General features: G+C 58.9%; 31 protein-coding genes and 1 pseudogene. 25 read left to right on the top strand and 7 right to left on the bottom strand.

Translation table 11 applies throughout. The features are described from left to right. Positions 1 to 368: 368 nt before the first annotated feature. The 5 genes from ACTQV3_RS07850 to ACTQV3_RS07830 all read right to left on the bottom strand — a co-directional run bounded on the left by ACTQV3_RS07850 (position 369) and on the right by ACTQV3_RS07830 (position 7,807). Positions 369 to 1,934: an RICIN domain-containing protein gene (locus tag ACTQV3_RS07850; RefSeq protein WP_441068646.1), complete on the bottom strand. Its 1,566-nt coding sequence runs from the start codon at positions 1,932 to 1,934 to the stop codon at positions 369 to 371. A gap of 30 nt (positions 1,935 to 1,964) precedes the next feature. Further along, the gene (locus ACTQV3_RS07845) at positions 1,965 to 2,633 is read right to left on the bottom strand and encodes a hypothetical protein (RefSeq protein WP_441068648.1); all 669 of its coding nucleotides are present in this window, start codon (positions 2,631 to 2,633) and stop codon (positions 1,965 to 1,967) included. Positions 2,634 to 2,985: 352 nt separating this feature from the next. Further along, positions 2,986 to 4,347: a KAP family P-loop NTPase fold protein gene (locus ACTQV3_RS07840; protein WP_441068650.1), complete on the bottom strand. Its 1,362-nt coding sequence runs from the start codon at positions 4,345 to 4,347 to the stop codon at positions 2,986 to 2,988. Positions 4,348 to 4,531: 184 nt separating this feature from the next. Continuing rightward, positions 4,532 to 6,772: a S8 family peptidase gene (locus tag ACTQV3_RS07835; protein ID WP_441068652.1), complete on the bottom strand. Its 2,241-nt coding sequence runs from the start codon at positions 6,770 to 6,772 to the stop codon at positions 4,532 to 4,534. A gap of 3 nt (positions 6,773 to 6,775) precedes the next feature. Beyond that, the gene (locus tag ACTQV3_RS07830) at positions 6,776 to 7,807 is read right to left on the bottom strand and encodes an ATP-binding protein (RefSeq protein WP_118377549.1); all 1,032 of its coding nucleotides are present in this window, start codon (positions 7,805 to 7,807) and stop codon (positions 6,776 to 6,778) included. 133 nt (positions 7,808 to 7,940) lie between these two features. Between ACTQV3_RS07830 and ACTQV3_RS07825 the strand changes: the two genes are divergently transcribed. The 14 genes and pseudogenes from ACTQV3_RS07825 (at position 7,941) to ACTQV3_RS07760 (ending at position 23,590) form a co-directional block, all read left to right on the top strand. Next, positions 7,941 to 8,069, top strand: coding sequence for a hypothetical protein (locus ACTQV3_RS07825; RefSeq protein WP_255413762.1), 129 nt, complete (start codon positions 7,941 to 7,943; stop codon positions 8,067 to 8,069). A 1,044-nt stretch (positions 8,070 to 9,113) separates the two neighbouring features. Continuing rightward, positions 9,114 to 9,266, top strand: a pseudogene (locus ACTQV3_RS07820) (IS256 family transposase); the annotation flags it as partial. A gap of 747 nt (positions 9,267 to 10,013) precedes the next feature. Beyond that, a complete protein-coding gene (locus ACTQV3_RS07815; RefSeq protein WP_118377552.1) occupies positions 10,014 to 10,361 on the top strand; it encodes a type II toxin-antitoxin system MqsR family toxin in 348 nt (115 codons plus the stop codon). A gap of 10 nt (positions 10,362 to 10,371) precedes the next feature. After that, entirely contained in the window at positions 10,372 to 10,884 is a 513-nt protein-coding gene (locus tag ACTQV3_RS07810) for a type II TA system antitoxin MqsA family protein (RefSeq protein WP_158572191.1), read from the top strand. Beyond that, positions 10,885 to 11,310: a hypothetical protein gene (locus ACTQV3_RS07805; RefSeq protein WP_118377554.1), complete on the top strand. Its 426-nt coding sequence runs from the start codon at positions 10,885 to 10,887 to the stop codon at positions 11,308 to 11,310. Positions 11,311 to 11,438: 128 nt separating this feature from the next. Then, positions 11,439 to 13,577, top strand: coding sequence for a DUF4118 domain-containing protein (locus tag ACTQV3_RS07800; RefSeq protein ID WP_441068656.1), 2,139 nt, complete (start codon positions 11,439 to 11,441; stop codon positions 13,575 to 13,577). Next, entirely contained in the window at positions 13,574 to 14,479 is a 906-nt protein-coding gene (locus tag ACTQV3_RS07795) for a hypothetical protein (RefSeq protein ID WP_441535940.1), read from the top strand. Before ACTQV3_RS07800 ends, ACTQV3_RS07795 begins: the two co-directional genes overlap by 4 nt. Continuing rightward, positions 14,476 to 16,356, top strand: a complete 1,881-nt coding sequence (locus ACTQV3_RS07790) for a DUF2194 domain-containing protein (RefSeq protein ID WP_441068660.1) — start codon at positions 14,476 to 14,478, stop codon at positions 16,354 to 16,356. The genes ACTQV3_RS07795 and ACTQV3_RS07790 overlap by 4 nt, the downstream gene beginning before the upstream one ends. Continuing rightward, entirely contained in the window at positions 16,353 to 17,780 is a 1,428-nt protein-coding gene (gene pelF / locus ACTQV3_RS07785) for a GT4 family glycosyltransferase PelF (protein WP_441068661.1), read from the top strand. Before ACTQV3_RS07790 ends, pelF begins: the two co-directional genes overlap by 4 nt. A 3-nt stretch (positions 17,781 to 17,783) precedes the next feature. Then, positions 17,784 to 19,328, top strand: coding sequence for an exopolysaccharide Pel transporter PelG (gene pelG / locus ACTQV3_RS07780; protein ID WP_441068663.1), 1,545 nt, complete (start codon positions 17,784 to 17,786; stop codon positions 19,326 to 19,328). Then, positions 19,318 to 21,087: a CotH kinase family protein gene (locus ACTQV3_RS07775; RefSeq protein ID WP_441535939.1), complete on the top strand. Its 1,770-nt coding sequence runs from the start codon at positions 19,318 to 19,320 to the stop codon at positions 21,085 to 21,087. Before pelG ends, ACTQV3_RS07775 begins: the two co-directional genes overlap by 11 nt. Continuing rightward, the gene (locus ACTQV3_RS07770; RefSeq protein WP_441068667.1) at positions 21,074 to 21,865 is read left to right on the top strand and encodes a polyphosphate polymerase domain-containing protein; all 792 of its coding nucleotides are present in this window, start codon (positions 21,074 to 21,076) and stop codon (positions 21,863 to 21,865) included. Before ACTQV3_RS07775 ends, ACTQV3_RS07770 begins: the two co-directional genes overlap by 14 nt. Positions 21,866 to 21,868: 3 nt before the next feature. Then, the gene (locus tag ACTQV3_RS07765) at positions 21,869 to 22,534 is read left to right on the top strand and encodes a DUF4956 domain-containing protein (protein ID WP_427728733.1); all 666 of its coding nucleotides are present in this window, start codon (positions 21,869 to 21,871) and stop codon (positions 22,532 to 22,534) included. Between the two features lie 66 nt (positions 22,535 to 22,600). After that, positions 22,601 to 23,590, top strand: coding sequence for a PLP-dependent transferase (locus ACTQV3_RS07760; RefSeq protein ID WP_441068669.1), 990 nt, complete (start codon positions 22,601 to 22,603; stop codon positions 23,588 to 23,590). Positions 23,591 to 23,694: 104 nt separating this feature from the next. Here the strand turns inward: ACTQV3_RS07760 and ACTQV3_RS07755 are convergent, their stop codons facing one another. After that, positions 23,695 to 24,039: a winged helix-turn-helix domain-containing protein gene (locus ACTQV3_RS07755; RefSeq protein ID WP_427719637.1), complete on the bottom strand. Its 345-nt coding sequence runs from the start codon at positions 24,037 to 24,039 to the stop codon at positions 23,695 to 23,697. A gap of 193 nt (positions 24,040 to 24,232) precedes the next feature. Here ACTQV3_RS07755 and ACTQV3_RS07750 point away from each other — a divergent pair, with 193 nt between their 5' ends. The 11 genes from ACTQV3_RS07750 (at position 24,233) to rpoD (ending at position 40,423) form a co-directional block, all read left to right on the top strand. Continuing rightward, complete coding sequence (locus ACTQV3_RS07750) at positions 24,233 to 25,744, top strand: IMP dehydrogenase (RefSeq protein WP_154515410.1); 1,512 nt, start codon at positions 24,233 to 24,235, stop codon at positions 25,742 to 25,744. Between the two features lie 370 nt (positions 25,745 to 26,114). After that, complete coding sequence (gene leuS, locus ACTQV3_RS07745) at positions 26,115 to 28,691, top strand: leucine--tRNA ligase (RefSeq protein ID WP_441068671.1); 2,577 nt, start codon at positions 26,115 to 26,117, stop codon at positions 28,689 to 28,691. Positions 28,692 to 28,947: 256 nt separating this feature from the next. Next, positions 28,948 to 29,442: a ribosome maturation factor RimP gene (rimP, locus tag ACTQV3_RS07740; RefSeq protein WP_441068673.1), complete on the top strand. Its 495-nt coding sequence runs from the start codon at positions 28,948 to 28,950 to the stop codon at positions 29,440 to 29,442. Position 29,443: 1 nt separating this feature from the next. Further along, positions 29,444 to 30,691: a transcription termination factor NusA gene (nusA, locus tag ACTQV3_RS07735; RefSeq protein WP_154515419.1), complete on the top strand. Its 1,248-nt coding sequence runs from the start codon at positions 29,444 to 29,446 to the stop codon at positions 30,689 to 30,691. A gap of 91 nt (positions 30,692 to 30,782) precedes the next feature. Continuing rightward, a complete protein-coding gene (infB, locus tag ACTQV3_RS07730) occupies positions 30,783 to 33,458 on the top strand; it encodes a translation initiation factor IF-2 (RefSeq protein ID WP_441535938.1) in 2,676 nt (891 codons plus the stop codon). An 11-nt stretch (positions 33,459 to 33,469) separates the two neighbouring features. Further along, the gene (gene rbfA, locus ACTQV3_RS07725; protein ID WP_117647311.1) at positions 33,470 to 33,880 is read left to right on the top strand and encodes a 30S ribosome-binding factor RbfA; all 411 of its coding nucleotides are present in this window, start codon (positions 33,470 to 33,472) and stop codon (positions 33,878 to 33,880) included. Beyond that, positions 33,873 to 34,916 (top strand): DHH family phosphoesterase, encoded by a 1,044-nt coding sequence (locus ACTQV3_RS07720; protein WP_441068675.1) that lies wholly within the window; start codon positions 33,873 to 33,875, stop codon positions 34,914 to 34,916. The genes rbfA and ACTQV3_RS07720 overlap by 8 nt, the downstream gene beginning before the upstream one ends. Before the next feature lie 15 nt (positions 34,917 to 34,931). After that, positions 34,932 to 35,864, top strand: coding sequence for a tRNA pseudouridine(55) synthase TruB (gene truB, locus ACTQV3_RS07715; RefSeq protein WP_441535937.1), 933 nt, complete (start codon positions 34,932 to 34,934; stop codon positions 35,862 to 35,864). After that, positions 35,861 to 36,868 (top strand): riboflavin biosynthesis protein RibF, encoded by a 1,008-nt coding sequence (gene ribF, locus ACTQV3_RS07710; RefSeq protein WP_441535936.1) that lies wholly within the window; start codon positions 35,861 to 35,863, stop codon positions 36,866 to 36,868. The genes truB and ribF overlap by 4 nt, the downstream gene beginning before the upstream one ends. Next, complete coding sequence (dnaG, locus tag ACTQV3_RS07705; RefSeq protein ID WP_441535935.1) at positions 36,861 to 38,969, top strand: DNA primase; 2,109 nt, start codon at positions 36,861 to 36,863, stop codon at positions 38,967 to 38,969. The genes ribF and dnaG overlap by 8 nt, the downstream gene beginning before the upstream one ends. A 110-nt stretch (positions 38,970 to 39,079) precedes the next feature. Next, positions 39,080 to 40,423, top strand: coding sequence for an RNA polymerase sigma factor RpoD (rpoD, locus tag ACTQV3_RS07700; protein ID WP_370450567.1), 1,344 nt, complete (start codon positions 39,080 to 39,082; stop codon positions 40,421 to 40,423). A 240-nt stretch (positions 40,424 to 40,663) separates the two neighbouring features. Here rpoD and ACTQV3_RS07695 read toward each other — a convergent pair. Beyond that, on the bottom strand, positions 40,664 to 40,736 hold a 73-nt coding region (locus ACTQV3_RS07695), incomplete at its 5' end, for an IS3 family transposase (RefSeq protein WP_441015707.1).

Below are 40,736 nucleotides of genomic sequence, written 5' to 3'. Positions count from 1 at the left end.
AAGGAAGATGCTCGAGTCCGGCCTCGAGCTTGCGGACAGGGTCGAGGCGGCATAGGATATCAACCGTATTCCAGATTCTGGGACGCCGGGCCGACTCGCTTCGGATCGGGCGCTACACCAACTTTCTCGACACTACCGCACTTTCCGGATTGCCCGGTAGGGGAATAGGCGATCTTGCTGGACATTTCTTCCGAATGGCATAAATCAGTAACGGAAAGGTTAATGCTCTTCGAGAAAGATTGGGGATTGGACACGCGTTCAGTCAGGGCAGTTGTAATTGAGTATGGATTTAAGCTGTTGAATAATGGGCATCGAACTGTGTCGATGCCCTAAACGTTGATAACTATTTGTCCTATAGTCCTAATTCGTTAATTCGCCCTCTCCAGCACCCACGCCTGCGCGCGCCCGCCGTTGGGCGCGTAGGCCCAGACCTCGTTGCCGTCGGCGTAGCGCGCGCCCCTGCAGTCGACGGCGCTGCCGTCCGCGCAGCTCGACAGCCTGAACTCGCCCCCGTCGGCCCTGACGAACCAGCGCTGGGACGCCGACCCCTCGTCGGCGGCGGCAGCGAGCGAGCCCCCGCTGAGCGTGAGGACCCCGCCGGAGGCGAACGCCACGGAGTAGCCGCCCGCGGCCTCGTCGTAGGCCAGGCGCACCGTGGAGCCGCGCGACGTCAGCGCGCATCCCGACCCCGTGGCCGCCAGCGACAGCGACGGCTTGGGGACCATGCGCACGATGTACGCCCCGTCCTCGACCGTGCGCCCGGCCCTCTCCAGCACCCACGCCTGCGCGCGCCCACCGTTGGGCGCGTAGGCCCAGACCTCGTTGCCGTCGGCGTAGCGCGCGCCCCTGCAGTCGACGGCGCTGCCGTCCGCGCAGCTCGACAGCCTGAACTCGCCCCCGTCGGCCCTGACGAACCAGCGCTGGGACGCCGACCCCTCGTCGGCGGCGGCAGCGAGCGAGCCCCCGCTGAGCGTGAGGACCCCGCCGGAGGCGAACGCCACGGAGTAGCCGCCCGCGGCCTCGTCGTAGGCCAGGCGCACCGTGGAGCCGCGCGACGTCAGCGCGCATCCCGACCCCGTGGCCGCCAGCGACAGCGACGGCTTGGGGACCATGCGCACGATGTACGCCCCGTCCTCGACCGTGCGCCCGGGAGGTGTTGACGCATCCGGGTACTTTGCTTCGAAGTCAAATTTGGTCGTCCACTCATAGCTTGAAACTGCTGAAACGTTTGATGTCACGGTAAGCTTAACTTTGGCACCATCAATCTTCCGCTCCCTCTGATTCATCGCGTACGCAACGATCCCGTTCTGAATACCCGAGATGCTCGGCGGGAACAACTGGTTGTCGGCATTAATGGAAAAGCTCTCTTCCTTGGCATCCAAGTGCTGCTGAATGCGGTCGGCATACTTCTCTGCCCATTCATCGGCTTTGCCATTTCGCACAAAGTAATTGTTGGACAGGTCGGTTGAGCGGTAGGCGTAGCCGTCCTTTTGGTAGTTTGCCGTGTGGTCGGAGTGGGCGATTGCCATGAGCTCGTCGGTCAGGCCAAAGTACAGATGGCACTGGTCCAGGTCTCCATACCAGTTGTTGCTGGTGTCGTCCCAGGTTAGGTCCATCTGGCACCATTTGCCGTCGATTTTTACGGCGTTCCAGGTGTGGCCGTTGCCGGTGATGCGGCCGTTGGCAATGCCCGCTGCGTTAAGGAGCTTGGAGTAGATGCACTGGTAGCTCTCGCAGGTGCCCTGGTGGCGCGTGAGGCCGCTTTCGGCCGAGCACCAGTTGAGGCTGTGGTCGTACTTCAGCTGGTCGAGCGTCCAGTCGTGGAGCCACAGCGCCATGTCGTATTCCGAGTCGTCTGTCTGTTGCCTGCACTGGGCCACGGCGTTGTTGACGATCTGCGTGACGCTCAGGCGGGCGGCGTCGTTTACGGTCACCTCCGCCGTGGTGCGCAGGTAGTAGATCCCCTAGTCGTTTTGGGGGTCGTATCTGTCGTTGTCCATAAAGTAGAAGTAGATGCGGTACGTGCCCGATGCTGTGAATTCTAAGGTAAAGTCGTGGCCCGTGGTGCCCAGGCTGCAGTAGCTGGCCCATGCCGGGCGCGACGGGTCGCAGACGCTTTCCTGGCTGCCGCCGTCCCAATAGGTGGGCACGTCCATGCGCGCCTTGGCCTGAGACGAGCCGTTGGTCTGGGTTACGTGGAAGGTCGTCGCGGTGCCCGCTGGGGCGTCGTTCCACGAGACGGTGAAGGTGACGCCGTTTTGGGTTGCGGTGGCGGAGTGGGCGTAGGTGGTTTGTGACGTGGTGGAGATTGCGGCGGGCGCGGGGTTGGTCTGGGCTCGGAGGGATGGGGTGGCCGTGTTGGTTGCGGCGGGGGCGGTGTCAGCGCTTTCCGTGTTGACGGCGCTGGTGCCGGTGGATGTTTCGGTGCTGTCCTCTACGGTATCTGCTGTCGCGCTTGTGCTGGTGCCGTCTTCAGACTTGCCTGTGTCGCTGCTCGTGGCGTCGGCTTGCGACTGCTGCTCGGCTGTTGCCCGAGGCTGTATGGCTTCCGCAATGGCTGCCATGGGCATCGTCGCGCTGACCATAGACGTGCACGCGATCGCGCAGAGCAGGTAGTAAAGGGGTCGTTTCATAGCGGAGCCTCTCGGTGAGCAGCCAATAGGGTCCGAAGACAGCTCCAGGCCAGCACTCCGCACATATTTTGTTGCGGTTTATTTTACGGGAACAACAGTCAACATCAGCGAGCTTTCTGGGGAATGTTGGGATGGGTACCGTAGAGGACCGGGCGATACATGCAGGGGGATGCCCGGGATTGGTTTTTCGATTCATAAGTTGCTCGAAGCAGCTATGCCGCACCATGTCAGTCTCCTTGGGTGCGAACTTAAGCAGACGGGTGATATGTTAACGATTGAGCTGTTATTTTCCGTGTACTCGTCGGGCTGAGGTCGTCGCGGTCTTAGTGGCCTCCGCCCGACGAGTTTTGCTTTAATCCGATGGTGGGGTCAAACGGTGGAAGAGTGATTGGTCTATTGGCGAGAAATATTGCACGTCGTTATTTAACTCGGCGATTCTTGGATCCAGTCTGTCGTCGGTATATATCAAGGCGCAAAGGTCTTCTATAAAACGTTTGTGCCTATTCTCAATACCTTGGTTATAGGGGAATTCACCCTTTTTAGACCCCCATGCTTCTTCGATTGCGCTATCGAGACATTTAATAAAGAGTTCGCTGTGGCAAGCAAGCTCGTATACGGCGTCATAGCCTCTGCCAGCTCTTACCTCGTACCAAGACAAAGGCTCATAGTAGGCCAGAACATTGAGAACTGGCAGGAGGCATTGTTTTGGGAAAATCGATATCTCGTTGACTCCGTAGAAAGTTTGATAATTGAGAATGTAGCTCAGGAGTTCCGAGATTGATACCGCCAGTCTGTTGCAGGCTCGGAGCGAAGCCTTTTTGTAGTTAAGTAGTTCTATCGTTATATTTACAAAAACGTATCCCATTTTCGTATTAACGCCCTTGAGCGAAAGATAGTCGGCGGGTTTTACCGGGTTTAGCTCTATACGCTTATCATAAAAGCGCTCTAGGTATTTAACTCCATCAAAGTTGGGCCCGTATACTCCTTCGAGCGAATTAGCTAGCTGTGAAATATCGGTCGAATATACTACGACAATGTTATCTTGCTGAAACAAAGTCTTTGCTTGCTCGAGTACCTTTACAGCGAATTCTGGCCGGCAGCGATCAAGTTCATCGATAAAGATGACGGCTCGATGTGCTATCCCGGGAAGATAGTTTCTTACGAGCTCGTCTATTCGACTTCGGAGCTTCTTCTCTTCTTTGTATCTTTCGAGAAAATCGACGCCGTTAAAGTCTTTAACGAAATTGCTGACGCTGAGGTTTAGCCCGAATACCGAGGCCGTTGTCTCGATGATATCGCCGATGCTTTTCCAGGGGTCTACCTCTCCATGGACGGTTGATTTGTCTACTGACATGGCGATTGTTGCCAATATGGGCAGGATTGGATTATCGAAATGATCATCTTCCCAGGCGTTGAAATAAATGGGCAGAAATGGGTTGGCTAGAAGATCTTTTGCTGTGGCACCAAATATCGAATCCAGTTTTGCGGTGTCCTGCTCGAGCGCCGGATTTGCCATTCGCAGGACTCTTTCGACCTGTTTTATAAAAAACGTTTTACCTGAGCCCCAGGGGGCATTGACGAGAATCGTATAGGGAGGTTCTACAGCAAGAAGCATTTGCAGGAATCTTTCGACCTCGCCATGCCGGCGCAATGGATCTTGAGATATCGCAGCATCAATGGCCTCAGGCGTGGGCTCTTCGTCTGCTCGCTTCATGGTGGTTGTCTTCTTTCGCATGATTTGATTGGGCGGGTGCTGAACATATCGTTTGAATCGGGTTATTGCTCGAAAATACTGAGACCGGCTTCGTTCTCGCAATTTGGATTAGCCACAAATGTAGATAATCTTGGAGGGTGAAGCCGGCCATATATCTTATGGTGTCGTTGCCTGAGGGCTTTGCCTACTCAAACTCCACCTCAACTTGACTGTGCTCGTAAATCTTGAGTTCGTTATCAATTTCGACCCGTTCTACCATCCAGCCAATGGCGGAGCACTGTCGTATGAATGTATCAATCCGGTTCTCACCTTTTAGATTATGGATGGTGACCACTACGCCAAAACGCTGTGGATCATGCGAACCCTTTTGATATCTAGACGACTTGCGAATCATCATGCCCCACATTGGGTTGGTATACACTTTTTTGGGCTTACTACGGCTGCTTAGCGGTTCGGATATGTGCTTGACATTGTCCCATTTACGCAGCTTTTTCCGAGCCTTTTCTTCATCGGTCGTGCAGCTTTCCTCACCCTGGTCGTTGGGCTGCAGCGACTTGATTAGCCCGTCGTTTCCGATTCGCCCAAAATGCAAATCGAGCTCGGTGTCCGTATAGTCGACGCCTTGGTTTCTGTTGCATTTAGGGAAGTAGCACAGGGTCGCTCTCGCAACGGACGGGTAAGATGTGCCCGAAACGGGGATAGGAAAGTTGAAGTTATAATTCTCGCGTTCGGTGGCCACGCCGCTGAGCATGAATCGAATTTCGTCGTTACTGGTTTCGAGTATCTTTTCAATTTGGACGGGAACGATGCCGTAGCCAAGTCGATCCATGTCTTCGGGTTTTGTCCACGCACATGCAGCATCGATTAGCAGGGCCTTGGCAAGTTCACAGCTCAGGTGCATCTTATAAATGAGATAGGCAGCTTTTCGTGCAATTAAGGGAGCCGCAAAAGAGGTGCCGACAGCCGGATAAGCACCGGTCCCGCAGCAGGCGGTTATAGCATCACCCTTATCCCCTCCGTAATACGCGAGGTCTGGCTTGTGATGAAAGCTTAAGACTGGCCCTCTTCTTGTGTAGGACGCTGGTTCGTTGTTTCTATTAACGGCGTTGACAACAAGGGCATTAATGGAGTCCGCTGGGGAACCAAGATATGTGGGTTTACCATTTTCCTGGTTAGTGCCAGCAACAACGAAGAGGACGTCGTATTTCTGCTGCAGTTTGTCTAGCAGGGCCGCTTCGGGCGATATGGAGTTTCGAGACACTTCCTCCATTGACCCCAAGGAGATGTTCCAAACTTTGATGTCTTGGTTCTCGGCAACAATGCGCTCAATGTGCTTCATTACCGTAAACGAACTGAACTTGCCTGCGGTTGCAACTCCAAAATGTCGAACTCTAAAGTGGCCACAATGGTCGTCTAGCGATGGATTTTGGGCCTGAGCGTCAACGATCAATGAGCTGACACATGTGCCATGTCGATAATCGTCTGCAGTGGGATTGATGCCTTCGGGTAAGCAGCTTCTGTAGTCTACCCAGTTGCTGAAGTACGGTGGGTATTTCTCTTCAAATGGAGTGTCGATTACGCCGATGACGGGCTCATCGGTGGGATATTCAGGGAGGCTGCTGATGGCGGGGGAGGCTGAGCCTTCGTCACTCATAGGTGCGTAAGAAGACAGATCGATAACCGACATGGCTACAAGATAGGGGGCGCGCTCGAGCAGCGTTCGATATTCTGTTTCGGTTAATAGAACGCTGTTCTCCAAGAGGTTTGCAGGGGATACGTCAATGTGAAGCTCCTCAAATAGGTCCTGCGGGTCCCTCTCCGTTTCAAATAGCGTAACGATTGCGTTTTCGTCGGTAGCCGCTGGCGGCTTGTCTATTCTAAATTCATTGACGTAATAGGAATCGCGTATGAGTTGCGCAAAGCCCGATCGGGTGAGCGTGTGTGAAACGGCCGGATTCCATTTTTGTTTGAGCTTATCATTTTTAACCAGATCGACCATCTTATCTGCGTTCATCAGTCCATCAAAATAATCGACTACGATTCGCTCGCACTCACGCAGCTTGCTAATAGTTGACCGGATGGTCGCCTCGGGAACGTAATGAGTCATCAGGTGCCTTGGGTGGTTCCCATTAAAATCGAGATAACGGGCGCCGCGGATAGACAATTCTGGTTCACTGTCTTTTCCGCCGTTCAGCATCTCTTTTATTCGATTGCTCTTGGCGACAATCTGACGGTATTCAACGGATACCAAGATGTTTTCGATTATGGCATCTTTGGGCCATTTGCTCAGAACGGTTTCGAGGCTCTTGCGAATGTGCGAAATCCTCTCTGCAGTGACCGTGCCTTTAGCGGGGAGCGTTGCGGGGCCCGGTCGCGAGCCTCTTGCGGTTTGAAAATCGCCAGTGAGCCTGATTAAGCTGTTCATGAGCTACTCCTTTAGGGTTCGCGCAATGGTGCTTCGTGAAATGCCTGTCAAAACTTCCATTTCTCTTAAAGTGAAACCTTGAGTTTTAAGCAGCTCGAGTGAATCAGGCTCATATCCATGTAGACGCTGATATAGCTTGCGGAGATAGTCGTTTGGATTAAGAGGATCACTAAACGCGACGGAGGTCTTGATGAGGTTTTTGAGTGTGCCGGGCCAGGGCAGATCCGGGCAACTCTGCAGCACCTTTTTTAGGGTCCGAGAGTCGTTTTTGATTGCCTGATTGTTTTTGGTCAGATTCTTTGCGATTGATTCGCCGATATCAACGAGATCGTCATGGGTGTATCTATTAAAGTCAATTTGTACATCGAAGCGCCTGGCGAGTGCCGGGTCTAGTTTGTCGTAAAGGTTCGTTGTTGCGATTATGGCGGATCGCGTGTTCAGCTTGTCGAACTCTTTTAGGAGTGCACTTGTGGCTCGCCCCATCTCACGGACGTCGTTTTGGTTAATTCTATCTAAGGCTATAGCATCGATTTCATCGAACAGGACAATGGCGCCGTCGCCGATATCGTGGATTTCTTGGAAGACCTTCGCGATATTCTTGGCCGTCTCTCCGAGTTTGCTATCGATGATTTGATTGAAATCAACGGCATATAACTGGTAGCCAAGTATTCTGGCTATCTGTTTTGTAGCTTCGGTTTTGCCGGTTCCCGATGCGCCGTAAAAGAGGACAGTGTTGATGTCCACATCTTTAGATAGAGCATTGAGCAGCCCTTGGATATCGTTAGCGATGGCCTGGGGAAGGGGCAGCGAGGTGTTGTTGCTGATTACCTTTTCTAAGAAGTCATATTCCTGCTCTGTGACTTCTTGTGGCACAAACGTACGTGTCCTAGCAATGAGGGCCATGATGTAGCTTGCAAGCTCGGGTTGCCCGGACGATTCAAAATCTTTCGCAATAATAGTGGCTGCGTTGTTGAAGGCGATGTCGTCGTGTTCCGAATGCGCTCGGATTAAGTCGATGATGTCCGATCTCTTCATGTGTGCTCCTCTCCTTAGTTATATTGTATGAGACAGACTGAGACAAAGCAAGAATTAATTGAACATGGCTGCAATGAAGTGTGCTAGTATTGAGTTGTCTAGATTCAAACTGTTCTAGATTGGAGGTGAGATTATGACTACCCACCATGGAGGTAAGGTTGGCGCTGCTGCCAAGACGCTCGCGAGCTCCTCGACGAGTAAAGCCGCGAAGACTGCGGCTGCGAAGACGCTGGTCAAGCATCAGATTGCCAAGCATCGCTAGTTTGCGAGCAAAGCATTTTGTAACAGTTGGGAGGTGATATATATGGCTTTGAAGACGATTCGCGTAAAGATTCCGAAGTGCCGAATTGGCGCAACGGGTTCGGTCGGGAAGATCGGAACGACCGCGAAGGCCGTAAAAGTAAAGATTCGCTAGGCTTTAGCGGCAACTAAAGCCTAGCGCGATGTTGACATAGCGGGCCAACATCAAACATTTTATGGGGGTCTCCGGCGAGATTCAAGCGTCGGGGACCCGCGTTATTTTTTGTTTTTATCGGCATATGCGCCGCAGCCTCTTCTTATACGACATGTGGCGGCGCTATTAGTTTGGACAATTAATGAGTGAATTAGATATAGTATCCATTTGGATTAGTTCGATGGTGGCCATAGCAACTGTCGTTGCATCGTGGGCGGGCCTTAGAGCCCTGGTGATTCAAACTTCTCCGAATATTATTATGTTCATTCGGCCAGATGATGTCTCGCCCTCACTAGCGCGGCTTGTTATCAGAAATATTGGAGAGGCCCTGCATACAATGTTTCGTTTCGACTTTCTCCTGACTTGTTTCTAAAGGATTCTTTCGAATATAAACATGCTTCCGTAGTGTTTGATAGGGGCTACGCAATTTTGCCTCCTAAACATGAGAGGGACATTCTCTTGGGAAGGTTTGAGGATCTCGAAGGATTGTGGGGGAGCTTCATTGTTGAAGTGAATGTCTCCTTTTCAAAGAAATACGGGCGTAGACGTTTCTCGACTATCTGCCCGGTTGAGATTGGCTCATTTGAGAGCACGATCTCTATTTCTTGTGAGACTGCTTTTGAAAAGGACCAAAGGGCTGCCTATCGCGAAATCAGGCAGTTTGGTAAGCGCCTTCGCGGAATAGAAAACGCGATTTGTTCATTGGGGAATTGTGACGAAGAGTAAGGTTGTACGCTGGTGACGAATAATTTCCCCCGCAGATCGACGACTGCATGACAGAACACGGCCCTCGTCCCGTCATATGATTTCTAGCGGCTAAACAACAAATCATAGACGAAGGGGACACGGGCCGTGTCTGCGAACCTCGTAACGGTCGACGAGGAGTCGCTGCGCAAGGACATAATGAATCTGGTGAGGAAGCCCGTTAATGAGACGCTCAACGGGCTGCTCGACGAGGGGTCGTCCGAGCTCGTCGGGGCTGGGCACCACGAGGGGACGGCGGGCCTGGGCTATAGGGTTACCGTTCGATTCAAATTAATAGCGTTGATTTATGAATCAATAATTAGTAGCCTTTCTAAAAGCGGTATTGACGCGGGTAGCCTACGGGCCCCGCGTCCTGCGGAAAGGTGGCTATCCTTCTTGGGATGGCCGCCTTTCTTTTGTTAAGGTGCCGCAATGACGGTGAAGCCTTTCATGTCTATTGACGATCGGGACAGATTGCCTGTTGACAGAGGAGCGTGTCGGTATGGAACTTGCCGGCGACCACCGCTCCGATACGATTGCCTTGATGAATGGCTGATCCATGATGGGGCTCAAAATATGACTCGAGAGCTTGGCGGTATTGGATTGACGGCCTTGCAAGTTCTCCCTTAAAGTAATAGGCGTGATGAGGCCTTGCGACGATACGTTCGGCTTGGTCCGTGGGAACCGCCGAAAGGCGGTTTTCGCGTTTAGGGGGCTGTTTCCGAAGGACACTTGTCCGAATTTGCTTCTGGGCAGTGGGTTTTTTACTGCGTATTTCGGAAGTGCGGGGAAAATCGAAACTTGCTGAACGCACCCCGATTTTTGCCAATTAAACCGCAGGTCGCAAGGTCTCAAATCTGGGATCTGGTCGGCAGGTCTCGGGTTTTCACCGCACTTCCGAATGCATGCTAAATATGGCTTCAACGTGCTTGGCCTTGAAAGCCATAATAGGTTGCCAATTGGCTACAAGACGAATATAGTTAGCATCATGCTAACTAAGGGGTGGTTATGAATCGAACCAAGCTCCGACCGACATATTCACTTGACGAAGCGAAGTCTTTAGCTCGTTTGGGAAAGATGATGGTAAACGGTAGGGTGCGCAGGCACCTGATGAACCAGTTTGGCTATCTGGACATCGACCATTTCCTTGCTGACCTTTTTGATTATCTGGAGCCTGGCGACTTTAGAAAATCCATTGCGCTCGACATGGATGGCCCTTTGCATGGTGTTTACGCAGATGTCTATGAGTGCCGAGGTTTTGAATGCGAGGATTGGTACGTCAAGTTTTTAATCGATTCTGAAGGCAATGCACATTTGAACGTTTTGTCTGCGAACATCGATGGATATATTCATTAAAGGAGGAGCCATGCGTTGCATGGAATGTGGCAAAGAAATGCAATTTACCACGGCGCCAATGTCTGAATCATACCGTGGCGAGCAAATAACGGTAAAAGGAATTGAGCATTATATTTGTGAGTGCGGCAACGATGAAATGACCGCTGCAGAGGCGACTAAGCTCGCCCATGCGCTGGCTTCGCAATATGCCAAGACACATGAACTTCTTTCTCCCTCCGATATTAAAGATTTGCGCTCTGATCTCGGTTTAACTCAGCATGAATTTGAGTCGCTTTTAGGGGTTTCAAAACCAACGGCATCTCGTTGGGAGAACGGGGCGTCACAACAGTCTATTACCGCAAATAATCTTATGAAGCTCATTCGAGACGTCCCCGAGGTTCGCAAATATCTGGGTCTTTCTTCTGATGAGACGACCTCGGGACTTAATACATCACAATTTTCGGTGATACAGGGAGGAGAAGCCCCGGCTTATAGGGACTCGACTCCTTTGGCAGAAGAGAATGCCTTTCGATTGGAGATGTAAATGGAAACGCTACAGAAGCAACGCATTGAATCTCCGCTGATTACATGCGTGACTAGAAAAGTGGATAGTTTTTCATTTGATGGCGGAATGACTCCGAAAGAGGGCGTCAATAAGTCTGGCGTCGAATGCAACGTCAGAAATGCTATCACCAGCGCATTTTCGGACGAAAACGGAACCAGGTTTCGCCAGCTCAATTTAGTTATAGAGCTTCTACCCAGCAATGAAGGTCATTACTATCGTTCCGAAATATCCGTCTCCGGCATATATCGCGCTCCTGCGGATTTAGATGACGATGCTTTTGACAGAGAAGCACTTAGCACCGGTATGCAGGACCTGTATTCCTATGCAAGAGGCATTATTGAAAATGTCGCAGCTGGTGGAGTGTGGGGGCCACTTTATCTGCCGCAGATTGGATTCGCTATTTAGTTCTCCTGGCCCCCACATCCTCTGAAGATGGTCTTAAAACTGCCTTAAAGGCGTCCCGGCTCGCGTTGACAGCGTACAATACGCATGTTTGACTATGGCAAATGTCGAATTAAGGGGAGGGGTGCGCCATGGAGGTGCTGGTTGTTGGCAACACCGCATATGTTGACGATGACTTTTGTGCCAAGGCGTTCCCCGGGGACCACGTTAAGGTCGTCGCTGCCGCGGAAGCGCGCCGCGACGAGTCATCGCCCCATGCCTCGTGGAATGAGCTCCTCCAGCACTTGGAGCAGGCCTACGAGTTCGACCGCGTGGTCTACCTATCCAATTACCTTACCCCGCATACCGATATCGTGGGCGATATCGAGCTGCTGCGCTCGGTCTTTCGTGCGTGCGCGGGTCGCCGGGTCCAGCTGCTGTATGTAGCGGGGCCCGTGGGTGCCGCGGGTGCCGCCGATGCCACGGGGCGAACGGGCAAGGGCATTATCGCGCGCGCAGCCAACGACCTGTGCCGCTACTACGCTGCTCGCGAGGGCGTTCAAACCAAGATCCTGCGCGTGCCGTTCCTGTATACCGCGTCTGCCGCACTGGAGGACCCGTTTTTGGTGCCGCTATTTGACGCGTGCTCAACCGGATCGGTCGCTTTGCAGGGCGCGGAGGACGCGCCGTTTCCGCTGCTGTGTGCCGAGGAACTCGCGGTGCTGGTGCATCGCATCTTTGACAGCTGGGACGCCTCCTTTGAGACGCTCGATGTTGCCGATACCTTCCATCACACGTCAGGTGAGGTGGGCGAGGCCCTCAAGGCGCTGTTCCCAGGGCTCTCAGTTGCCTATGGCGATTCTGCCGGCTATGCCCTGCCCGTCAGCGACATCGTTCGCGTTCGCTATGGCTGGTTTCAGCGCTACGACCCGTTTCGTGATCTTTCGACCATTCATGCTCGCTGGGATGCTGGCCGCGCAGGGAAGGTCAACCCCTTGCGCGCCGCTATCGACCGCATCCAGATGCACACGCTGCCTATTAAATGCCTGGAGACGGGCGTTGCCTGGGTCCTGTTCGAGGTGCTGGAGTATTTGTTCTCGCAATCTGCCCAGCTCAACGTGCTCGATTATCGCCTGCTCTACGTCGTGCTCATCGGCACGCTGTATGGCCTGGACTTTGGTCTGGCTGCGGCACTGCTGGCATCGGTTGGTTTGGCTGTGAGCTACTTTACCCAGTATGGCTATACCTTCCAGGGCCTCTTTTACGAGCCGTCCAACTGGCTGCCGTTTATCGCGTACTTTGTGGTGGGTGCCGTATGCGGCTACGTGCAGCTGCGCAACAACGAGGCCATTAAGGTGGAGCGCGACCAAAACGAGCTCGTGCGTAATCGCAATACGTTCCTCACGCAGCTCTATCACGATGCTATCGAGGACAAGCGCACCTACAAGCGCCAGATTGTGGGGCGTCACGATAGCTTTGGCAAGATCTTTGCCGTGACGCAAGAGCTCGACGTGCTCAACCCGCGCGACATCTACCGCAAGTGCTGTGAGCTCATGGGTGAGATTCTCGAAAACAATTCGGTGACGATCTACCACGTTTCGGGCGGGGCGTTTGCACGTCTGGTGGCGGCGAGTCCCGTGATTGCCGAAGACGCCACGCGCTCGCTCACGCTTGAGCAACTTGCACCCCTTTTGGGCGGCGGGGGTCGTTCGAACCTGTGGGTCAATCGCGAGCTGACGCCGGGGCTTCCCATGTTTGGATATACGATCGAGCGCGACGGGGCGCCCGCCGTGTTGATTTTTTTGCGTCGTGCGGCCGAGAACCAAATGACGCTCTATTACCAAAACCTGTTCCGCATCTTGTGCGGCCTGGTCGAAAGCGCGCTGGGCCGTGCCTTTGACTATGAGGCGGTGGCTCAGGATAAACGCTGCGTCGATGGCACGTGCGTGCTCAAACAGGCGGCCTTTGGTCAAGAGCTCGCGGCCGAGCAGGCGCTGTCGGATGGCAAGATGGGCAGCTTTTTGCTCCTGCGCGTGGTGCCGGGCATGGAGCCTGTCGGCGAGCTGGTGGGCGCAATTGGGTCGGCAATCCGCGAGAGCGATGCAGCGGGCCTGGTCGACGGTGACGTGCTTTACCTGCTTATGCGCCAGGCAAAGCCGTGCGACCTGCCCATTATCCGCGAGCGCCTGAGCGCGAAGCGGATTGCGGTGGAGCCCGTCGACGGCGAGGACATCGTGGCGCTTCTGCAGCACATCGCTGACACCGGTGACGGTGAGGGGGATGTCGCTTGATCTCGCTTGTCGTTGCTGCCGTCTTGCTGCTGATTCATGCGCTGGTTTGCCTGGTGTTGTGGACGCTTATGAAGTTGGGCCTGCTGCCGGTGCGCGGGCATATGCTGGCCGTGATGGTACTCGTGCCGTTGTGGGGACCGCTGCTGGTGGTGCTGCTTATCACGCGTAGCGCCGTGTTTGGCACGGACCTTAAGGACGACACGCTAGAGTCGCTGCGCATTAACGACGAGCTGCATCGCAGCATCTTGGTGCACGACCGTGAAGCCGATGCGGGCGTGATCCCGCTCGAGGAGGCGCTCATCGTCAACGACCCGGCAGACCGGCGCCGCCTCATGCTCTCCATGCTTACCGAGGAGCCCGATGCGTACCTGGCGCAGCTGCAGGCGGCTAAGCTGAACGACGACGTTGAGGTGGCGCACTATGCCGCGACGGCGGTGGCGCAGATCTCCAAGGAGTCCGACCTTAAACTGCAGCAGCTGGAGCGCGCCTTTAAGACCGACCCGAGCACGCAAAACCTCGACGAATACTGCGATTTTCTTGGTGAGTATTTAGACTCGGGTTTGGCTGAGGGGCGCGTGGCTCAGATTCAGCGTCAACAGTACGCACGTCTGCTTGCGCGCCGCTGCGAGCGCGAGGACACCTTTGAGCTGCGTATTCGGTATGCGACGGCGCTGGCCGATGTCGACCAGATCGACGAGGCGCAGGCCGTGACCGACCAGCTCGTGCTCGACGCGCCCGAGGAGCAGGAGGTTTGGATGCTTTGCCTGCGCCTGGCCGTGATGCGCCGCGACGGTGACGAGGTCCACCGCGTGATCGATGCGATCGACAAACAGCATGTGTACTTGAGCGCCGCCAACCGCGAGGAGCTGGCTATTTGGCGCGACGGGGAGGAGGCCCGATGAGCGTGGTGCAGCGTATCCGCGACCGTGCGGGCCATTTTCGCTGGATGGGCCTGCTCGTGGTGTGGGCGGTCTTTATTGCCATGGCCGCCGTGCTGCTGGTGGAGCGTGCCGGCGTGCAGTACAGTGCGGGCCAGCATAAGCTGGGGATGCTTGCCGCCAACGATGCGGTGCCGGCCTCCTCGGCAATATTTGGTCAAAAGCCCACGTGCCTGGTCATTACCGATTCCGATCAGACGGGCGTCGAGGACGTAAAGGAGCAGTTCGACCAGATTCTGCTCGACATGAAGATCGCGCACCGCGACGTGGACCTTGCCCTGGACGGCGCGGATGCCATTCCCTCGCTGACGTCCTTCGATCGCGTGATTTTGCTCATGCCGTCGCTCGATGGGCTCGGTACGCACCTGACCGATATTATGAGTTGGGTGAGTGCCGGCGGTTCGCTTATGCTCGCCATGCCGCCGGATAATTCGAGCTATCTGCAGGTGATTGCTCCCAAGCTTGGTATTGAATCGGCCGGATACGACTATGTAATAGCCGAAAGCATTGTGCCGAGCGAGGACTTTATGCTGGGCGGGGGAGAGCGCTACGGGCTCTCGGACCCCTTTGATTCGTCGCTTTCGGTTTCGCTGCGCGAGACGGCGCGTGTGTGGGCTAAGACCGGCGATGCGGGCGCCCCGCTCATTTGGTCCAATGACTGCGGTAGCGGACGCACCGTGGTATGTAATATCGGTATCTACGACAAGGTCATGCGCGGGTTTTACGCCGCGGCGATCAGCCTGCTCGGCGATGCCACGGCCTATCCGGTCATCAACAGTGCCGTCTTCTATCTGGACGACTTTCCCAGCCCCGTGCCCTCGGGCGACGGCACCTACATCAAGCGCGACTACGGGCTTTCCATCGCCGACTTTTATGCCAAGGTCTGGTGGCCCGATCTGCAAAAGCTCGCGCAAAAATACGGCATTCGCTATACCGGCGTGATGATCGAAAACTACGAGGACGCGGTCAACCAGACCGAGCCCGCGCGCCAGGCCGATACCACGCAGTTTCGCTACTTTGGCGGCATGCTGCTGCAGATGGGCGGAGAGCTGGGCTTTCACGGCTACAACCATCAGCCGCTGGCGCTCTGGGACACCGACTATGGCACGCTGTACGACTACAAGACGTGGAAGAACAAGGAGACGCTTGTTGCATCGCTCAACGAGCTTATCGCCTTTCAGGACGAGGTGCTGCCCAACGCGCACGGTTCGGTCTACGTGCCGCCGTCAAACATCCTTTCGGCCCGCGCTCGCAAGATTATTGGCGAGGACGTGCCGCGCATTAAGACCATCGCCAGTACGTATTTTGAGGATGGTACGGATCTTCCGTACGTGCAGGAGTTTGGCGTGGCGAGCGATGGCATCGTGGAGCAGCCGCGTATTGTCTCGGGCGGCATGGTCGACGATTCCTATATGCGCCTGGCTGCCGCGTCCGAGCTCAACATGCACTATGTGAGTACGCACTTTATGCACCCGGACGACTTGCTCGATCCCGATCGCGGCGCCAGGCAAGGCTGGGAGATCTATAAGGGCGGCCTGACCGACTACCTGGACTGGCTTACCAAGTCTGCGCCCGACCTGCGTCGCCAGACCGGCTCGGAATGCTCGGGCGCCATTCAGCGTTTTTCGTCCGTGACGGTGAGCGTGAATGCAGGCGCGGATGCCTGGACGCTCAACCTGGGCAATTTTCACGACGAGGCGTGGCTCATGTTCCGCGCCAATAACGGCGAGCCGGGTGCAGTCACGGGTGGCGAGATTACGCATCTGACGGGCGACCTGTACCTGGTCAAAGCCACGGACAAGACGGTGACCATTGCGCGCAAGGAGGGTAGCGACAAATGAGAATCTGCTTGGTACTCGAGGGTTGCTACCCCTATGTGCACGGCGGCGTGTCCACCTGGATGCACGGCTATATACAGGCCATGCCCGAGCACGAGTTTGTGCTGTGGGTGATCGGCGCGCATGCGGCCGACCGCGGCAAGTTTGTCTACGAGCTGCCCGGCAACGTGGTCGAGGTGCACGAGGTGTTTCTGGACGACGCCCTGCGCCTTTCGGGCGAGCAGGAAGAGGCCGACTTTAACGACCGCGAGCGCGAGGCGCTGCGCCGCCTGGTGTCGCTTTCCAATCCGGATTGGGACGTGCTGTTCGATATCTTCCACCGCCGTCGCGTGCATCCGCTCTCGTTTTTGCAGAGCCGAACGTTTATGGATATCTTTCGCGACGTGTGCCTGGCCGAGTACCCTTACACGCCTTTTGCCGACGCATTCCATACCATGCGCTCCATGCTGCTGCCCGTGCTCTACCTGCTGGGCAGCGAGGTGCCGGTGGCCGATGTGTACCACGCCATCTCGACCGGCTACGGCGGCCTGCTCGCCTGCTTGGGTTCAAGCGTTCACCATGCGCCGGTGCTGCTCACCGAGCACGGCATCTACACGCGCGAGCGCGAGGAGGAGATCATTCGCGCCGACTGGGTGGTGCCGTCGTTTAAGGACCGCTGGATTCGCTTTTTCTACCTGCTTTCGGAGGAGATCTACCGTCGCGCCTTCCGCGTGACCAGTTTGTTTCATAACGCCCGTAAGACGCAGATCGACATGGGCTGCGATGCGGACAAGTGCCTGGTCATCCCCAATGGCATTCAGTTCGACCGCTTTAAGGACATTCCCTTAAAGCCCGATGACGGCTGGGTTGACATTGGCGCGGTGGTGCGCCTGGCGCCCATCAAGGACGTCAAGACCATGATCTATGCCTTCTTTGAGCTGCACGAGCGCGTCCCTAAGGTGCGCCTGCATATCATGGGCGGCGTGGACGACGAGGAGTACGGCGCCGAGTGTCATGCGCTGGTCGATACCCTGGGCGTGCGCGACCTGATCTTTACCGGCCGCGTCAACGTGGTCGAGTACATGGAAAAGCTGGACTTTACCATTTTGACGAGCATCTCCGAGGGCCAGCCGCTCAGCGTGCTGGAGTCGCTTGCCGCGCGTCGTCCCTGCGTGACGACCGAGGTGGGCTGCTGCCGTGAGCTGCTCGAAGGCGCCCCGGGCGACGACTTTGGCGTGGCGGGATTTGTGACGCCGCCTATGTATCGCAAGGGCTTGGCCGATGCCATGGAGCGCATGTGCGCAAGCCGTGCCCGCCGTATCGAGATGGGGGAGCGCGGCCAGCGTCGCGTTGCCACGTACTTTTTGCACGAGCAGATGCTCGCCAACTATCGCGCGCTGTACGACGAGACGGCGCGTGCGTATGATTTGCCCAGAAAGGGGGAGTAGCCGGTGGCCGGAATCGGTTTTGAGCTCAAGCGCCTGTTTAGGCGCAAGGGTCTGTTTGCCACGATGCGCGCCTACGGCTACGCCGGCATTGTGTGCACGGGCCCCATGCTGCTGGGCGTGCTGCTCCAGGTGGGCATCTTGGTGCTGTGCGGTCTGTGGGGTGTGGGCCGCGCCAACCAGGATCTGCTGGTGTGCATGGTGACCTATACGCTGCTGGCGTCGCTCACGCTTACAAGCTTTTTCTCCATGCCGGTCACGCGCTTTTTGGCGGACATGCTCTTCGCCGAGCGCGAAGAAGAGGTCTTGCCCTCGTTTTGGGGTTCCAACGCCATCATGCTGGTTACGGGCACGGCGCTCTACGGCGTCTTTTTGCTGTTCTCGGGCGCCACGCTGCTGCAGGGGCTGCTGTGCCTGTGGCTGTTCAACATTATGATCGTCAACTGGAACGGCATGAACTACCTCACGGCCATCAAGGACTACCGTGGCATTCTGTGCAGCTTTGTGGCTGCCATTGGCGTGGCGTGCCTGTGCGCCCTGGCTGCGCTGGCGCTGGGGCTGCCGCCGGTCGAGGGCCTACTGGCGTCAATCTCCCTGGGCTACGGCGTCATGCTCGCCTGGGACGTGGTGCTGCTGTACCGGTATTTTCCGCAGAGCGACCGCAGCCCCTGGCTCTTTTTGCGCTGGCTCGATCAGTTTATGCCGCTGGCGCTCACGGGCCTGTTTACCAACCTGGGGCTCTTTGCGCACCTGGTAATTATTTGGGCCGGCCCCATTGGCGTGCAGGTCAAGGGCTTGTTTTATGGCGCGCCCTACCACGATGTTCCGGCGCTCATCGCGTTTTTGACGATCCTGGTCACGACCGTCAACTTTGTGGTCTCGGTCGAGGTCAACTTTTATCCGCGCTACCGCGACTACTACAGCCTGTTCAACGACGGCGGCGTAGTGGGCGATATTGTGGTGGCCGAGGAGGAGATGCTCTCCACGCTCAACAGCGAACTGCGCTTTTGCGCGCTCAAGCAGCTGTTTGTGACCGCGGCGGTCATCTCGCTCGAGACCACGGTGCTCTCGGCCCTGCCGCTGGGCTTTAACAGTCTTATGCACGGGTATTTTCGCACGCTATGCGTGGGCTATGGCCTGTATGCCGTGGGCAATACGGTGATGCTCGTCTTGCTGTACTTTACCGACTACAAGGGGGCCGTGCTGGCCTCGGGCCTGTTTGCCGGTGTGGCGGGGCTGGCGACTGCCGTGTCGCTGCTTTTGCCGCAGCAGTTTTACGGCTTTGGCTTTTTGTTGGGTGCGGCGGTGTTTTTTATCGTGGCGCTGCTGCGACTCGACACCTATACTGCCAACTTGCCGTATCGTATTCTGAGCCAGCAGCCCATGGTGGCGACCGACAAGACGGGTCGCTTTACACAGCTGGGCCGCTTGCTCGACCGTGCCGAGCGGCGCTATGAGGAAGCCCGCCATAAGGGCGAGCCACATGGCGCGTTTGAACGCACGGTGGTCCGTGTGTATCGCAACCATTGGGGAGGTCCTGATGACCGATAGGATGATGTCTCGCCGTCGCCTGTTTGAGGCGGCTGCCGGTGCGCTGCTGCTTTCGGGCTGCTCGTCTCAGGACGAATCCTCGACCAAAAAGGTCAAAAAGCAGGGCAAGATTAACAAGGCCGAGGCCTCCGACCAGTCCAAGCACCTGCGCGATAAGGACGAACTGTACGAGGTCTACGACGACTCGGGCATTGTGACCATGTACCTGACGGTCTCGCGCGGCAACAGCTCCGAGAACACCGATCATAGCTGGGCCGAGATTAATACGTACTCGGTTTACGACTATGCCGACATGGGCGTGACACGCTATCAGGTTATGGGCCTGCTGCAGCCAGGCGATGATAAGGGCCCCGTTGCTGGCGAGGTGGGCTATGGCGAGGAGGCTCCCAACGCCACCGTGCAAGTGCGCGGTCAGACGTCGAGTACCTATACGCAAAAGAACTACAAGGTGGAGCTCAAAAAGGGCAAGGGCACGTGGCGTCAGCAGCGCGCGATTGTGCTCAACAAGCATATGGGCGAGGGCATGCGCTTTCGAAATAAGATGGCCTACGATTTGATCCGTGGCATTCCCCAGATGATGGGCCTGCGCACGCAGTTTGTGCACTTATGGGTGTGCGACCAGACCGAAAAATCCAACGACACCTTTGAAGACTACGGTCTGTTTACGCAGGTCGAGCAGCTCAACAAGACGGCGCTCAAGGCCCACGGTCTGGATAAGAGCGGGCATCTGTATAAGGTGAACAGCTTCGATTTCCATCGCTTTGAGGACACCATTAAGCTCACCGATGACCCCGACTATAACCAGACGGCGTTTGAGGGCATGCTCGAGATTAAGGGCGACTCGGACCATACCAAGTTGATTGAGATGCTCGATGCGCTCAACGACGATACGCAAAAGATCGACGATGTGCTCGACACCTACTTTGATACCGAGAACCTGGTCTATTGGATGGCGTTTCAGATCTTGACGGGTAATTGCGATACGCAGAACCGTAACTGCTATCTGTACAGCCCGCTTAACTCCAAGGTTTGGTACTTTTTGGATTGGGATAACGACGGCATGCTGCGTAAGCTTGAGCTGAGCCTGAGGGGGTTCTCGGACTATGCGAGCTGGGAGCGCGGCGTGAGCAACTACTGGTGCAACGTGCTGTTTAACCGCGCGTTGCACAGCAAGTCGTTCCGCAGCGAACTCGACCGTGCCGTCAAGGACTTGCGCTCGTATTTGACCGAGGAACGTCTGGCCAAGATGATTAAACATTACCGCGAAGTGACCGAGTCGCTTGTCTTTTCCGCGCCCGACCTCGATAACCTGCCCGTTACCAAAGACGAATACGAGCAGATTGCCGCGGCGATTCCCTCCGAGATCGAGGAGAACTACAAGAGCTATTGCGAAAGCTATAAAAAGCCCATGCCGTTCTACATTGGCGTGCCGCAGATCGATAACGGCAAGCTGCGCATGAGCTGGGATGCCGCGTACGACTTTGAGGCGCGCGATATTCGCTATACCGTCGAGCTTGCGCGCGACTACGCCATCAATGACGTGCTTTTTAAGGCCGAGGACGTGCTGCTGCCGGAGGTAACGTGCGATGCGCCCGATACCGGCCAGTACTTTGTGCGCGTGCGTGCCACCAACTCCGACGGCTATACGCAAGATGCGTTTGACTACTATGTGACCGACGATGGCAAGCAGTACGGCATGAAGTGCTTTTACGTGCAAGACGGCGGTAAGGTCGTGGAGGACACGTATGAGGAGGGCTAGCGCGTTGCTTGAGCGCCTGGCGGCACCTCCTGCGCGTGCCACGCAGGAGCGTTATCGCCACGAGCTCAAATATCTCATTAACGAGGGCGAGCACTCCGCGCTTGCCTGTCGCATGGCGCCGGTTTTTAAACTGGACAAGCATGCGCGGGCGGGTGGTTACACCATTCGCAGCCTGTACTTTGACGACTACTGCAACTCGGCCTACGAGGAAAAAGACGCCGGTATTCTCATGCGCAAAAAGTATCGCGTGCGCATCTATAACGGCAGCGACAGGGTGATTAAGCTCGAGCGCAAAAAGAAGTACGGCAGCTGGATCTACAAGGAGGACGCGCCGCTCACGCGCGGCGAGTTTGAGCAGATCCTGGCTGGCGACTACGGCTTTTTGCTGAGGAGCCCGCACCAACTCTGCCGCGAGTTCTACATCGAGTGTATCTGCAACATGATGCGCCCGCGGACCATCGTGGACTACGAGCGCGAGCCGTGGGTGATGGATGAGGGCACCGTGCGCATTACGTTTGACATGAACGTGCGTGCCGCGGTGGGTAGCTTTGATATCTTTGACGCGACCTTGCCCGCGCTGCCTGTGCTGGAGCCCGGCAAGCTGGTGATGGAGGTCAAGTTTACCGAGTTTTGTCCGCAGCTGGTGCGCGATATGGTGCCGCCGGGCGCGGCTGAGCTTACGGCGGTTTCCAAGTACTGCCTGTGTTACGAAAAGACCGCCTACCTGCGCGGTTTTAACTACTGGGAATCGGATTTTGAGAACCGAGGGGATATTTAGACCATGAGCACCAGGGACTTTTTTAAGAACTCCGTCTTGGAGGCGTTTGGTCAGGTCGACCCTGCCAAGATCGGCCTGTCGCTGCTCGTGGCGCTCGCCATGGGCATCCTGATCTATTACGTGTACAAGCGCTTTTTTACCGGCGTGGTGTATTCGCGTAGCTTTGCCGTGACGCTCGTGGGCATGTGCGTGCTCACCTGCATGGTCACGCTCGCGATCTCGACAAACGTGGTCATCTCGCTCGGTATGGTCGGTGCTCTGTCCATCGTCCGCTACCGTACGGCGGTCAAGGACCCGCTCGACCTGCTGTATCTGTTTTGGTCCATTACCACGGGCATTACGGCGGGAGCCGGCATGTATGCACTCGTGGGGCTCACGGCAGCAGTGATCGTGCTGATGATCGCCGGCTTTGCGAGCCGCCAGGACAAGTCGCGCGTGTACATGATGGTCATTCACTACACGGGCCAGACCACTGGCGACGATATCGTGCGCGCGTTTGGGCGCACCAAGTTCACCGTTAAGTCCAAGACTATGCGCGGCGACAAGGTGGAGATGGCCGTCGAGGTGTTCTCTGACGGTGTGGATATGCCCTATGCCGACGCCATCCGTGCCCTCGATGGCGTGGAGGACCTAACGCTTATCCAATACAACGGCGAATACCACGGCTAGAGCCCTAGCGAGTAGATTGGGGAAACATCCGCATCGTGGGCTTTTGTTTTGAAGGGACGGTGTCACGTGGACGCACAACAGCTAGAAGAGGCCTGGGCTGCAAGGGCTGGCGCGCGCGAGGCGCGACTGGTTGCGGCCTCGCATGTGCCGGCGGCGCTGTTTCTGTTGGGGATTGTGCGCCCCGGCGATCGCCTGGTGGCCTTTGCGGATGACTTTGCCGAAGCGTTTGCTTGCGGCTTTGAGGGCTGCGATGTCGTGCTGGTGGGCTCGCCGTCCGCCGAGGCGTTTGCTGCTGCGTCCGAGGGCTTTGATGCTTCGCTTGATGCCGAGGGGCCGCACCTGTGGTGGTTCGCCAACTCCATTGGCGCGTTCGGTTTGCGTGTGCCCGATTTGCGCGCGTTAGGCCGCGCCGCGCGTGAGGCCCATGCGCTGCTGGTTGTTGACAACACCGTGGCTGACGTCTTTGGCTGCAATCCGCTGCGCTTGGGCGCCGTGCTGTCGCTCGAGGCACTCGACCGCGTGTGTGCCGGTAAGGCCCCGCGTAAGCTCGTTGCCGCTTCGGTGGCGCGATCGCAGCTCAAGCGCCATCGTGTGGATGCCGCGGCTGAGTGCGCGCATGCGTTGTTTGCGGGCTGCGGTGCGTCGGCGCTCGATCTTTCTGCTGAGGAGGCCGACGTACTGGAGCGCGGGCTTTCCTCGCTTGACGCTCGCATGCAGGCGCATTTCGACCGCGCCCGTGCGCTGGCCGAGTATCTGGCCGCGAACGAGATGGTGCGCAACGTGCGCTATCCCGGGCTGAGCTCGCATCCTGACCATGCGGTTGCAACGGGAATCCTCGAGCATGGCTTTGGCCCGGCAGTTGAGTTTGACCTTATCGAGCGTAGCGCGGGAGAGTTGTTCGACGCTTTGCCGGGGGAGTTTCGCACATCGTTCGCCGGCGGCGCAACGACACGCCTTTCGGCGCCACGTGGCAAGCAGGGGGACACCATCCGCCTCTTCGCCGGCACCGACGATCCCCTGACGGTAGCCGCCGCCCTCGATAACGCCCTCCGATAGCAGCTAATTTGGGACGGGGCTTTTTTAGCTACCCAATGTCAATTTTTGGCTATGAGTTAAGAATGCTCTGGATGGGTAGCTAAAAAAGCCCCGTCCCAAATTAGCTACTCTTTGATGGTGTCGATCAGGTCGTTGGCCCTTGCGGCTATGACTTCGTTGATCTCTGCCTGCAGCTCCTCGTAGGCCGCTATGGCTCGCTCGCCGGCGGGGGTGAGCGAGCTCCCGCGGGCGCCGTCGCGCTCGATGAGCTTGCACCCCAGCTGCCCCTCGGCCTCGTTCACAATGCGCCATGCCTTGGAATAGGCCATGCCCATGCTCTTGGCGGCGCGGTTGATCGAGTGTTCGCGGGCGATACCCTGCAGCAGCAAGACGCAGCCGTGGCCGAACACGCCCGGCAGATCTTTGTCGCACGACTGAATGACCAGTTTTGCCGTCGTCTTGTACTCCATGCGCTCCACGTCTCTCTGCTAAAGTGTCTGCTGGGCAAACGCAAAGCCTGCGTTAGGCCCTCGTGTGCTCTTCTTAAATCATGCATTGTAGCAGTCAAAGTGCGTTAAGATACTTGCCCAGTATTGGGCGCCCAAGGTTGGGCTGGGTCCTACGAGGCCTGCAGCCGACCGGTCGCATGGAAAAAGGAGAAACATGGCTACGTTCTTTCCCGGTGAGTCCCACACGTTTTCGGAGTATCTGCTGGTCCCTGGTTATTCGTCCTCGCAGTGCATCCCCAACAACGTCTCTCTTAAGACGCCGCTAACCCGCTTTAAGCGCGGCGAGAAGCCGGCAATCACCCTGAACATCCCCATGGTTTCCGCCATCATGCAGTCCGTCTCGGGCGTCGACATGGGTGTCGCGCTCGCTACCGAGGGTGGCCTGTCCTTCATTTACGGTTCCCAGACCCCCGAGTCCGAGGCCGCCATGGTCAAGGCCGTCAAGGATCACAAGGCCGGCTTTGTCCAGTCCGATTCCACGCTGACCCCCGACATGACCATGGAGCAGGTCATCGAGCTCAAGGAGAAGACCGGTCACTCCACCATGCCGGTCACCGACGACGGCACTCCCAAGGGCAAACTCCTGGGTATCGTTACCAGCCGTGACTATCGCCCCAGCCGCGATGACCACCAAAAGAAGGTCTCCGAGTTCATGACCCCGCGTGAGCAGCTCATCGTGGGCGACAAGAACATCAGCCTCAAGGTTGCCAACGACGTCATCTGGGACAACAAGCTCAACGCCCTGCCCATCGTCGACGACAACGATCACCTTATGGGCATTGTCTTCCGCAAGGACTACGACAGCCACAAGACCAACCCCAACGAGCTGCTCGACGGCGATAAGCGCTACATGGTCGGCGCCGGCATCAACACCCGCGACTATGCCGAGCGCGTGCCGCTGCTCATCGAGGCCGGCGCCGATGTCCTGTGCATCGACTCTTCCGAGGGCTTCAGCGAGTGGCAGAAGCGCACCATCGAGTGGATCCGCGCCAACTACGGCGAGGATGTTAAGGTCGGTGCCGGCAACGTCGTTGACGCCGAGGGCTTCCGCTTTTTGGCCGACTGCGGTGCCGACTTCATCAAGGTGGGTATCGGCGGCGGTTCCATCTGCATCACCCGCGAGACCAAGGGTATCGGCCGTGGCCAGGCCACCGCGCTGATCGACGTCTGCCGCGCTCGCGACGAGTACTACGAGGAGACCGGCGTCTACGTGCCCGTGTGCTCCGACGGCGGTATCGTCTACGACTACCACATGACGCTCGCCCTTGCCATGGGTGCCGACTTTATGATGCTGGGCCGCTACTTTGCCCGCTTTGACGAGAGCCCGACCGAGCGCGTCAACGTCAACGGTCAGTACATGAAGGAGTACTGGGGCGAGGGTTCTGCGCGTGCCCGCAACTGGCAGCGCTACGACCTGGGCGGCGCCGCGAAGCTCAGCTTTGTCGAGGGCGTCGACTCCTACGTTCCCTACGCCGGCTCCCTTAAGGACGGCGTGGGCGGCACGCTCTACAAGATCAAGTCCACGATGTGCAACTGCGGTGCCCTTTCGATTCCCGAGCTCCAGAAAAAGGCACGCCTGACCCTGGTGAGCTCGACCTCGATCGTCGAAGGCGGCGCCCACGACGTAGTCGTCAAGGATTCGCAGCAAAGCGTCAGCTACCGCTAAGCGGCTTTCCCAAGCACCGCACCTTGCCGTTCAAACCGTCGCTCGCGTACCAAAGTACGCGTCGCTCCTCTTTCACGGCAATCTGCGGCACTTGGTAAACCCGACCATGCTTGGGCAGGTAACAATTAGCGGTTGATTCACAACCACGTTATTAAGATAAAGCGAGATGCCTGCAAGTCGCAGGCATCTCGCTTGTCGTATTTGCTATCATCAGTCAAGTTAACCTTAGGGTCGGTCGGCTTGGCTTTGTTCGCTACAAGTTCCGCACGCAAAGAAGAGCACTTAATGTGCTCTTCGTCTTGCGCAGGACTGTCCGCAGTAGCGAATAAAGCCAAGCCGACCGACCCCAGCTAAGATTAAAGGAGCTGATATGTGCGATTGCACAGATCATAAGGACGAGATCCCTGCCTACGACGCGCAGGCCATTGAGTCCAAGTGGATGAAGGCCTGGGAGGACTCCAACCTCTTTGCCGTCGACACCGACGCCAGCAAGCCCAAGAAGTACGTGCTCGAGATGTTCCCGTATCCTTCGGGCGACCTGCACATGGGCCACGCGCGCAACTATACCATCGGCGATGCCATGGCCCGTCAGGCCCGTATGCGCGGCTTTGACGTGCTGCATCCCATTGGCTTTGACGCCTTTGGCCTGCCCGCCGAGAACGCCGCCATCAAGCACAACACGCAGGCTGCCGCCTGGACGTATAAGAACATGGACCAGGCGCTCGCCACGATGAAGCGCATGGGCTTCTCCTACGATCTGGATCGCATGGTCAAGACCTGCAGCCCCGACTACTACCGCTGGGGTCAGTGGATCTTTGAGAAGATGTGGGAAAAGGGCCTGGTCTACCGCAAGAAGAACCCGGTCAACTGGTGCCCCAACTGCAAGACCGTTCTGGCCAACGAGCAGGTTACCGAGGGCAAGTGCTGGCGCTGCGGCACCGAGCCCGAGAAGCGCGACCTTGAGCAGTGGTACTACAAGATTACCGAGTACTCCCAGGAGCTGCTCGACGATCTGGAGAAGCTCCCCGGCTGGCCCGAGCGCGTTAAGCAGATGCAGGCCAACTGGATCGGCCGCTCCGAGGGCGCCGAGGTCGACTTTACCCTGTGTGATGCCAACGGCGATCCCATCGAGGGCGACGAGGGCAAGATCACCGTCTTCACCACGCGTGCCGACACGCTCTTTGGCGTCTCCTTCTTTGTCCTGGCTCCCGAGTACGCTCGTCTGCACGAGCTCGTCGAGGGCACGGAGTACGAGGAGGCCGTGACCAAGATCGTCGAGGACTCCAAGCATATCTCTGCCGTCGAGCGTGCCCAGGGCACCCTCGAGAAGCACGGTGCCTTTACGGGGCGCTACGTGGTTAACCCCGTCAACGGCGAGAAGGTTCCCGTGTGGGTTGCCGACTATGTCGTTGCCGATTACGGCACCGGCGCCGTCATGGCCGTTCCCTGCGGCGACCAGCGCGACTTTGAGTTTGCCCGCAAGTACGACCTCCCGATCGTCCCGATCATCCTGGACGATGACGACCGCGCTGCCGTCGAGGCCAGTGGCGAGACCATCGATACCTTCCATGCCGAGACCGTCGACTGGGATTGCGCCCACGCTGCCGAGGGCACGCTCGTCCAGTCCGGCAAGTACACCGGCATGCGCGGCGGTAAGCACTCCGAGGGCGAGGCTGCCATCGTGTCCGACCTCGAGGCCATGGGCTGCGGTCGTCGCAAGGTCGAGTTCCGCCTGCGCGACTGGCTCATCAGCCGTCAGCGCTATTGGGGCAACCCCATCCCGGCCATCCATTGCGAGCACTGCGGCATTGTGCCCGTGCCCGAGGACCAGCTGCCGGTGACGCTGCCCGAGAACCTGGACCTGGGCGCCGGTGAGACCCTCGCCGAGTGCAAGGACTTCTACGAGACCACCTGCCCGGTCTGCGGCCGCCCGGCCAAGCGCGAGACCGATACCATGGACACCTTCACCTGCTCCAGCTGGTATTACCTGCGCTATACCGACCCGCACAACACCGAGCTGCCCTTCTCCCGCGAGGCGGCAGACCGTTGGATGCCCGTCGATAACTACATCGGCGGCATCGAGCACGCCATTTTGCACCTGCTCTACAGCCGCTTCTTTACCAAGGCGCTGCGCGACCTGGGTCTGCTGAGCGTTGACGAGCCCTTTACCAACCTGCTGTGCCAGGGCATGGTCAAGGACGAGAACGGCGACACCATGTCCAAGTCCAAGGGCAACGTCGTGCCCCCGAGCTCGGTTATCGAGCCCTACGGCGCCGACACCATGCGTCTGGCGATCCTGTTTATCGCCCCGCCCGAGAAGGATTTTGACTGGGATCCCAAGGCCGTCGAGGGTGCCAACCGCTTTATCAAGCGCGCCTGGCGTATCGTGTGGCAGCTTGTCCAGTCGGGTGATGCCAACGTTGCCTTCGACAAGTCCGTGCTCGACGAGACCGCGATGAAGCTCTATCGCGAGCGTCACCGCACCATCGCCAAGTGCACCGAGGACTTCGATCGCGGCCAGTTTAACACCGCGATCTCGGCCGTCATGGAGCTCGTCAACGCGGCGAGCGCCTACCTCAACGCCACCGAGGGCGCATCGCGCGACAAGGCACTGTGCTACGGCGTGGCCAAGGACATCGTGAGCGTCCTTGCCCCCATCTGCCCGTTCTGGGCCGACGAGCTGTGGCACGAGGCACTCGGCTGCGAGGGCAACGCCTACACCGCCGCCTGGCCCGAGTTTGACCTGGCCGAGTCCATCGAGGACACGGTGCAGATCGTCGTCCAGGTGCTCGGTAAGGTCCGCGGCCGCATCGATGTGGCCCGCGATGCCTCCAACGAGGAGATGCAGGCTGCCGCCGAGGCCGCTGTTGCCAAGTGGCTCGAGGGCAAGACAGTCGTCAAGGCCATCTGCGTGCCCGGCAAGCTGGTCAACCTGGTGGTTAAGTAAACCTCGCGCATATAGTTGATGCACAATAGACGAGGGGCGATCCGGCTGGGTCGTCCCTCTTTTTGGATATGGATACTTGCGACTACACCCAATTATCCATTTCTTGTGGAGAACCTGTGCTCACGCTGACCTGCGGGTTTGTGTTGTGGTTGCACGTTTTCGCAGGTATTGGTATAGTTTGCCTGCAAATGAAGTTGTAATTGAAAGAAGTGGGGTTTCGGCCCCGCTTCTTTTTTGTATGGATGGAGGTGCCGCAATGGTCAAGACCAAGATCGAGCAGGCGATCATCGACGCGCTCGAGGCCGTCGCTCCCCAGCACGATGTCGATATTGTCGACGTTGAGCTCGTGGGTGCCACCAAGGCCCCCTGCGTGCGTGTGCGTATCGAGGGTGCCGAGGGTCAGAGCCTGTCGCTCAACGACGTCACGGCCAACACCAAGTGGGTCGGCGACGTGATCGAGGAGCTCGACCCCATCTCTTCGAGCTATACGCTCGAGGTGTCGAGCCCGGGTATGGCGCGCCCGCTGCGCCGTCCGCGTGACTTTGCCCGCTTTGTGGGCGAGGACTGCGAGCTTTCCTCCACCGCCACCGAGGGCCGTCGCAAGTACTCCGGCAAGATTGCCGCCGCGACCGAGACCAACGTAACCCTCGAGCTCGAGGACGGCGAGTCTGTCACCCTCGATTTTTCCGATGTTAAAAAGTGCAAGTTGAAGCCCGTCTATGACTTCAAGCCCGCGAAGGAAGGAAACTAACATGGCAGCATCCGACATGATGTCCGCCCTGATGGAGCTTTGCCAGGAGAAGCACATCGACCAGCTCTACCTGATCGACCGCCTGGAGCAGTCGCTCGCCAAGAGCTATGCCGAGATCCTGCATCTTGAGTGGGGCGCCAAGGTGACCATCGACCGCACCACCGGCAAGATCTATGTCTACCGCCTGGAGCCGATCGACGATTCCATGGACGAGGAGGGCAACTTCACCGAGTTCGAGGAGATTGACGTCACCCCCAAGAACACCAGCCGTATCGCCGCCCAGCACGCCAAGGCTGAGATCAACGCCATCGTGCGCAACTCCGCCCGCGAGCAGATCTACGAGGAGTTCTCCGGCCGTATCGGCGACCTCATCAGCGGTACCGTACTGCAGTCCACACCCGACTTTACGATCGTCAAGATCCGCGAAGGCGTCGAGGCCGAGCTTCCGCACTTTGATCAGCGCCGCTACGAGAACGAGCGCAACGAGCGCCCCATGGGCGAGCGCTATCTGCACAACCAGCACATCAAGGCCGTGATCATTGACGTTCGCGACCCCAACTCCACGCTTCCGCCGGTCCGCGGCGAGCACAGCCGTCCGCCGATCGTTATCTCGCGTACCCACCCCGAGCTCATGCGTCGTCTGTTTGAGCAGGAGGTGCCCGAGATTTACGAGGGCACCGTCCAGATCAAGTCGATCGCCCGCGAGCCCGGCCAGCGCTCCAAGGTCGCCGTCCACTCGCTCGATGACCGCCTGGATCCCGTGGGCGCCTGCGTCGGCCCCAAGGGCAGCCGTGTGCGCGCCGTCGTGGGTGAGCTGCGCGGTGAGCGCGTCGACGTCATCCTGTGGGATGCCGATCCGGCCGTCTACGTCGCCAACGCCCTGTCGCCCGCCAAGGTCACTCGCGTCCTTATCGACGAGGAGAAGGCCTATGCCGGCGTCATTGTGCCCGACGACCAGCTTTCGCTCGCCATTGGCAAGGAGGGCCAGAACGCCCGCCTGGCCGCACGCCTGACCGGCTGGCACATCGACATTAAGTCCGAGACCCTTGCCGCCGACATCCTCAAGAACGTTCCCGTTCACGAGGAGCCTGCCGCCGACCTGATCGGTGACGAGGAGGATGACGACGCCCGTCGTTGCGAGTACGTGTCCGAGGACGGCATCCAGTGCCGCAACCAGGCCCGTCCCGGTTCCCGTTTCTGCGGTGTCCACGACACCGACGCCTTCGATGATGCGGAGGACCTGATCTAGCGCGCGGTTGCGCTGGACAGGTTCCGGCGCACATCCCACGCTCGTTCAGTCTCTAGGCACCCAAGGTGCCAGAAAGGGTAGGTGAAGTCATATGGCAAAAGTCCGTGTGTCCACCCTGGCCAAAGAGTTCGGCATGACCTCCAAGGAACTGATGGGTCACCTCGCCGAAATGAAGATTCCCGCTAAGTCTGCTTCCTCCGCCCTGGAGGACGCTTATGTTGCCATGGTCCGCAAGCAGCTTGCCTCGGTGATCGAGGCCCGCGCCCAGGAAGTCGAGGCCGCCAAGCAGGCCGAGGAGGAGGCTGCCGCCGCCGAGGAGGCAGCGCGTGCCGCCGAGGCCGAGCGCGAGCGCATCGCCGCCGAGAAGGCACGCGAGGAGGAGCGCCGCCAGTTTGCCGCCGCCCAGGCCGCTGAGGAGGCAACCCGTGCCGAGGCCGAGGCCAAGAAGAAGGCCGAGCAGGAGCGCCTTGCCCGCGAGAAGGAGGAGGCTGCTCGCGAGGCCCAGCGCCGCGCCGTTCCCGCTTCCGACTCCGGTTCGCGCTTCCGTTCGCTGCTCGATCAGATCGCCGCACAGGAGACCGTGCTCAAGGAGAAGAAGGACGCCGAGGACAAGGCCAAGGCCGAGCGCGGCAACCGTCGCGGCGGCAACAACGATCGTCGTGGCGGCCGTCGCAACGACCGCAACGCCTCCGAGAGCCGCCCGCACAGCCATCGCACCAACGCCAGCAACAATGTCGCTGCCGGCATGGATTTCCCCAACCCCGATAAGCAGGGCAAGGGCAAGAAGCGCAAGGGTGGTCACAACAGCGAAGAGGACCACTACAGCCGCATGGCGCGCGAGGCCGAGGAGTACAGCCGCGAGAAGGTTCTCGAGGAGGCCCGTGCCGCCGTCGAGGAGGCCTCTCGCGAGTCCACCGGTCGCCGCAAGAAGCGCAAGGAGAAGCGCGAGCGCGAGGCCGCTAGGGCTCAGGAGGAGCGCAAGATTGAGGAGGCGCTGGCCCAGGGCGTGAACCCCGAGGAGCTCGACGCCATCAAGGTCTCCCAGGGCGTTACCGTCCAGGAGCTTGCCGAGGCGCTCGACGTTCCGGCCAACGACATCATCAAGCGCCTGTTCCTGCTGGGCACCCCGCTCACCATGACGCAGTCCATGTCCGACGACCTTGTCGAGCTTGTTGCCGACGACTTGGGCCGTCAGATCAGGATCATCACCCCCGAGGAGGAGAACACCTTCTCGTTCTACGACGATCCCGCCGACCTTAAGCCCCGCGCCCCGGTCGTCACCGTCATGGGTCACGTCGACCACGGCAAGACGAGCCTGCTCGACGCCATCCGCCACACCGGCGTCGCTGCCGGCGAGGCTGGCGGCATTACCCAGGCCATCGGCGCATCGCAGGTCATGATCAACGACCGCAAGATCACCTTCATCGATACCCCGGGCCACGCTACCTTTACGGCCATGCGTGCCCGTGGCGCCAAGGTGACCGACATCGTCATCCTGATCGTCGCCGCCGACGACGGCGTCATGCCCCAGACGGTCGAGTCGATCAACCACGCCAAGGCCGCCGGCGTTCCCATCGTCGTCGCCGTCAACAAGATCGATAAGCCCGGCGCCAACCCCGACCGCGTGCGCCAGGAACTCACCGAGTACGGCGTCATCCCCGAGGAGTGGGGCGGACAGAATATGTTCGTCAACATCTCGGCCAAGCAGAAGATCGGTATCGACGACCTTCTGGAGACCGTGCTGCTCCAGGCCGATGTGCTCGAGCTCAAGGCCAACCCCGATACCTTCGCCTCGGGCAACGTCCTCGAGGCCAAGCTCGACAAGGGCCGCGGCTCGGTCGCTACCGTGCTCGTGACCCGCGGCACCCTGCACGTGGGCGATACGCTGGTCGCCGGCCTCACCTATGGCCGCGTCCGCGCCATGCTCGACCCCAAGGGCCGCGCCGTCACCGAGGCCGGTCCCTCCGACGCCGTCGAGATCCTGGGCCTGCAGTCCGTCCCCAACGCCGGTGACGAGTTCCGCGTGTTCGAGGACGAGCGCGAGGCGCGCGCCCTGGCCGATGAGCGCTCGCTCAAGGCCCGTATCGAGGAGCAGAGCCGCGTGAAGCACGTCACGCTCGAGAACCTCTTCGAGACCATCGCCGACGCCGAGGTCAAGGAGCTCAACCTGATCATCAAGGCCGACGTCCAGGGCTCCATCGAGGCCCTTCAGGACTCGCTCGACAAGATGGATCAGTCCGAGGTCCGCATCAACACGATCCACTCCGCGGTCGGTGCCATCAACGAGACCGACGTCGTCCTGGCCGACGCCTCCAACGCCATCATTATTGGCTTTGGCGTGCGTCCCGACGGTAAGGCCCGCTCCGCTGCCGAGCGCGAGGGCGTCGAGATTCGTTGCTACGACGTTATCTACAAGTGCCTCGAGGAGCTCGACGCTGCCCGTATCGGCATGCTCAAGCCCACCGAGGTCGAGGTCTCCACGGGTACCGCGACCGTCCTGGACACCTTTAAGGTGCCCAAAGTCGGTATCGCCGCCGGTGTCCGCGTCGAGGAGGGCGAGATCGCCGCGACCGATTCCGTGCGCCTGGTGCGCGACGGCATCGTTGTCTTTAACGGTAAGATCGCCTCGATGCGCCACTACAAGGACGAGGCCAAGAGCCTCAAGAGCGGTTCCGAGGGCGGCATTGGCCTGGAGAACTTCCAGGACATCAAGCCCGGCGACCAGATCGAGGGTTACCGTATCGACCAGGTTGCCCGTACCGAGTAGGGGGTAGCGCTATGAAGCAAACGCAGGCAACCCGCCGTCTGGGCGAGCAGCTTCGCGAGAAGCTCGGTTATATCCTTCTCTTTGAGGTTTCCGATCCGCGTCTCGACCTGGTCACCCTGACCGCGGTCGAGGTCGCGGTGGACCGTTCGTTCGCGCGCGTGTACGTGTCATGCGATGCGAGCCGCTACGATGAGGTCATGGAGGCGCTCGCCAGCGCCAAGGGCCGCATTCGCAGCCTGTTGGCTCGCTCGCTCGACTGGCGCGTCACGCCCGAGCTCGATTTTCGCATCGATCGCTCGACCGATGAGGCCGAGCGCATTACGCGTGCGCTGGAGAATGTCCCGGCCACGCTGGCGATCGAAAAGGACGAGGACGGCTATCCCATAGCGGATGCCGCCCAGGAGGCAGCTTTAGATGAGTAATTCCGCCGACCTCGCATCGTGCGAGTCTGCAGATATTAAACGACGCATCCTCGAGCTTATCGAGGGTGCGTCCTCCATTGCGATCTCGGGTCATACCTCTCCCGACGGCGATGCCCTGGGCTCCGTGTTGGGCTTGGGTCTCTCGCTCATGAAGGCGTTCCCCGACAAGGACATCGCGCTGCTGCTCGCAGACGACGATCCCGTTCCGCGTATTTACCGCTTTATGGAAGGCGCCGATCGTCTGGTGCCGGCTTCGAGCTTTACGGGCGATCCCGACCTGTTTATCTCGGTGGATGTGCCGGTTGTCGAGCGTCTGAACAACTCGGCCGACGTGCTCCGCCGCTCCAAACATGTGGTGTGCTTTGACCACCATCCGGCGCGCGAGGAGTTTGCCGAGGTAAGCCTGAGGCGTGTCGATGCTGCGGCGTGCGCCATGATCATCGACCGCTTTTTGGATGATTGCGGCATTGTCGTTCGCGATCGCATCGCCACCTGTCTGCTCTGTGGCCTTGTTACCGATACCGGTCGTTTTCAGTATCAGAATGCCGATGCCGCTGCGTTCCATGCGGCTTCGCGCCTGGTGGCGCACGGTGCCGACCCGGCGCGTGTCGCGCTCGAGGTCTATCAGAGCATGCGCGTCGAGTTCTTGCACCTCAAGTCCATCGTCATGGGCCGCATCAAGACGGTCGCGCACGGGCGCGTGGCGTATAGCTACGCGTACGAAAGCGACCTTAAGGAATGTGGCGTCACTTCGGATGAGTGCGACGGCTTGGTCGATGTGGTGCGCTCGGTGATGGGTGTCGAGGTCTGCCTGTTCCTTAAGGGCATCGAGGGCGATACCAAGGTGCGCGGAAACCTGCGCTCCAAGGGCGACATGGATGTCTCCGAGATTGCGGCCAACTTTGGCGGAGGCGGACATCACGCTGCCGCCGGCTTTACCAATAACGGAACGATTTTCGAGACGCTCACCGCGGCACTTCCCATGCTGGCCGAGCTGGTGGGGGAGGATCCCGCTTCGGTGACCGTCGAGCTCTAACTTTTTGGATGGTACATGGCTCGTCGTACGCCTTCTCAATTGAATATGCTGCTCGCCGTCGATAAACCGGTGGGCTGCACGTCCCACGACGTGGTATCGCGGTGCCGGCGCGCCCTCCATGAGCGGCGCGTCGGTCATGCCGGCACGCTCGACCCCATGGCGTCGGGTGTCATGGTGGTGGGCGTGGGCCAGGCTACGCGTCTGCTGGGCATGCTTACCCTCGATACCAAAAGTTACGTCGCCGATATCTCGTTTGGCGCCGAGACCAATACCGACGATACGGAAGGCGAGGCCATCCGTACGGTTGCCATTGCACCTGAGCTGCGCGATCCCGCCTATGCCCGTGAGCGCTTGAGCGCCATGCTGGGCCCTCAGATGCAGGTCCCGCCGGCGTTTTCGGCTATTTCGGTCAACGGCGTGCGCGCCTATAAGTCTGCACGTGAGGGCAATGCCGTTGAGTTGCCTGCGCGCCCGGTCGAGGTATATTCTGCCGACCTGATCGCCGTGAGTGGCGAGGGCGATTCCTGCATTTGGACCGTTGCCTTCTCGGTGAGCAAGGGCACCTATATCCGTGCGCTCGCTCGCGACCTGGGTCGTGCCTGCGATAGTGCCGCGCATATTTCCGCGCTGCGCCGTACCGCTTCTGGCATTGTCTCCATCGGTGCCTGCCATGCGGTCGAGGACCTTTCTGCCGAGTCCGCTGCCGGCTTTGCCTTGGACCCCATTGCGGCCCTCGGCGCCACGCGCGTCGACTTGCCGGGCAATCTTGCGGAAGATCTGCTGTGCGGTCGTCGTATTCCTATTGATCGCGCGCTCGCCGGCTTCGATGTGTCTAAAGCACCGTTTGCGCTGGTGCTCGATGGCGGGCTCAAGGCTTTGGCGCGTATCGAGGATGGTCGCTTTGTGATGGAGCACGTCTTTCCGCAGGCGATCGGCGGTGTTCGATGATGCTGGACCCTCGCGAGCTCGCGCACACATTTTTTGTGGGCGCGGCGGCGGAGGCCCGCATCGTTTTGGCTGATGCTTTTGGTGACTGCGAGTCTATGGGTGCCGCCTCGATTGCCATCGGCGTGTTCGATGGCGTACATAGGGGACATCGTGAGCTGATCGACGCGGTCATTCGCGATGCGCGCGTCCACGGCTGCAAAGCGGTTGTCGTAACGTTTGACCCTGATCCAGATGTTGTGGTGAGCCCTGCGCCCGCTCAAAAATTGATGACGACGGCCGACCGCCTGCATGCCCTGGCTCAGACTGGGGTCGATGCCGTGGTGGCTGTTCCCTTTACGCCTGCGGTAGCGTCGCTCGATCACGTGGGCTTTCTTGAGCTGTTGGCGCATGTTGTCGACATTCGCTCCATTCGCGTTGGCAGCGATTTTAGGCTGGGCCGCGGCGGTGCCTCGGGCGTTGCCGAGATGCAGGCATGGGGCGCTGAGCGCGGTGTTGACGTGTATGGGCACAATTTGCTGTGCGAGGCCGGCGAGGCTATCTGCGCCACCCGCATTCGACGTGAGCTGAGCTTGGGCCACGTTGAGCTGGCGGCCGATCTACTCGGCCGTCCCTATATGGTGCGCGGCGGCGTGATTCGCGGTCGCCACGAGGGCTCCGATATGGGATTTCCTACGGCAAACCTGCTGGTGCCAAACGGAATTCAGCTGCCTGCCGATGGCGTCTACGAGGGCCTTGTGCTGGTCGACGATACCGTGTGGCCCGCTGCCGTCAACGTGGGCCTGCCGCCGACGTATGCCGACGATGCCGCCTCGGCGCATCTCGAGGCCAACTTGATCGGGTATGCGGGCGACCTGTATGGACGTTCGGTTTCGTTGGCGTTTACGCGTTGGCTGCGTCCTTCGCGCGTGTTTGATTCGCTGGACGAGCTTATCGCGACCGTCGAGGGTAATATTGACGATATCCGTCATAACTTGGGTGAGCAGGGGGTGGGCATCCGTGATTAGCGATGAGGAGAAAGACCAGGTGCGCGCTGCGTCCGACCTGGTTGCCATTGTGCAGGAAACGGTTGAGCTCAAACCCCGCGGCCATGAGTTTTGGGGTTGCTGCCCCTTCCATGGCGAAAAGACCCCATCGTTTCACATTATCCCCGCTACGCAGGTGTGGCACTGCTTTGGCTGTGGCGAGGGCGGCGACGTCTTCACCTACATCATGAAGCGCGAGAACCTGAGCTTTCCCGAGTCGATTCGCTACCTGGCCGATCGTGCCGGCATTGAGCTGCACGATACCGGCGCGCAGCGCGATCGCGGCACCAAGCGCGCCCGCATCTATGACCTGTGCGCCGAGACGGCCCAGTTCTATCACACCATGCTCATGCGCGGTAAGGACAGCCGTCCGCGCGAGTACTTTGCCAGCCGCGGTATGGGTGGCGACGTCTGCCGTCGCTACTGCCTGGGCTTTGCGCCGGGTCGCAATATGTTGGTGGCCCATCTGTCGCAGAAGGGCTTTACCCCGCAGGAGATGATCGACGCCAACGTGGCCGTGAGCCGCGGGCGCGGACAGCTCGCCGATCGTTTTTACGACCGCGTGATGTTTCCCATCTTTGACGAACAGGGTCATAACATCGCCTTTGGCGGTCGTATTATGGGCGACGGCCAACCCAAGTACCTCAACACCGCCGAGACGAGCGTGTTTCATAAAAAGAGAAACCTCTACGGCTTTAACTGGGCCAAGGAGTTTATCGTCGCGCAGGATACTGCCATCGTGGTGGAGGGATATACCGACTGCATCGCCTGCTGGGAGGCGGGGATCAAAAACGTCGTCGCCACGCTGGGCACGGCGCTGACGGAACATCACGTAAAGACGCTCACCCGTTTTGCCAAGCGCATCGTGTATATGTTCGATGGTGACGCCGCCGGTCAAAAGGCCGCGCGCCGCGCGATTCAGTTTATCGAGCAGGACTCGATGGACCTGCGCTGCGTGGTGCTTCCCGACGGCAACGACCCTATGGAGTTCGTCTCCGCGCATGGTGGCGAGGCACTGCAGGCGCGTATCGACGCCGCCGAGCCCCTCATGGACTTTGTGTACCGCTCACTGCAGGAGTCGAGCGACATTACCACGCCGGGCGGTCGTGCCAAGGCACTCGAGGATGCGCTGACGCTCATCTATCCGCTGCGCGATAGCTACATGATCGATACGTACTTTATCCAGATCGCCGACCTTCTGGGCCTGGATTTGGAGACGGTGCGCTCGAGTTCGGGCCGTGTGTTTCGCGATGTCGCCAAACGCGAGGACGCCGAGCGTCGTCGCGAGCAGAACTACGAGCGCCAGCGGGCACAGGCCGAGCGCGCAGGCAGCGCGGGCGGTCGGGTGTCCGGTCCGCAGGGGGCATCTCGCGGCGCCTGGGCGTCGGGGACGACGCCGCCGGTATCCGCACCGGTCGAGGAGGAACCGTACGACTATGTGCCGCTCGAGGCCTACGGGGCCGTGCCGGTCGAGGTCGTTGACGATATGCCGCCGATCGATGTGCCTGCTGGCATGGACACGGTGCCCGCAGGGTCTGCTTCGACCGCTTCCGTTCCGGCGACGCCGATTGTGCTGACCGATCTGGAGCGGAAGTCTCTGGCGGGGGAGCGCGAGCTGTTGACGATGCTCACCAGCTACCCCGACCTATTCCGCACGTACGCCGATCGCATCTGCTCGATCGAGTGGGTAGACCCCCGTCACGAGTCCATCGCGTGGGCCGTGCTCGCGACGCCGCCGGGCACCGATCCCGCGGCGTGCATGGACGCCGCGCGCGCGGTGTGTCCCGAGGCGGCTTCGCTTGTCAGCGCCGGGCGCATCTCGGCGACGAGCAAACATCCCACCGAGACGAACATCGTCTTTATGCTCGATACGCTTGAGCTTTACACCATCAAGCGCCGTATGCGGGCTGCCCAGGCCAAGCTGCGCCAGGACCGGTCGCTCGACGATGACGCGCGCCGTGCATTGACCATGCAGGCCGCGCAGGATTCTTTGCGCCAGCGCGAGCTCCAGAAATCGATTGGCGGCGTGGCCGATCCGTTCCGGTTGATTGGTTTGGAGGCCGCGGGTCCCGATCAGGCCTAGATGTTGTGGTCAATCGGCATGTTATCTGCTATATCCAGTCTGAATTTTGGGTATAGACGTGTAAGTGTGTGCTAAAGTAATGTGTCCTGTGGACTACGAAGGGAGAATCTGTGCCAAATAAGACTGAGAGCACGGGTACTGGGCTGGAATCCTACGTTGCTAAGCTCATGGGCAACGGCTCAAACAGGACTTCGGTAACCGAGGACGAGATCCAGGTCGTCCTGAAGGATATCGATGTTTCTGACGAGCAGCTCAACGCGGTCTATTCCGCGCTGCGCAACAGCGGCATCCAGATTATCTCCGCGAGCGGAAACGACGACGCCCCCATGGACGTTGACGATGACGATAACGATACCGACGATTTCGATGACGACGAGGAGCACGATTCCGGCTCGCTCGACGATCATGAGCTTAAGATGGCCCGTCAGGCCGATGCCGAGATGGGTTCTTGCAAGAGCAAAAAGAAGCGCACCGTCCGCACGTCCCGTTCGCGTTCTCGCGTGCGTGGCATCGATGCCTCCACGGTGATGCTGACCGGTGACCCGGTTCGTATGTACCTTAAGGAGATCGGCAAGGTCGACCTGCTGACTGCCTCTGAAGAGGTCGATCTGGCCATGAAGATCGAGGCCGGTCTCGAGGCCACCGAGAAGCTCGAGGCCGCCGAGGCGGGCGAGATCGAGCTCACTCGCGCCGAGATGCGTCGTCTGACTCGTATCGAGAACGTGGGCCTCGAGGCCAAGCAGGCGCTCATCAGCGCCAACCTCCGTCTGGTCGTCTCCATCGCCAAGCGCTACGTCGGTCGCGGCATGCTGTTCCTGGATCTGATCCAGGAGGGCAACCTCGGTCTGATTCGCGCCGTCGAGAAGTTCGACTACCAGAAGGGCTTCAAGTTCTCCACGTACGCCACGTGGTGGATCCGTCAGGCCATCACGCGCGCTATCGCCGACCAGGCCCGTACCATCCGTATTCCCGTGCACATGGTCGAGACCATCAACAAGCTTGTCCGCGTGCAGCGCCAGCTCCTCCAGGATCTGGGTCGCGACCCGACCCCCGAGGAGATCGGTGCCGAGATGGACATGAGTGCCGACCGCGTCCGCGAGATTCAGAAGATCTCGCAGGAGCCCGTGTCGCTCGAGACTCCTATCGGCGAGGAAGAGGATTCCCAGCTGGGCGACTTTATCGAGGACTCCCAGGCCATCGTTCCGCCCGATGCCGCCAGTTTCTCCATGCTGCAGGAGCAGCTCACCCAGGTGCTCGACTCGCTTGCCGATCGTGAGCGCAAGGTTATTGAGCTGCGCTTTGGACTTGTCGACGGACATCCCCGCACGCTCGAGGAAGTCGGCCGCGAGTTTGGTGTCACGCGCGAGCGCATCCGCCAGATCGAGTCCAAGACCCTGGCCAAGCTCCGCCACCCCAGCCGCTCCAGCAAGCTCAAAGATTATATCGAAAGCTAGTCATGCAAGAAGCGCCCTCAAGCACATCCGCTTGAGGGCGCTTTCATGTAACAAGGGCCGGCAGTTGGCGCACGGGTAGTCTTTTTGGGACGGGGCTTTTTTAGTCTTTTTGGGACGGGGCTTTTTTAGCTGCCCTATCTCAATGCGTGGCTCAAGCTTTAAAGGCCCCAGATTGGGTAGCTAAAAAAGCCCCGTCCCAAAATGAACTGCACCCCAAAACCTGGACGGCTTAAATAAGAACTACGCCGCAAGGGACTGTCTCCGGAACTCCTCCGGGGTCAGTCCCTTCAGTTTAACCTGGCGCCTCCTCGTG

It is taken from the genome of Collinsella sp. LCP19S3_A7 (genome assembly GCF_052121995.1).
Classification (GTDB): Bacteria; Actinomycetota; Coriobacteriia; order Coriobacteriales; family Coriobacteriaceae; genus Collinsella.
The sequence above is the reverse complement of the archived record's forward strand: the minus strand, read 5'-3'. Positions and strand labels throughout refer to the sequence as shown.

Bases quoted from the DNA above. Each gene is read 5' to 3' on its own strand.
- ACTQV3_RS07835 (WP_441068652.1), bottom strand. From the start codon at position 6,772: ATGAACAGCTTAATCAGGCTCACTGGCGATTTTCAAACCGCAAGAGGC.
- ACTQV3_RS07830 (WP_118377549.1), bottom strand. From the start codon at position 7,807: ATGAAGAGATCGGACATCATCGACTTAATCCGAGCGCATTCGGAACAC.
- leuS (WP_441068671.1), top strand. From the start codon at position 26,115: ATGTGCGATTGCACAGATCATAAGGACGAGATCCCTGCCTACGACGCG.
- ACTQV3_RS07800 (WP_441068656.1), top strand. From the start codon at position 11,439: ATGGAGGTGCTGGTTGTTGGCAACACCGCATATGTTGACGATGACTTT.
- rimP (WP_441068673.1), top strand. From the start codon at position 28,948: ATGGTCAAGACCAAGATCGAGCAGGCGATCATCGACGCGCTCGAGGCC.
- ACTQV3_RS07845 (WP_441068648.1), bottom strand. From the start codon at position 2,633: ATGAAACGACCCCTTTACTACCTGCTCTGCGCGATCGCGTGCACGTCT.
- ACTQV3_RS07825 (WP_255413762.1), top strand. From the start codon at position 7,941: ATGACTACCCACCATGGAGGTAAGGTTGGCGCTGCTGCCAAGACGCTC.
- ACTQV3_RS07790 (WP_441068660.1), top strand. From the start codon at position 14,476: ATGAGCGTGGTGCAGCGTATCCGCGACCGTGCGGGCCATTTTCGCTGG.
- infB (WP_441535938.1), top strand. From the start codon at position 30,783: ATGGCAAAAGTCCGTGTGTCCACCCTGGCCAAAGAGTTCGGCATGACC.
- nusA (WP_154515419.1), top strand. From the start codon at position 29,444: ATGGCAGCATCCGACATGATGTCCGCCCTGATGGAGCTTTGCCAGGAG.
- ACTQV3_RS07840 (WP_441068650.1), bottom strand. From the start codon at position 4,347: ATGAAGCGAGCAGACGAAGAGCCCACGCCTGAGGCCATTGATGCTGCG.
- ribF (WP_441535936.1), top strand. From the start codon at position 35,861: ATGATGCTGGACCCTCGCGAGCTCGCGCACACATTTTTTGTGGGCGCG.
- ACTQV3_RS07775 (WP_441535939.1), top strand. From the start codon at position 19,318: ATGACCGATAGGATGATGTCTCGCCGTCGCCTGTTTGAGGCGGCTGCC.
- ACTQV3_RS07805 (WP_118377554.1), top strand. From the start codon at position 10,885: ATGGAAACGCTACAGAAGCAACGCATTGAATCTCCGCTGATTACATGC.
- ACTQV3_RS07770 (WP_441068667.1), top strand. From the start codon at position 21,074: ATGAGGAGGGCTAGCGCGTTGCTTGAGCGCCTGGCGGCACCTCCTGCG.
- rbfA (WP_117647311.1), top strand. From the start codon at position 33,470: ATGAAGCAAACGCAGGCAACCCGCCGTCTGGGCGAGCAGCTTCGCGAG.
- ACTQV3_RS07815 (WP_118377552.1), top strand. From the start codon at position 10,014: ATGAATCGAACCAAGCTCCGACCGACATATTCACTTGACGAAGCGAAG.
- ACTQV3_RS07810 (WP_158572191.1), top strand. From the start codon at position 10,372: ATGCGTTGCATGGAATGTGGCAAAGAAATGCAATTTACCACGGCGCCA.
- ACTQV3_RS07765 (WP_427728733.1), top strand. From the start codon at position 21,869: ATGAGCACCAGGGACTTTTTTAAGAACTCCGTCTTGGAGGCGTTTGGT.
- truB (WP_441535937.1), top strand. From the start codon at position 34,932: ATGGCTCGTCGTACGCCTTCTCAATTGAATATGCTGCTCGCCGTCGAT.
- ACTQV3_RS07750 (WP_154515410.1), top strand. From the start codon at position 24,233: ATGGCTACGTTCTTTCCCGGTGAGTCCCACACGTTTTCGGAGTATCTG.
- ACTQV3_RS07720 (WP_441068675.1), top strand. From the start codon at position 33,873: ATGAGTAATTCCGCCGACCTCGCATCGTGCGAGTCTGCAGATATTAAA.
- ACTQV3_RS07755 (WP_427719637.1), bottom strand. From the start codon at position 24,039: ATGGAGTACAAGACGACGGCAAAACTGGTCATTCAGTCGTGCGACAAA.
- pelF (WP_441068661.1), top strand. From the start codon at position 16,353: ATGAGAATCTGCTTGGTACTCGAGGGTTGCTACCCCTATGTGCACGGC.